Raw genomic sequence first — 55500 nt, forward strand, 5'->3', positions numbered from 1 at the left:
CGGTCGGTGCGTCGCTGGGGTCGGTGGACTGCATGGCGGCGGTGTGCGGCAACGGCATCGCTCGAACGGTGCAGGCCATGCATGCCGCGCCGGGCCTGTCGGCCTGGCCCGCGGCGGCCATCGACAAGGCCTTTCTCACGCGCTGGGGCCTCGACGACCAGGCCCGGGGCCTGCCCGAGGTGGCCGAGCTGCAGACGGGCCGGCCCTACCTGTTCCATCCCGGCAGCCCCGCGATGGGCTGGCTCAGCCACGGTTGGACGGGCTTCGACGGCGAGGGCGCGCGCAGCGAGGGCGAGCTGGCCTGCCTCGTCATTCCGTTGCCTTCGTTGCCTTCGCAGACCTCACTGTCGCAGCCGGCCGCGCGCGGGCACCAGCAGCCCTACCGGCTGGAGGTGCGCATCGACTGCCGCAGCAACGCCAAGACCACCAGCGTGCTCGCGCTGTTCGACGGCATGGTGCTGCCGGACCAGCGCGGCACGGGCGCGCGAAGGCGCAGCGTGGTGTTCGAGATCGAGCCGTCGGCGGGGCGCAAATGCCTGGTGCTGCAGTTCGCCGTGGCGGACACCGCGCGCGGCGGCCTGCGGCGCATGGCCGTGCGGCCGGGCTTCACGCTGAGGAAACTGCAGGTGTCCGTGCGCATGGGGCGCGGCGTGATCTCGGCGCCGCCGAAGGCAACGTCCAGGCCCTGGGCCGAGATGCATCCGGTGCGCGCGATGACGCGGGCCTTCCGGGCCTTGATCGATTCGGCGCGGGGGATTTCCGGCTAGGTGGCGCGGCGGCGTGAAGCGCCCCGAATTCACCCCTTCATGCGTCGCGCGCGGCAAGGCTGGACAACAGCTGGACCCAAGGCTGCAGCCGGTCGATCGCACCCTGGCGCCCGTCGGCGGAGTTCGCGGCGCTCTCCGGCAAGGCCAGCAACTCGCCAGCCGCCGCGGCCACGGCCCGCGCGAACTTCGGCGCATCGCCGCGCCACACCACCACGCGGTGCGCCAGGCCGAGCTGCGCCGCGCGCCCCGCGTTGATCGCCTGCTCGGGCTGGTCGGTCAGCAGCAGCAGGATCGGACGGCGGTAGACCGCCGCAATCGACAGTGCCGCCATGCCCGGCGCCGAGACGATGAACGCGCTGTGCGCCGCGGCCTCGATCCAGTGTTCGTCGCGCGCGTGCCAGTGCGTGCGATGGGCATAGCCTTCGCCGACGAGGTGCGCCGGCACGCCCGCATCGGCCAGGCCTTGCTCCAGCCCGTCGGCCAGCGCCGGGTCTTCGAAGTGCGGGTTCAGGTACACGGCGGCCACGGGCCGCGCCGCGTTGCCGCGGTCGACGGCATCCACCACCGCCACCGGCGTGGCCAGCCGGTGCCGGCCACGGCCGTCGTGCTGCGGCTCGCCGAACGCGAAGTCGTGCTCGATGCGCGCGCGGCTGCGGTCGATCTGCCACGCGACGATGCCGCCGAACAGCCTGGCGACGGCGCCCGGCATGCGCCCCTTGAAGTTGGTCTCCAGCGCGCGGCGCAGGCTCGCGCCGTACACGTGCACCACCTTGCGCCGCCAGAACGGCAGCCAGCCCATGAGCAGCAGCGCGGGGTGGAACGAGTCGTTCACCACCAGGTCGGCGTCGCGGAACTGCGCGCGCAGCCGCCACACGTCGCGCAGCATGCGTTCGGGGCGGAACATGTAGTGCGCCACGTTGCGGTCGGTCTCGCGGCGCAGCATGTTCTGTTGCGCGTCGAACTGCACCGCGTAGTGGCGCGACAGCACCGGCGCGTCGATGCCGAAGCCGGCCAGGAAGCGCGCGCCTTCGTCGGAGGTGGTGAGCACCTGCACCTGCGCGCCGGCCGCGCGCAGCGCGTGCGTGAGCAGCTGGGCGCGCATCAGGTGGCCGCGCGCGTCCGCGGTCGCGAGGTAGAGGATGCGCGGCGGCATCGCTCAGGCGTGTGCCGGCCGCGCCGCGCCGGGGCGCAGCCGCAGGGCCACGCCGGCCAGCCACATGCCCAGCGCGCCGGTCACGCCGAAGCCGCGCTCGGTGTCGCGCACCTCGCGCATCAGCTGCGCCAGCCGCGCCTGCTCGGGCGGCGCCACGCAGCGCTGCAGCGTGTGGGTGCACAGGCGGATGTGACGGTCTTCGTCGGCCAGCACGCGCGCCAGCAGCGGGTGCAATGCATGTTGCGCACCGATCAGCGCGCAGTGGCGCTGCAGGATGCGCGAGGCCATCTGCTCGGCCGACAGGCCGATGGCATAGGCCGGCACCAGCCCGCCGTGCGCGAAGTGCGGCGCGTGGCGGCGGATGATCGCCTGCCAGCGCGCGAGCTTGCGGCGGCTCAGCCAGTCGGGCCGCGGCGCCTCCTCGGGCGAAGCGGCGGCCTGCGCGCTGCCGCCGCGCTCGACGATGGCCTGCGCGAACAGCCGCGCATGCAGCTGCTCGTCGGCCAGGTGCTGGTCGAGCTGGCGCGCCAGCCAGTCGGGCGGGTCGATGCGCAGCTCGCGCTGCAGCGCCTGCTCGGAAGATTCCTCGCCCACCAGGTAGAAGCGCAGCAGCAGCATCTCGCCCGCGTTGCTCGCATGCAGCTGGCGCAGCGCGGCACGCTTGACGTGGTGCACCAGGCGCGACTGCAGCGCGGGCCAGCCGCGCAGGGCGGGCGGCGCGAGGCAGTCGAAACCGCTTGCGGTGGCGGCCTCAGCGGCCATCGGCCTTGGCCTTCACGGGCTGCTGTTGCTGCCAGCCCAGCACCAGCCCGATGAAGCTGTCCTGCAAGAACGCGCGCGCCGCGGCGTCGGCGCCCGCGAACTCGCGCTGCTGGCCGTCGTAGCGCACATAGCCCTTGGCGTTGGCGGCGCCCAGCACCAGCTTCTCGTTCTTGTGAAAGCCGCGCTGCAGCAGCGGTTGCAGCAGCGACTGCGATTCGAGCCCATACAGGAACAGGTCGCGCTGCACCACCTGGCGCGGGATCTGGCCGCTCAGGGCCTGCAGCTCCAGCGTCCAGTTGCCCTGCTGCATGGCCGCGGCCAGCTCGTGGCCCTTGGCGCCCGGCGCACGGAAGCGCGCGCGCGCCACCGACTTCGAGGCCTTGCGCAGGCCCAGGCCGATGGTGATGTCGGCGTCCTTGGCGCCGTCGGTGCGGTTGTCGTCCACCTGCACCAGCACGTTGGCCAGCCGCGCGGTCAGCGAGGGCTTGGCGAGCGCCTCCACCACCTGGTCGGCCGAGAGCACCACGCGATCGGCATTGTTCGCCTCGTTCACCACCACCTGGTACGGGTCGATGCGGATGTCGCTGAACTCGCCGCCCACGGGCGAGTGCGCATGGCTGCTCACCGACCAGTCGCTGCCCGAACGGCTCAGCAGCGCATGGAAGGTCAGCGGCACGCGCTGGCCGCCGCGCGACTGGCCCGAGCCCTGCAGCAGCACGTCGCCGACGATGGTTTTCTCCGCGTAGTTGCGCGTGTTGGTGAAGCGGATGGTGTGCGCGGCGCCGTCGAGCGCGGCGCGGGTCTCGGGGTCGTCCAGCGCGAGGCGGTTGCAGTCGTTGGCGGTGCCCGCCAGCGCGGCGAAGGGACAGCCGGCCTCGGACTTGAAGTTGAAGACGCCGCGGCCGGTGAAGTCGGCGGCGTTGGCTGAGTGGGCCAGCGTGGCGGCGCCCGCGAGCGCGAGACCCATCGCAAGATGGCGGGCGATGAAGGACGAGCGGATGTGCATGGTCTTGTCTTGTTGTTCTTCTGACGGAAGGAAAAGGAGCGGGAGCAGGCGCAGTGCGGCGCTCAGGGCTTGTGGTACGAGAGCGCCTGGGCGTCCGCGTTGGTGCGGCCCGTGGTGTGCCAGCCGATGCCGCGCGCGAACGCGCCCAGCATGTCGACGGCCGAGAAGCCGAGGATCAGCGCCACGCCGGCCAGCCAGCGCAGGCCGCGCAGCGGCGGCAGGTCCTGGTGGTTGAGCGCCTTCACGCTGAAGCCCAGGCGCGTGAACAGCACGGCCAGCGGACCGATCGGCCCGCTCCTGGCGAGCCATTGCCAGCGCGGCGACACGTAGCTGCGCAGCAGGTGCGGCGTGAGCGAATAGGTGTCCTGCCCGCGCATCCAGCGCAGCTTGAGCGCCTCGGCGCGCGTGTCGGGCAGGCGGTGCTCGGTGTGGGCCTGCGCGGCGTAGTGGATCGGCACGCCGGCCGCCTTCAGCCGCATGCCCAGCACCTGGCAGTGCGCGCGGTACACGCCGTCCAGCGCCTGGTAGCTGTGCTGCGCGAACACCTCGCGGCGGAAGGCCACGTTGTTCGCGTAGAAGTTGCTCGTGGCGCCGGCGTGGTCCGCGTTGGGGAAGTACATGAAGTCGATGGTGGTCAGCGCGGTGCCCACCACGTTGGCCGCGTAGCTGGTGCGCCCGGCGACCACGGCGGGGGCATCGGCCCGGGTGAAGGGCAGCAGCATCTGCAGCAGCCAGTCGTCGTCGGGCAGGCAGTCGGCGTCGGCGAACACCACGTGCGTGCAGCGCTGCGCGTCGGTGGCCTCGAAGCCGACGTTCTTGGCGTCGTAGTAGCCGGTGCTGTGGTCGATGCGCACGAAGTCCACCGGGCGGCCCGCGAGCCGGCTCACGGCCTCGCAGGTGGCGGGGCTCAGGCCGTCGTGCGTGACGACCACTTGCGCCAGCGTGGTGAGCGGCAGCTTCTGCCGCGCCAGCAGGGCGACCAGGCGCTGCAGGCTGGTGCTCGTCTTCGCCTCGGCGTCCGCTCCGCCGCGCAGGTTGTTGGTCTCCAGGACCAGCGCGCAACGCGCGGCAACTTGATCGGGCATCATCGAATTTTCCTGTCCGGACACGGTTTTGAAAGAATCCATCCTGCTTTTATCGCACAACCGCGCTGTCCACCAGTGCCCCCACCGTGACCAGGCACGAGGCCGCCGATGAAGGTCAGCCTCTTCGGCGCCGGCTATGTCGGCCTGAGCTTCGCCGCCAGCCTGGCCGAGGCCGGCCACGAGGTGCTGTGCGCCGACGCCGACCTGGCGCGCATCGAGGGCCTGCAGCGCGGCCTGATGCCCTTGCATGAACCGGACCTGGAAGCGCTGGTGGCCGCCGGCCTTGCCGTGGGAACGCTGCGCTTCACCGCCGACGAGCGCGCGGCCTGCCTGCACGGCGAGGTGATTTTCATCGTGGTCAACACGCCGGCCGATGCCGAAGGCCGGGTCGACCTGCGCCACGTGATGGCCGTGGCCGCCGGCATCGGGCGGCACCGCGACCGCGACGCGGTGGTGGTGTGCAAGTCGACCGCGCCGGTGGGCACGGCCGACCAGGTCGAGATGGTGCTGAACGGCGAGCTGTCGCAGCGCGGCGCGCGGCTGCGCATCGCGGTGGCGGCCAACCCCGAATTCCTGCGCGAAGGCTCGGCGGTGCGCGACTGCCGGCGGCCCGGCCGCGTGGTGATCGGCTCGGAAAACCCGTGGGCCGTCGAGGTGTTGACCCGCCTCTACGCACCCTTCGTCGAGAACCCGGCGCAGCTGCTGGTGATGGACCGCCGCTCGGCCGAGCTCGCCAAGTACGCCGCCAACGCCATGCTGGCCACCCGCATCAGCTTCATGAACGAGATGGCGCGCGTGGCCGAGCATGCGGGCGCCGACATCGAGATGGTGCGGCGCGCCATCGGCGCGGACCGGCGCATCGGGCCCGACTTCCTGCAGGCGGGCGCGGGCTATGGCGGCTCGTGCCTCGCGAAGGACGTGCGGGCGCTGAAGCGCATGGCCGAGCGCGACGGGTATCCGCTGCGCATCCTGACGGCGGTCGAAGCCACCAACCACGAGCAGAAGGGCCGGCTGTTCGAGCTGATGACGCACCACTTCGAAGGCCGCATCGCAGGCAAGACCATCGCCGTGTGGGGCCTGGCCTTCAAGCCCGACACCGACGACATGCGCGATGCGCCGAGCCTCGTGCTGCTGGAGCGCCTGCGCGCCGCCGGCGCGCGCGTGCAGGTGTACGACCCGGTGGCGATGTCGACGGCGCGCGACCTCGTCGGCGAGCACGAGGGCCTGCGCTGGTGCGGCACGGCCGACGAGGCGCTGCAGGGCGCCGACGCGCTGGCGCTGGTGACCGAATGGCCGGAGTTCGGCCAGCCCGATTTCGCCCGCATCGCGCAGGCGCTGCGCAGCCCCGCGATCTTCGACGGCCGCAACCTCTACGAGGCTGCCACGGTCGAAGCCGCGGGCATCGCGTACTACGGCATCGGCCGCGGGCGCTCACTGTTGCGCTGATTTTTACGCTGGTTCGTCCCCGGGCAGGAAGGCGTTGCCCGGCGTGAGCGGCGCATGCCGGTAGCTGGCCGGCGTGCGGCTGAGCTTCACCGGCGCGCCGATGCCGCGGTAGCCGCCCGGCATCTCGACCACCATCTCGCGGTGCAGCGTGTGCGGGTGCTGCAGCGCGGCATCGACCGGCAGCACCGGCGCGGCGGGCACGCCGGCGGCCATGAGCTGCTCGACCAGTTCGCGGCCGTCGAACGCGGCCATGGCGGCTTCCAGTTGCTGCTTGAGCCCGTCGCGGTGCACCGAGCGCGCACCGGCGGTGCGGTACAGCGGATCGTCCGACAGCGCGGGCAGGCCGATGCAGCGGCACAGGCTGGCGAACTGGCGGTCGTTGCCCACCGCCACGAACACCGGGTCGGTGCCGGTGGCCAGCGCGTCGTAGGGGTAGATGTTGGGGTGCGCGTTGCCGGTGCGGCGCGGCGCGGTGCCGTCCATGAACCAGTTGGCCGCGTGCGGGTGCAGCAGCGACAGGCCGCTGTCGTACAGCGCCGCCTCCACGAACTGGCCGCGTCCGCTGCGGTGGCGTTCCTGCAGCGCGAGCAGCACGCCGATCACCGCGTTCAGCCCCGTCACCATGTCGACCACCGGCAGGCCCACGCGCAGCGGGCCGCCGTCGGCCTCGCCGTTGATGCTCATGATGCCGGTCATGGCCTGCACCGCGGCGTCGTAGCCGGGCAGGGCGCCCAAGGGGCCGTCGGCGCCGAAGCCCGACACGCGGCACCACACGAGGCGGGGGAAGCGTTGCGACAGCGTCTCGTAACCGATGCCCCAGCGTTCCATGGTGCCGGTCTTGAAGTTCTCGATGAGCACGTCGGCTTCCGCGACCAAGGCAAGCAGTGCTTCGCGGCCTTCGTCGGTGGAGAAGTCGAGGTGCTGCACGCGCTTGTTGCGGTTGAGGCCGTGGTAGTACGAGGCCACGCCTTCCTTGAACGGCGGGCCCCAGGCGCGCGTGTCGTCGCCCTGCGGGGGCTCGACCTTGAGCACGTCGGCGCCGTGGTCACCGAGGATCTGGCCGCAGTAGGGGCCGCCGAGGATTCTTGAGATGTCGAGGACTCGGATGCCTGCGAGGGCGCCTTTGGCTTGTGTCATTGCTGTTCCTTTTGTTTGTGCGCTCGGTTTTTTCGGGGCGCGTGCACAGGCCACCGGGTACTCCCCTCCGCGAATGTCCTCCGGCCTTCGGCCTCCCCCTTTATTTCGCTGCGGGGAGCACCCGATGCCCTGTGCACGTGGACACGTTGCTGGTGATCCTGCGATCAACCCCGGCTCTGAAAACGATCAGGCCGATGGGGTGCCTTGCGCAGCGAAATAAAGGAGGAGGGGCGCAGCCCGGGGGACATTCGCGGAGCAAGGTACCCCGTCGGCCTGATCGCCGCCCTGAACAACAGCCTCAATCGAGCTGCGCGCCCGACTTCTGCACGACGTCCTTCCACTTGACCGACTCGGTCGCAATGAACTGCCCGAGCTTCTGCGGCGACGTATCGGTCGGTGCCTCCAGACCTTGCGAGGCGAACATCTGCTTCACCTTCGGTGAATTGAGCACCTCCGCAAAGGCACGGTTCAGCTTGGCCACGCGGTCGGGCGGCGTGCCGGCCGGCGCGACGATGCCGAAGAACACGCTCACGTCGTAGCCCTTGTAGCCCTGCTCCGAGATGGTCGGCACGTTGGGCAGCGCCTGCGAGCGGGCGAGCTTGGCCACGCCCAGCGCGCGCAGCTTGCCGGCCTTGACGTAGGGCAGCGCGGTGAGGATGTCGGTGAAGGTCATGCTGACCTGGTTGCCCAGCAGGTCGTTGAGCGCCGGGCCCGTGCCCTTGTAGGGAATGTGCTGCAGGTCGGTGCCGGCCACCGAGTTGAAGAGCACGCCCGCGAGGTGCGACGACGCGCCGTTGCCCGACGAGGCGTAGCTGAGCTTGCCGGGGTTGGCCTTGGCGTAGGCCACGAGTTCGGGCACGTTCTTCACCGGCAGCGCGGGGTTCACCACCAGGATGTTGGGCAGGTAGCCGACCTGGATGACGGGCGCGAAGCTCTTCACCGGGTCGTAGTTGATCTTGCGGTACAGGCTGGCGTTGATGGCCAGCGGGCCCGAGGTGCCGAACATCAGCGTGTGGCCGTCGGCCTCGGCGCGCGCCACGTACTCGGCGCCGATGTTGCCGCCCGCGCCCGCGCGGTTCTCCACGATCATGGGTTGGCCGAGGCGGTCTTTCATCTCGGCGGCGAGCGTGCGCGCCATCGCGTCGGTGGGACCGCCGGGAGGGAAGGGCACCACCAGCATCAGCGGCTTGGTGGGGAAGGCGTCGGCCGCGTGAACGATGGTGACGGCGGGCACCGTGGTGAAGAGCGTGGCGCAGGCGGCCAGCAGGAAGGTCGAGCGTTTCAAGGGTTGTCTCCGGTTCTTGTGTTCAGGGGAAGGCTCAGGCAAGTGCCGCGGCGCTGCGTTCGGTGGCCGTGTTCCAGTCGGCGGGCATGGCGTCGGGCGAGAGCGGGTCGCGCGGCAGCACGCGGTGCAGCAGCACCAGCTGCGCCCAGCGCAGGCGCGGCGCGGAGCCGCTGTGCGAGGCCTCCCAGGCCATCGCGATGGCGCTGGTGCAGTGGTAGAGCGCCGAGGCGGCCTGCCGTGCGAGCACGTCGCCGCCTTCGTGCGCGGCGGTCTCGGCCAGGGCGGCGGCGCGCGCGAGCGCGTCGCGCAGGGCCTTGGCAAAAGCCGGTGCGAGCGTGGCGTCGGCCAGCAGTTTTTCGCAGTGCGCGCGCAGCACGGGCAGCGAGCCTTCGCGCTTCACCGCACGAATCACGTCCAGCGCCACGATGTTGCTGGTGCCTTCCCAGATCGAGCCCAGGTGCGCGTCGCGCACCAGCCGCGCGTCGCTCCACTCCTCGATGTAGCCGCAGCCGCCGCGCACTTCCATGGCGTCGCCCGTCACCTTGCGCGCGTCGCGGCATGCGCGGAACTTGATGAGCGGCGTGAGGATGCGCAGCAGCGCGTACGCCTCGGGCTCGCTCGCATCGGAACGCGCGAGCGCCAGGGCGGTCTGGCACACCATGGTGCGCGCCTGCTCGGCCGGCAGGCGCAGCTTGTCGAGCTGGCGCTGCATCAGCGGCATCTGCTCCAGCGTGCGGCCGAAGGCGCGGCGCTCGGAGGCGATGAACTCGGCCTCGGCCACCGCGCGGCGCATCAGCCCCGCGGCGCGCACGCCGTTCGACAGGCGCGAGTTGTTGACCATGTCGGCCATCTGCACGAAGCCGCGGCCGGCCTCGCCCACCAGGTACGCCACGGCGCCTTCGAGGCGGATCTCGCCGCTGGCCATCGAGCGCGTGCCCAGCTTGTCCTTCAGCCGGATGATGCGGTAGCGGTTCAGGCTGCCGTCGTCCAGCCGGCGCGGCAGCAGGAACAGCGAGACGCCCTTCATGCCCGCGAGGCCGTCGTCGGCCCGCGCCAGCACCATCGCAAAGTCGGCGTCGGGGTTCGAGCAGAACCACTTGTCGCCCGTGAGGCGCCAGCTGCCGTCGGCCTCCTGGTGCGCCAGGGTGGCGGTGGCGGCAATGTCGGAACCGGCGGCCTGCTCGGTCATGAACATGGCGCCTTGGGCCAGTTCGTCGAAGTCGAGCGAGGTCAGCCGTGGCAGGTACTTGGCGACCAGCTCGGGCTTGCCGAACTTCTTCAGCGTGCGCGTGAGCGAATCGGTCATCGACACCGGGCAGCACAGGCCGAACTCCGCCTGCACGAACAGGTAGGTCAGCACGTACTTGACCAGCGGCGGCATCTTGCCCTGCCAGCCCAGCGTGTCGTCGCGGTGCGAGATGGCGGCCAGGCCGAACTCGGCGAGCGCCAGGCGCTCCATCTCGACGTAGGCGGGGTGCTTCACGACCTTCTGGTCGTCCAGGCCGGTGCGCGTGCGCTGCTTCAGCGTGGGCGGGTTGCGGTCGGCGGTGCCGGCCAGCTCGTCGAGCAGGCCGCCCGCGAGGCCGCCCAGGCGCTCGAAGTGCGGCTGCATGTGCCGGCGCAGGTCGTCCGGCAGGTAGAGCGCGAGCAGGCCATGCAGCTCGGCGTCGGTGGTGAACAGGTTCTGGCCGTGGCGATCGGGGATCGGATGGGCGTGCTCGGACATGCGCTTTGTCTCCTTGGTTTCCTGGTTTGGCGCATTGTTGAAGCCACGACGATCCGTGTCTAATATCGATTTGGTCTTGTTCGATTCGATTTGACTATCCATGGAACTGCGTCACCTGCGCTACTTCTCCGTGCTCGCCGAAGAGCTGCACTTCGGGCGGGCGGCGCGGCGCCTGTCGATCTCGCAGCCGCCGCTGTCGGTGGCGATCCGGCAGCTCGAAGAGACCGTGGGCGCGCGGCTGTTCGAGCGCAACAGCAAGGAGGTGCGGCTCACGCCCGCCGGTGAAGCGCTGCGCGTGTCGGCGCGGCGCGTGCTGCTGCAGGCGGAAGAAGCCGCCATCGAGGCGCGCGACGTGGCGCTGGGCTCCGCCGGGCGGCTGCGCATCGGTTTCGTGGGCGCCATGCTGTACCGCGGCCTGCCGCAGGCGCTGCGCGCGTTCCAGGAGAAGCACCCGGCGGTGCGCATCACGCTGAGCGAACTGAATTCGGGCGTGCAGATCACCGAGCTGCTGAACGACCGGCTCGACCTGGGCTTTGCCCACACGCGCCGCGTGCCGCTGGAGCTGCAGCACCGGCTGCTGCTGTCGGAGCCTTTCGTGGCCTGCCTGCCGGTGGGGCATGCGCTGGCGCGCAAGCGGGTGCTGGCGCCGGCCGACCTGCGCGACCAGCCCTTCGTGCTGTTCTCGCGCGAGGCCTCACCCGATTACCACGAGCGCATCCTGTCGATCTGCGCCGACGCGGGCTTCCTGCCCGAGGTACGGCACGAGGTGCGCCACTGGCTCGCGGTGGTGTCGCTGGTGTCCCAGGGCCTGGGCGTGGCGCTGGTGCCGCAGGCGATGCGGCATTCGGCCCTGCGCGGCGCGGCGTTCAGGCCGCTGGACCGGCCGGTGGCGCAGTCGGAGGCCTACGGCATCTGGCGCTCGGGGCCGAGCAACGTGCTGGTCGAGCGGCTGCTGCAGGGCGTGGCGGACAGCCTTCCGGCCGCCGCCGGGCAAGCTCAGGCGTAGAGCGGCTCTTCGGCCATCTGTTCGCACTGGTCTTCCAGCACGAGGATCTGCCCCTTCCAGTAGTCGCTGGAGCCGAACCACGGGAAGTTGATGGGGAAGATCGGGTCTTCCCAGCGCCGCGCCAGCCATGCGCTGTAGTGAATGAGCCGCAGCGTGCGCAGCGGCTCGATCAGCGCCAGCTCGCGCCGGTCGAATTCGCGGAACTGCTCGTAGCCGTCGAGCAGGCCCGACAGCTGCGCGGTGCGCTGCGCGCGGTCGCCCGACAGCAGCATCCACAGGTCCTGCACCGCGAAGCCGGTGCGCGCGTCGTCCAGGTCGACGAAGTGCGGGCCGCCGCCCGGGCGGTCGGTGGGCGTCCACAAAATGTTGCCGGGGTGCACGTCGCCATGCAGGCGCAGCTTGCGGGGCTTGAAGTCGGAGGCCGGCGGCTGCAGCGCCAGCGCGGTCTGGCGCACCATGTCCAGCGCCGCGTTGCAGGCCGTTTCCCAGTCGCGCTGCACGTCGAGCGGGATCTTGTCGTTCTCCAGCAGCCAGTCGCGCGAGTCGAGGCCGAAGGTGTGCAGGTCGAGCGCGGGGCGGGCCTCGAAAGGCCTGGCGCTGCCCACGGTGTGGATGCGCGCCAGGAAGCGGCCGACCCATTCGAGCACTTCGAAATCGTCGAGCTCGGGCGCGCGGCCGCCGCGGTAGGGGCTCACGCTGAACGCGAAGCCGGCGTGGTGGTGCAGGGTCTTGCCGTCGAAGGCCAGCGGCGGCACGGCCGGCACTTCGCCGGCGGCCAGTTCGAGCGAGAAGCCGTGCTCCTCGAGGATCTCGGCCTCGCTCCAGCGGCCGGGGCGGTAGAACTTGACCACCACGGCGGAGCGGTCTTCCAGGAACACCTGGTAGACCCGGTTTTCATAGGAGTTCAGGCCGGTGAGCCGGCCGTCGCCGTGCAGGCCGAGCGTCGCGAGCGCGTCGAGCACCACGTCGGGCGTGAGGCTCTCGTAAGGATGGGTGTTCGCGGGCGCCGCGGAAGAAGGGGTCATGCGGCGATTGTCGCCACACGGCGCCCGCGCGCCCTCAACCGTCCGCGGGTTGCCTGCAAAGAGAAAGGATATGGCCGGTGCGCGGGTCGCCCTTGCCCGCGAGCACATGGGCGTAGGCCGCCTGCACCGCCTCGCCGCCGTCGTGGCGCTCGGCGTGCAGCCAGGGGTTCTTCGCGCCGGTGACCGAGGCCAGGAAGTGGTGCCAGGCCGCGACCATGCGCCGGCCGAACTCGTCGGCGCCCCATTCGCCGGTGCGCTTCTTGATCTGCGCGGGCGCGAAGAACAGCGTGGCGCGCGGGCCGGCCAGGCTCTTGGCCGCGCCCTTGGCCGCGAGCTGCTCCACATGCGTGCCGCCGATGGAGCTGCTGTACTTCAGGTTCGCGAAGCGTTCATGGATGGCGTTGCGCAGCGCGCCGTTGCCGGCGAAGTCGACGTACACGCAGGGCGTGTCGGCCGCGATGGTGTCCAGCGCGTCGTAGGTCACGACGCGGTCGTAGCAGCCCAGGCTTTCGCAGAAGGCCACGTTGGCGGGGGAGGTGAGGCCGATCACCTCGATGCCCTCGCTGTCATGCCGCTGGTGCAGCTGGAAGGCGGTGCCGTAGGCCGTCTTGCTGGATGCGCTCGAAAGCAGCATCGTCTTCGCGCCGAAGAAATCGTTGTCGCCCATGAAGTCGTCGATGAGCCACGAGGTGATGAACAGCGGGCGCAGCAGCGCCTGCAGATCTTCGGTGCCGGCGGTGTAGAGCGGGTCGCTGGCGCAGCGGAAGTACTGGTTGTAGACCGCGGGCAATGCCGCGCGGTGCTCGGCCACGTCGGCGAAGCGCTCGGGCGACAGCCGCCCGGGGCTCAGCACCGCGCCCGAGGCCATCGGCCAGTAGCCGTACAGGCGCTCGCCCACCGCCACGCCCGGGTGCAGCGACTGCACCACGCTGGCGAAGCCCCACACGGGGATGCTGCCCCAGCCTTCCTCGCCCGTCGGGTAGAACTGCCAGTAGCTCATCGCGTCGCCGAAGGCGGCATACGTGATGTTGTTCGAGGTGAGCGCAAAGCCGTCGATGCGCACGCGCACCTGGCCGTCGGCCAGCGGTTCGTCGGTGGCGGTGTGCAGGCGCGTGGTGGCGAGCTGGTCCTTGCGGATCAGGAGGCTGGTGGTGCTCATGGGTGAAAGCTCCGGCAGTGGGTGGCGGGTGGTGTGTGTGGCCGCGACGTTAGCCAAGCTCGGTGAAAGGCGCTACCGCGCGGCGCGTTTCGGCGTCACGCGCGGGACATGCGCAAAGTCAGCCCGAACGCCCGTGGCGCAGCACGCGCCCCGCATGCGCGTCGGTCGTGCGGCCGCCGCGGCAGGCGAGGCGGCCGTTGACGAACACGGCGTCGATGCCGGCACTGGCTTCGGTCGGGTGGTCGAAGGTCGCGCGGTCGGCCACGCGCTGCGCGTCGAACACCACGATGTCAGCATGGTGGCCGGGCGTCAGCAACCCGCGTTCACGCAGGCCGAAGCGGCGAGCGCTCAGGCCCGTCATCTTGTGCACCGCCGTCTCCAGCGAGAACAGCTTGCGCTCGCGCACGTAGTGGCCCAGCACGCGCGCAAAGGTGCCCCACAGGCGCGGGTGCGGGCTCACGTCGTGCGCCAGGCCATCGGAGCCGACCATGGCCATCGGGTGGCCGAGGATGCGGCTCACGTCGTCTTCGCTCATCGCGAAGTAGATCGCGCCGGCGGGCTGCAAGTCGGCTGCGAGTTGTTCGGGCGAGCGGCCACGCTCGCGCGCCAGGTCGAACAGCGAGCGGCCGGCCGCACTGGCGTCGGCCTTCGACCACGTCACGCGCACGTCGTCGGACTGCGCCACGCGGCCCGGCAGCAGCATGGTCGACGAGGCGTTGTAGGGGTAGCAGTCGAAGCAGACTTGCTGCGTCTCGGCGGCCTTCTCGATGGCCGCGAGCGTCTGCACCGAGCGGCCGTGGTTGGCCTTGCCGACCAGCTTGTGATGCGACAGCACCGTGTCCACGCCCAGCGCGCGTCCGATCTGCAGCGCCTCGCGCAGTGCGTCGTCGATGGCGTCGCCTTCGTCGCGGATGTGCATGGTGACGATGCCGCGTGCGCCGGCCAGCGCGGCGCCCACGGCGATGACCTCCTGCGCGCTCGCGGCACGCGCCGGCGGATAGTAGAGGCCGGTCGACAGGCCGATGGCGCCGCTGGCCAACGCATCGGCGAGGTCTTCGGCCATGCGCCGTGCTTCGTCGCTGTCGGCCACGCGGTCGAGCCGCGCCATGTGCCGCACGCGCAAGGTCGAATGGCCGACGAGGCAGGCCGCATTGAGCGCGGGCCGTGCCTGTTCGAGCGCGTCGAGGTAGTCGCCGAAGCGTTCGAAGCGCCACGCGTCGCTGCCCAGCAAGTCGAGCGGCGCGGGCGGTGCGACGGGCGAGCACAGCGGCGCCAGGCTCACGCCGCAATTGCCCGTGATGACGGTGGTCACGCCCTGCGACAGCTTGGGGTGCGCGCCCTGCGGCGCGTCGAGCAGCAAGCGGTCATCGTGCGTGTGCACGTCGATGAAGCCGGGCGCCACGATGCGCCCGCGCGCGTCGAAGCGCTCGCGTGCCGCCACGTCCGCGAGGTCGCCCATGCGCACGATGCGCCCTCCATGCACGCCCACGTCGGCGCGCACGCGCGGCGCGGCGCTGCCGTCGATCACGCTGCCGCCTTCGATGATCAGGTCGAGCATCGGCATGCCTTCAATCGACCTGCGCGCCGGAGCGCTTCACCACGTCGGCCCAGATCGGTGTCTCGCGCGCCACACGCTCCCACAGGCGCTCCGGCGGACCGGTGAGCGGTTCGAAGCCGATGGCCGCGTACTTCTCGCGCATGGCGGGGGTGGAGAGGATGGCGTTGATGGCCGTGTTCAATTGCACGACCACGGCGCCCGGCGTTTTCGCGGGCGCGACGATGCCGCCCCAGGCCACCACGTCGTAGCCCGGCACGCCCGACTCGGCCAAGGTGGGAATGTGGGGGAACAGCGCGCTGCGCTGCGCGCCCGTCACGGCCAGCACCGTGAGCCGCCCGGCCTGGATGTGCGGCGCGATCGAGCTCAGGTTGTCGAACATCAGGTCGACCTGGCCGCCCATCAGGTCCTGTATGGCTTGCGGGCTGCCGCGGTAGGGCACGTGCGTGATGGCGGTGCCCGTCATGGTCTTGAACAGTTCGCCGCCGAGGTGGCCGGTCGTGCCGTTGCCGGCCGAGCCCATGGTGAGCTTGCCGGGCCTGGACTTGGCGAGCGCGATGAGTTCGGCCACGCCGCGCACGCCCAGGTCCTTGCGAACGACCAGCGCGTTCTGCACGTAGCCCAGCAATGCGACGGGCACCAGCTGGCGATCGGGGTCGTAGGGCAGCTTGGAGAACAGCGCCTTGTTGATGGCCAGCGTGCCCACGTTGCCGTAGCCCAGCGTGTAGCCGTCGGGTGTGGCGCGCGTCACGTCGATCATGCCGATGTTGCCGCTCGCGCCGGGCTTGTTGTCGATGATGAGCGCCTGGCCCAGGGACCTCGACAGCTCGTTGGCAAGCAGGCGGCAGACCGCGTCGGGCGAGCCGCCCGCGGCCGAGGGCACGACAAGGCGCACGGCGTGGTCGGGCCAGGCGGCCGCGATCGACATCAGCGGCAAGCCCGCCAGCGCGGTGGCCGAACCCAGCCGCAACACATCGCGGCGCGTGGGAAATTGCTCTGGCATGGGAAGCCCTTTCATCGTCGAAGTCATGCAGGAATGGCCGCGATGTTGATCGGTGCGGGCACCGTGGACAAACCATGTTTGCTGCGTCTAGCATGAGGTTTTCGCATGCATGTTCAAGGTGCTTCCTGTGCGATGGGCTTGATGGTATGCACCAAAGTTGCGCTTTCCTCATGAACACAAATATCCGCGCCCCTTCGACGATGTCGCTGCTGTGCCTCGAAGCCAGCGCGCGCTTGCGCTCGTTCACCGCCGCCGCGCACGAGCTGCGGCTCACGCAGGGAGCGGTGAGCCGCCAGGTGCAGACGCTCGAAGACCGGCTCGGCGTGCGGCTGTTCACACGGCGCCGCGAAGCGCTGGCGCTCACGCAGGCGGGCGTGTACTACCTCGGCGAAGTGGCGCCCTTGTTGCGCCGGCTGGAGCGCGCCACGGCGACTGTCATGGCCTTGAAGGGGCGCGGCGGCGAACTGTCGTTGTCGGTGGGCGCGTCGGTCGGCAGCTACTGGCTCATTCCGCGCCTGCCGGCCTTCACGCGCGCGCATGGCGAGATCACGCTGAACCTGGGCACGCGCGTGGGCCAGGTCGACTTTCGCGCCACGCCGGTCGATGCATCGCTCGAGTTCAGCGATGGGCAGCGCGCGGGGCTGCACAGCGAGTTCGTCTTGCCCTTGGAGTTGTCGCCCTATGCCGCGCCGTCGTGGGTCAGGGTGCATGGCAAGAAGGTCGATGCGAACACGCCGCGCTCGGCGCTCATCCACCATCACACGCTGCCCGACGGATGGGACGAATGGTTCCGGCACGAGGGCATCGCGGACGCGGCACCGCGCGAAGGGCCGCGCTACGAAATCATGTCGATGGCGCTCAACGCGGCGGTGGCCGGCATGGGCGTGGCATTGCTGCCGCCTTACATGGGCGAGGACATGGTGGCCTCGGGCCGGCTCAAGCGCCTGTCGCGTCACCGGCATCGCTACGCCAAGGGCTACTACCTCGTCTACCCGGAAGAGTCGGCGCAGATGCAGTCGCTGCAGATCTTCAAGGCATGGCTGCTCGCGCAGGCGGGCGGCGCGGGCTGACCGGGCGCATGAAAAAAGGGCGGCACCGTTGCCGGTGCCGCCCTTGTGTCTTTCGCGCGCTGGACTTGCGCGCTGGACTTAGGCAATCGTCAGTTCGACGTCGATGTTGCCGCGCGTCGCGTTCGAGTACGGGCACACCTGGTGGGCGGTGTCGACCAGCTTCTGCTTGGCTTCGGCGTCCAGGCCCGGCAGCGTGATCGCCAGCTTCACGGCGATGCCGTAGGCGGCGCCGCCGTTCGTCGGGCCGAGGGAAACGCTGGAGTCGATGGCGACGTCTTCGGGCACCTTCACGCCGATCTTCGGGCCGACGGCCTTCATCGCACCGATGAAGCAGGCGGCGTAGCCGACCGCGAACAGCTGTTCGGGGTTGGTGCCGGGCTTGCCCGAGCCAGGCGAGCTCAGCTTGACGTCGATCGCGCCGTCGCTGGACTTGCCTGCGCCGTCACGGCCGCCGACGGTGTGGGCTTCTGCGGTGTAGAGCACTTTGTCGAGCTTGGTGGTCATGGTGATTTCCTTTGGTGAGTGATGAAGGGACGGGGGAGATGCGCATTCGCCGCGCGTTCACGCGGCTTTCTTGATGCGGTCGCGCAGCGTCTGGATCTGCTGCGTGAGCGCAATGAGTTCCGGCACCGAGCATTCGGTGGCGGCCATGAGGCAGGCGGGCACGTTGGCGGCCCTGGTCTTCAGCTTGCGGCCCGCGGCGGTGAGCGTGATGTGGACGCGCCGCTCGTCGGCCACGTCGCGCACGCGGGCCACGTAGCCGTTGGCCTCCAGGCGCTTGAGCAGCGGCGTGAGCGTGCCCGAGTCGAGCGAGAGCAGCTCGCCCAGCGCGGAGACCGTGGGGCCGTCCTGCTCCCAGAGGGCGAGCATGACGAGGTACTGCGGGTAGGTGAGCTGGAGCTTTTCGAGCTCGGGCTTGTACAGGCGCGTCATGGCCAGCGAGGCGGAATAGACCGCAAAGCACAGCTGGTTGTCCAGCTTGAGCATTTCGTCGGTGGGGGCCTGGGTGGAGCGCATGGATTGAATTGTAGCGAGCAATTGAATTGCGTGCAATGTAATTGGAAAGTGTCGATTCCGGCGGATGTTCCCGCCGGATTCAGGCGGCCTTGCTGCGGCCTGTCTTCCTGGCGGTCTTGTTGTTCTCGGCGCGCGGCGCGCTGGCCGCCGCGGCGGCCATGCTGGCGTTCGCCTGGTCGATCCACAGCAGGGCATCGACGTACGACATGAACCGGTTGAGGTATTCCGGCGAGAGGCCGCGCATCAGGATCAGCGCGCGGTGCACCAGGTGGTGCGAGTTGAGCGGACCGGCGTTGTCCGGCATCTTGGCCAGCGACTGGTTCAGCCGCCGTTCGGCGCTGAGCTTGGACCAGGTGCTGCGGAAATAGGTGACGGCCTTGAGATCGGGCGCGGGCGCGTGGGCCGCGAGGCCTTCGCCCGGCGGCGGTGCATGCCGCGCGATGTGCGCGACCAGCTCGGCAAGCGCGGCGTTCGAAGGCGATGCGTCTTCTGCCGGCGCGTCGGCGGCGCGTGCCTTCTCCATCGCTTCGCCGTACGCCGCCAGCAGCAGCACCAGCCTGTCGTCGAGCAGGCGCCGCGCCTCGCCGTCGTGCGCGGCCGCCCGCCGGGCCATCGCCTCGATGAAGCGAAAGCGCACGGGGTCGAAGCGGTCGTCGCCGCGTTCGCGCCACGCGGCGAGATCGAGGGCCGAGTCTTCAGCCACGGGGCTTGGCGGCCTCGCCTGTGCCCGCGGGGCGCGAAGGCCGTGGCGTTGGCGCCATCTCCACGCGCCGGTTCTTCGAGCGCCCGTCGGCATCGGCATTCGACGCCACGGCCTGCTCGGCACCGAAGGCCGCGGCAAAGATCGCGGAAGACGGCACACCCGATTCGATCAGCGCGCGCGTCACCGTCAGCGCGCGCTGCGCCGACAGCTCCCAGTTGTCCGCGAACTGGCGCGCGTTGTCGCGCATCTGCCGGTCGTCGGTGAAGCCGCTCACCATCAGGATCTCGTCGCGCGACCGCAGGTAGGCCGAGAGCGGCGCGGCCAGGCTCTTGAGCAACTGGCGGCCTTCGGGCTGCAGGTCGGCCGAGTTGAAGGCGAACAGCACGTTGCCGCTGATGCCGATGCGGCCGTTGGTCAGCGTCACGCGGCCCGCCGCGAGCGGCCCCGCCAGGGCTTCTTCGAGCGTCTGCCGGCGCTTGGCTTCCGCCTCGCGCTGCTGCACCTCCGACTCCAGCTTGGTCGCCAGCTCGAGCTGCATGCCCAGCGCGCACACCAGGATCAGCACGAAGGCGCCCAGCAGGCCCGACATCAGGTCGCCGAACACCGCCCACACCGGCACGCCGGGTTCGGCGCCGCCGTCGAGGTCGTCCTGCATCACGCTTCGCTGCCCACGGCGGCCTGGCGGTCGGCCACGCGCTGCAGGTCTTCGACGATCTGCTTCTGCGACATGATGCTCAGGTCGATCACTTCGCGCGCCTGCGCCACGTAGTACGCCAGCTGTTCGTCGCTGCGCGAGATCGACTTGCCCAGCGCGCCTTCGATGCGCTGCAGCTGCGCGCCCATCTTCTCGTTCGACTCGCTGAACAGCTGCACCGCGAAGCCGAAGGCCTCGCCCATGCTCGCCACCTCGACGGCGCTGCCGGTGATCTGCGCGGCCACCGTCGACATCTTCTCCGTCTCTTCGCCGATCTTCTCGGTGAAGCGGCTGCCGACACGCTCGAGCACGTCGGCCGATGCGGCCACCAGCGAATCGACCGCCGCGCGCTGCTCGGTGGACGCATGGTTCACCGCGTCCAGCAGCGTGGAGAGCGTCTCGAGGATGCGGCTGCGTTCCTCCAGCATCACGTTGTCGCGCGCCATGCTGTCCGACAGCTTCTGGCGCAGCTCGGCCACCACCTCGGCCGCGACGCGCGGCGCCTCGGAGGCCGCCTGCAGCAGCTGTGCGATCTCGGCGATGGTGTGCTTCGCGTGCGCATCGTTCTGGGCCGACATCTCGCGCGCGGTCTGCGCCATGGTCTCCAGCAGTTGCTGCTGCTGGCCCAGCGTGCTTGCGCCCGCCTGCTGCCATTCGTCGTGCAGCGAGCCGGCGATCGACGCGAGCGATTGCGTCCATGCCGACAGGCGCTGTTCGTCGCGCGAGGTCAGCTCCGTCTGCAGTTCGGCGTGCGCCTGGCCCACGCTGCCCAGCAGCGAAGCCGAGTGCTGTTCGAAGGTGGCGGCGGCCGCGGTGAGCGCCTGCTGCGTGTCGGCGGACAGCTTCTCGCTGGCCTGCCGGTGCTGCGCGAGGGCGCTGCCCCAGGTGTGCGACACCTGGCCCACAGCGCCTTCGAGCCGCGCTGCAACGCCGTCGACCAGCGCGGCCGAGCGGTTGCCGAAGGTCTCGGCCAGGCGGTCGTGTGCGCCGCGCACGTCGGCGGACAGCGTCTCGGTCGTGCGCTGGTGTTCGGCCAGCGTGGCCTGCCAGCTGTCCATGCTGTCGGCGAGCTTCTCGCGCAGCGCGGCCATCACTTCACCGGCGACACGTGGTGCTTCCGCGGCGGCCTGCAGCAGCTGCGCGATCTCGGCGGTGGTGCTCTTCGCATGCGCTTCGGTCTGGGCCGACATCTCGCGCGCGGTCCGCGCCATGGTCTCCAGCAGGTGCTGCTGCTGGTCGAGCGTGTGCGCGCCGGCCTGTTGCCACTCCTGCCGCAGCGCCTCGGCCATCGATGCCAGCGACTGCGTCCATGCGGAGAGCCGTTGCTCGTCGCGCGATGCCAGTTGCGTCTGCAGCGCGGTGTGCGCCTGGCCCACGGTGCCCAGCAGCGACGCCGAGTGCCGCTCGAAGGTGGCCGCCGCGGCGACGAGCGCCTGCTGCGTATCGGCGGACAGTTTCTCGCTGGCCTGCTGGTGCTGCGCGAGCGCGCCGCCCCAGGTGTCCGACACGCTGCCCACGGTGCTTTCGAGCCGCGCCGCCACGCTGTCGACCAGCGCGGCCGAGCGTTCGCCGAAGGCCAGCGCCAGCCGGTCGTGCGCGCCGCGCACGTCGGTGGACAGGGTCTCGGTGGTGCGCTGGTGCTCGGCGAGCGCCAGCTTCCAGGTGTCCGCCACGCGGCCGGTGGTGGCCTCGAAGCGGCTGGAGAGGCCGTCGAGCTGCTGCTGCACCGTTTGCGCGAGCGTGTCGTGCAGCGACGCCGTCTCGCGCGCAATGCCGGCCATGGTGGCTTCGACCACCGGCTGGATCGCCGCGCTCGCGATGCGCGCGCTCTCGGTCAGGCTGTGCTGCAGCGACTTGTCGACCGACGAGGCCAGGCCGGCGTACGCGGCTTCGGTGCGGCCATAGAAGCCGTCCTGGCCGGCGGCCAGGCGATCGTTCAAGGCCAGGCTCTGGCGTTCCATCGCGGCCATCATGTCCTGCAGCTGGCCGACCAGCGCGGGCATGGCCTCGGCCTGGCGCTGCAGCAGCTTGAAGGACTCCTCGCGCTGGTGCACCTGCGAGTACGGGCGCAGCGTGGTCGCGATCTTGCTGTCGAGCAACTGCCCGGCCTGCAGGCGCTCGCGGCGGCTCAGCGCCGAGGCAAAGCCCAGCATCGCCGATGCGGCCACGCCCGCCACCGAGGTGCCGAAGGCCAGGCCCAGGCCCTTCACGGGCGCGGAGAGCGAGGCACGGATCGATTGCAGGTCGGTCGAGCTTTCCAGCGCGATGCCCGTGCCCTTGAGCGTGACCACCATGCCCAGGAACGTGCCCAGCATGCCCAGCAGCACCAGGAAGCCCGCGAGGTACGGCGTCATGGCCGGGCCGGGCAGGCCCACGCGTTCGCCCTCGATGCGCAGGCGCACCGCGTTCTGCAGCGACGGGTGCAGCTGGCCGAGCCAGGCGCCCAGGCTGGCGGGCGGCGCGGACAGCTCGGTCACGGCCTTCGTGAGCGTCGACGTGGCCTGGTGGAAGCGGTGCAGCTCCAGCGCGCCCATGACGTAGAACGCGCCGACCAGCAGCGTGACGGCCAGCGCCAGCGGGTTGGAGCCGATGTAGCCCGCGCCGGCCCAGGCGACCACGGCCAGGCCCGCGGCCATGACCGCGTGATGAAGGAATCTGTTCATTGAGAAGTGTCTTTGTGCCCTGCGCGAAGGGCTTCGAGCAGCCCGTCTACAGGTTGGAATCGGAGGTCCAGTTCGGCCAGCAGCACGTCGCGCGCGTCCTGGCGGAACCGGTCCAGCCATGCGTCGGGTGCTGCCTGCCGCAGGCGCTTGAAGTGTTTTTCGAGCAGCGCGGGCACGCTGGCCAGCAGGGTGCGCTCCTGCGCGCCGAGCACCTGCTCCATGACCACGTCCACCGAGGCAAGCCGCGCCATCGCGGGCGAGCGGCCCGCCAGCCGCGCGCGCAGCTTGCCGCGCAGCGGGCCGACGCCGGCTTCCATCGCCTGCTGGCGGGCGAGGTAGCGCTGGCGAAAAGGCGAGAACGCGACGGGAACGGCGGGGTCCATGGCGGCGTCGCGAACCGGCGACGGCAGGAAGGTGCTGTCTTCCGCGATGGCGGTGGCCAGTGCGGCCCGCACGCGCTTACATTCGCTTTCCTCGGCGCTGGCGGACGTGCGTGCACCGGAGGGCCCGGGCGACGAGGCCGCCGGGGTGCCATTCAATGCAGCAGACAACGAGATGGCATCGGTCCACCCGAACCACTGGCTCAGGCGGTCCGCGGTGACTTGCCGGGGTTCGCGAACATCGACTTCGCAGAGTCGGGAGAGCAAGCGGGTGAGCGCCGAGCCGTTGAATCCTGTGCGCCCTGAAACTTGCGCCATACAGCCAGATACCGCCCGTTCGAAAAACTCGGCAGTCTACACCGAAGGCCCTCGCTGGCCGGCCCCGTTACAGCCCCTGACGCGTCCATGGGACGGGGCCTCGAAGGCACTTGACGGGGCCCGTGGCGGCCCCGTGCTTCAGCCCTTGAAACGCTTGCGCGTGAGCGCCAGCGCGATCCAGAACGCCGCCACCGCATACACCGCCAGCACCGCCGCGTGCAGCCACCATTGCGCCGGCCACTGGTCCATGAAGAGCGGGCGCACCAGCATCACGGCATTGGTCAGCGGCAGCCAGGCCGCCACCGCCTTCACGGCGGCCGGCAGCTGCTCGAGCGGGAAGAACACGCCGCTCAGGAACATCATCGGCGTCATGAACAGCGTGAAGTAGTAGGTGAAGAAGTCGTAGCCCTTGGCCAGCGCGTTGAAGATCAGCGCGATCGACGAGAAGGTGATGCCCGCGCCGATCAGCACCAGCCACGCCACGATCAGCTTGGGGCTGTGGCTGATGCCCAGCCCGAGCATCACGAACAGGATGGCCGTGACCGTGAAGATCGACTTGAACGCCGCCCACAGCATCTCGGCCAGCACGATGTCGTCCAGCCCGACCGGCGCGTTCATGATGCCGTCCCAGGTCTTCTGCACATGCATGCGCGAGAAGGCCGAGTACAGCGCCTCGAAGCTGGCCGCGTTCATGGCGCTCATGCAGATCGAGCCGCTCGCCAGGAACAGGATGTAGGGCACCTTCACGCCGTCCACCGCCACCTGGCCCACCAGCGCGCCCATGCCGTAGCCGAAGGCCACCAGCCAGATCAGCGGCTCGGCGATGTTGCCGATCAGGCTCGGAATGGCCAGCTTGCGCCACACCAGCAGGTTGCGCAGGAACACGGGCCACCAGCGCAGCGAGATCTCGGGGGCGCGCCACACGGAGGGCGAGGGCGGCGCGGCGGTCGTGGTTGTGGTTGTCGTCGTGTTCATGGTCTAGCCGTCCTCGCGGATCTGGCGGCCGGTGAGCTTGAGGAACAGGTCCTCCAGGTTGGCCGGCCGGTGAAAGGTGCGCAGGCCGCCGTGCTGCGTGAGCGCGTCCAGCAGGCGGCGCGCGTCCTGCGTGTAGAAGAACACGGTCTCGCCGCTGACTTCCACGCGCGCGGCCATGGCCTTGAGCTCGGCCGACTCGGCCAGCGACAGCGCGCCGTTGCCGTACACCTCGACCACGTCGGGCTCCAGGTGCTCGGCGATCAGGTCGCGCGGCTTGCCCTCGGCGATCTTGCGGCCGTGGTCGAGCACCAGCAGCCGCGAGCACAGGCGCTCGGCCTCGTCCATGAAGTGCGTGGTCAGCAGGATCGACTTGCCCTGCTGCAGCAGCACCTGCAGCCGCTCCCACATCAGGTGGCGCGCCTGCGGGTCGAGGCCGGTGGTGGGCTCGTCGAGCAGCAGCAGCTTGGGGTCGTTCACCAGCGCGCGCGCCAGCGACAGCCGCCGGCGCATGCCGCCCGACAGCTCGCCCGGCTTGGCGTCGGCCTTGTGCGAGAGCGCCGCGAACTCCAGCAGCAGCGGCACGCGCTCGCGCACCTGCGCCTTGCCGAAGCCGAAGTAGCGCCCGTACACCACCAGGTTCTCGGCGCAGCTGAAGTCGGGGTCGAGCGTGTCGAACTGCGTGACCACGCCCAGCTGCGCCTTGATGGCCAGCGCGTCGCGCGGCATCTGCAGGCCCAGCGCGGAGATCTCGCCGCCGTCGGGCGCGGTGAGGCCCAGGCACATGCGGATGGTGGTGGTCTTGCCCGCGCCGTTCGGGCCGATCACGCCCAGGCATTCGCCGGGCGCGATCTCGAACGACAGGTCGTCGACGACCGTGGTGTCGCCATAGCGCTTGCGCAGATGGCTGACCTGGAAAAGAGGAGGGGGAGTGGGGGAGGGGGAGGCTGAAGGCGGCACGCGGCCATTCTGACGCAGGCCCGCGGCGCGCGTTTTGCTCGCTTCAATCGATGGACAATCCGCCGATGTTCAGAGCAACTTCACGCGGCGCCGCGCTGGCGGCGTTCGCTGCATTCACGGCGCTGGCCACGTTGGCCGCCACGCCGCCGGCTTCGGCGGCCCCGCCCGGCGCGTCGAAACGCTGCGAGGCGCTGCACGCCGTCGCCAACGAAAGCCCGGGTTTCATGCCCCGTCGCGGTGCGGTCGTGACCGGCACCGGCCGGGCGCACCTGCACAGCGCGCCCGACGCCGGCTGCGACAGCGGCAAGTTCCTGGTGCCGAACGACCGCGTCACCGTCTACACGCCGTACAAGGAGTGGGTGCAGGTGATGTTCATCCACCCGAAGACGGGCGAGGACACCATGGGCTGGATGCTCGACAGTCGCTTGAAAACCACGGGCACGATGGGCCCTCCTTAAGGTCTACCGATTTCACGCGGCAACGGCACAATCGACACCCAATTGCATTTCGCGGTGGGAGGGCCAAGGATGCTGCGTTTCGTGTTGGCGCTGTCGCTCCTGGCGGCGCTGGGCGCCTGTGCGCCGTTCCACCGGCCGCTGGCGGCCGCGGACCGGGGCAAGGTCCAGGAGGTCGACGTGCGCGTGGTCGTCGCGCAGGAGAGCTTCATGTTCTCCGCGCAGCCGCCCGGCGTGAGCGCGGCGCTCGGCGGCGGGCTTGTCGGCGCGCTGATCGACTCGTCGGTGCAGCAGTCGCGCCAGAAGGACATGAGCGCCGAGGTGCAGGCCATCGTCGGTCCACTGCTCGACTACGACTACCGCGCGGAAGCCGCCAGGTCGCTCGAGGCGGCGCTGTCCGAGCCGACCGCCTTCCCGCTGAAGATCCGCTCCTCGCAGGTGCTCGCGGCCATGCCGCCGAAGGCCGAGCAGGAGGCCCGCATCGCCGCCACCAGGGGCGGCCCCGCCTACATGGTGCTGTTGCTGCAGTACGCGCTCGAGCCCGGCCTGGGCGCCTTCACCACGCGCACCTCGGCGCTGCTCTGGCAGGACGGCCGCGCCGAGCCTAGCTACCGCGCCGCGGCCATCTTCCAGACGCCCATCGGCGGCACGGCGCGCAACGCCGTCATCCGCCGGCTCACGGCCAACGACGGGCAGGTGCTGCGCGCCGTGATGCGCGAGTCGCTCACGCAGACGCTGCACGCGGTGGCCATGGACATCGCCGGCGCGCGCGGCACGGGCGTGAAGACCGCGCGCTTCAACGTCAACGGCTCGTGGGTCACGCTGGCCGGCCAGAGCTTCGACGAGCAGCCCGGCCGCGTGCTGTTCCGCGACCAGGACGGCGCGATGTACTCGGTGCGGAGCGCGGCGCCGTGAAGCCGTTGCCGAACTCGCTGCCGAGGCCTTGGCCGAAGCCGTTGCGCTGGAGCGGCGCCGCGCTTGCATTGGCCTGCGCCCTGCCGGGCCTGTCGCATGCGGTGACCGAGAGCGAGCCGCTGCCGATGGTCTTCGAGCAGGCGCCCGACCCCGCCGAGCGGCCCGACGGCGTGCCTGCCGCGTCGCCGCGGCTCGTGCGCGGCTGCACGCTGTACCTGCCGGGCGTGGAGGACGCGCGCAGCAACAAGGCCAACGCCGGCAACCTCACCGTGATGCTGCCGACCGTGCACGCCACGCCCCGCTCGGTGCAGTCGCTGCGCAGCGGCGACGCCACGGCCTGGACGCGCGGCGCGCTGCAGTCCACCGGCCGCTACGGGTTCCAGACTGTGTTCGGCGCGCCGCCCATGAACGCTGGCTCGAGCACCGGTGCGCGGCAGGTCACGGCCGACGTGGCGCTGCGCCTCGCGCATGCGTGGTCGGCGGACCTCAACCTGGTCTCGCACGTCGTGCTCAAGGTCGGCTACCGCCTGCCCGGCGGCCAGGCCGCCGTGCGCCAGTACCACGGCATGGGCACGCGCACCAACTTCGCCAGCGGCAACGGCGAGTTCATGTCGGTGCTCAACCTCGGCCTGGAGGAAGCGGTGCACGCCATGGCCGCCGACGCCGCCGCGCTGTGCGACGGCAAGCCCTTGCCGGCACCGGTGGCCGTGCCATGAAGGACATGCTCGAACTGCACCTGACCTGCGGCACGCTGCAGGACGGACAGATCTCGCTGTTCGTCTCGCTGTGCGAGCAGGTCGGCCTGCGTCCGCTGCTGATCGACTCCCACCACGGCGAACCGATGTGGCAGCCCTCGGCCACGGCCTGGCTGCGCGCCGACCTCGAGGAGGCCAAGGCCGAGGCCATGGCGCTCGCCCAGTGGCTGGCGCGCGCGGGCATGGCCGTGCTGGGCGTGAAGGTCGATGCGCGCGTGAGCGAGGCGCAGCGCCTGGGCCGCCCCGGCCAGTACTTCGAATGGCGCGGCAAGCTGCGGCCGGTGTCGGGCCTGCATGAGCTGTCGGCGCTGCGCACCCTGTGCGAGGCGCACGGCGCGCAGCTCTCGCGCGACGGCCTGCGCGAGGAAGCCGACACCTGCTTCGTGACGCTGCGCGGACGCGCCTCGCTCGCGGAGTTCAGCGCCGGCGTGGACGCGCTCACCGGCCACCTGGCGCAAGACGGCTGGCCGCTGCTCCAGCAGGACAGCGAGCTCTGCCTGCACGACAGCCGCGAGCCGCTGGAGCCCGACCTGTTCGCAGCCTACGTGCTGCCGCCAGCGCAACCCACCTAGAGCCTGAGCCCGCTGAACTCGGCCTTCATCCATTCGATGAACGCCCGCGTGCGCGCCGGCAGCAAGCGCGCGTTCGGGTAGATCACGCTCACCGGCCGCGGCGGCGGCTCGAAGTCTTCGAGCACCAGCGCGAGCCGCCCCTGCGCCACGTGCGGCAGCACTTGGTACGAGAAGAACGAGCCGAAGCCCATGCCCGCCGCGCAGGCCTCCACGGCCGGCGCCAGGTGGTTGAACTCCAGCCGGTTGTCCGGCGTCACGCCGAGGGTCTTGCCGCCTTCGCGGAACAGCCACTGCGCGGGTGCGCCGATGAGCCCGCGCACCGAAGGCGCGCCTTCCAGGTCGCGCGGATGGCGCGGCGTGCCGTGCGCGGCCAGGTAGGCGGGGCTCGCGGCCACCACGCGGCGGATGCTGCCCAGCGTCTGCGCGACCAGCGAGGAGTCTTCCAGCGGGCTGATGCGGATGCCCACGTCGATGCCTTCCTCGAGCAGGTTCACGGCGCGGTCGTACAACCGCACGCTGCAGCGCACCTTGTCGTGGCGCTGCATGAAGCGCACGATGGCCGGCGCCACGTACATGTGGCCGAACAGCACCGGCGCGGTGATGGTGAGCTGCCCCGCCGGCTCGCGCGCCTCGGCCTTCAGCGCGAGGTCGGCGGCGTCGGCCGCCAGCAGCACCTCGCGCGCGCTCGGCAGGTAGTGGCGGCCTTCCTCGGTGAGCGACAGCCGGCGCGTGGTGCGGTGGAACAGGCGCACGCCCAGGTGCGCCTCCAGCGCGGCGAGCGCGCGCACCACCGCGGGCAGCGAACTGCCGAGCGCCTCGGCGGCGCGGGTCAGGCTGCCCTGGTCGGCAATCTGCACGAAGGTCTGCATGGCCTTGAAGCGATCCATGGCGCGATTAAACCGGAAAACGCAGCAGTCAAATACATAAACGGCTATTCATTCATTCGGCGCAAGAGAGAACAATCGGGGCAACGCCCCCGCCATCGCCTTGCATCCCGAAAAAGGAAGTCGCCCATGACCGCCGCCGCCCCCGTTCAGCCCATCAAGCTCTACAGCACCGCCCTCTCGGGCCACGTGCACCGCGTGCGCCTGTTCCTCACGATGCTGGGCCTGCCGTTCGAGAACATCGAGCTCGACCTGGGCAAACGCGAAAACCGCACGCCCGAGTTCCTGTCGCGCAACCTGTTCGGCCAGGTGCCGGTGATCGACGACGGCGAGCTCACGCTGGCCGACTCCAACGCCATCCTGGTCTACCTCAACGAACGCTATGCGCCCGACCCCGCGCGCTGGATGCCGCGCGACGCGGTCGGCGCGGCGCGCGTGCAGCGCTGGTTTTCGGTGGCGGCCGGCCCGCTGGCGTCGGGCCCCGCAACCGCGCGGATCATGGCGCTGTTCGGGCGTGCCACGGACCCCACCCACACCGCCGGCATCGCAGATACCGTGCAGCGCGCGCACGCGCTGCTGTCGGTGATGGAAACGCACCTGCAGCAGCAGCCGTTCCTCGCAGGCGCCACGGCCACGCTGGCCGACATTGCCAACTACGCCTACGTGGCGCATGCGCCCGAAGGCGGCGTGTCGCTCGACGCCTATCCCAGCCTGCGCGCCTGGCTCGCGCGCGTCGAAGCCTTGCCCGGGTTCGTGCCGATGGTGCGCACGCCCATCGGCCTCGCGGCGGTCGCATGATCGCCGCGCCCTTCCATGCGGGCGAGCGGGCGCTGCAGGCGCTGGCCGGCTCGCGCGAGCAGATGGAGGCTGTGGGCTCGCGCGTGATCCGCGACTTCCTGCCCGAGCAGCACCGCGCGTTCTTCCAGCAACTGCCCTTCGTCGTGGCCGGCAGCATCGACACCGAACTGCAGCCGTGGGCCAGCGTGCTCGCGGCGCCCGCCGGTTTCATGCACTCGCCCGATGCCATGCACCTGCGCATCGACGCGTTGCCGGCAGCCGGCGACCCGCTCGCCGGGCAACTGAAGCCGGGCGCCACGCTGGGGCTGCTCGGCATCCAGCCGCACACGCGGCGGCGCAACCGCATGAACGGCACCGTCGAGGCGCTCGACGCCGCGGGTTTCACCGTCGCGGTGCAGCAGAGCTTCGGCAATTGCCCGCGCTACATCCAGGCGCGCGAACCCGAGCTTGCACCGGCGCATGCCAAGGCCGCGCCGGTGCAGTGGCTCGACAGGCTCGACCTGGCGGCGCACCGCCTGATCGGCAGCGCCGACACGCTGTTCATCGCCACCGCCTATCCGAACGAAGTGGCGCAAGGCGACGAGGCCGATGCGAGCTCGCACGGCGTGGACGTGTCGCATCGCGGCGGGCGGCCAGGCTTCGTGCGCATCGACAGCGACGGTGACGCCGACGTGCTCACCGTGCCCGACTTCAACGGCAACCAGTTCTTCAACACGCTCGGCAACCTGGCCGCGCACCCGCGCGCGGGGCTGCTGTTCGTCGACTTCGACAGCGGCGAGCTGCTGCACCTGGCGGTCACGTCCGAGATCGTCTGGAACGGCCCCGAGGTGGAGGCCTTCGAGGGCGCGGAACGGCTGATGCGCTTTCGGGTGACGCATGCGCTGCGCCGGCCCGCGGCGCTGCCGCTGCGCTGGGGCGACGCGCAGTTCTCGCCGCACCTGTCCGGCACCGGTCAGTGGAACAGCGGAATGCGCGTGTTGACCGACGGCCGGTAGAGCCAGCCGCGCCGGCGCAGCGCATCGAGGTCGGGCGCGCGGCGCAGCAAGGCCTCGAGCCCGGCGGCGGCCAGCGTGCAGGCCAGCGCCTGGCCGGGGCACGCGTGCATGCCGTGGCCGAAGCCGAGCATGCGGCGCCTGGCGCGCACGCGCATGAAGCGGTCGGGGTCGGGGTTGAACGACGCATCGCGGTTGGCGCTGGCCAGCAGCACCAGTACGGCGTCGCCCGCTGCGAGCGGCGTGCCCGCGAGGGTGACCGGTTGGGCCACGAAGCGGCGCGTGTTGTGCACCGGCGGATCGTGCCGCGCGGTTTCCTCGACGACGGCCTGCAGCCCGTCGCGCGTGCGGGCCGCCGCACGCAGCGCGGGCTCGCGCACCAGCGCGACGAGGCTGTTGCCGAGCAGGCCGGCGCTCGCATCGCAGGTCTGCGACAGCAGGCCCACCAGGTTCGCGAGCAACGAGCGCGAGGGCGCGGCGCCTTCTGCCGACCCGTCTGCCAGCGCGCCTGCCATCGTGCCGTCCATCACGCCGGCCAGCAGCGTGCCGTGCCGCGGCGTTGCGCCCGCGACCAGCACCTCGAAGCGCGTCATCAGCGCGCCGGCCGCCGCACTGGCCTGCTGCAACTGCTCCGCCGTGGACAGCGGCGACAGGCAGGCCACGAAGTCACGCATCCATCGCTCGACCTGCGGCAGCGCGTCGTCGGCGAAGCCGAGCAGGTGCGCCACGGTCTGCACGGGCACGGAGAACAGCGTGTCCGACAGCGCTTGCTGTGCAGGCACGCGCTGGGCCACGAGCAGCGCCGCTTCCCGCACCGCGTTCAGGTCGAGCCCGGCCAGCGCGCGTTGCAGCGCGGGCCGGTGTGCCGGGTGCGCCGCGCCGTCGTTCATGCGCACCAGGTGGCCGAACACCTCGCCGGCCGCGCTGCCCACGATGGCGCGCGGCACCGGCTCGGCGGCGGGCCGCACGCGCAGCGCGGCGTGCGCCTGCAGCACCTGCTCGACCACGTCCGCACGGCTGGCGACCCACAGGCGCAGCGTGTCGTTCCAGGCGAGCGGTGGGCCTTCGCGCAGCGCGGCGTAGTACGGGTACGGGTCGGCATGCGTGACGGCGGCGACCGGGTCGGCGGGAAAGTCGTGGGTGGCTGGGTTCATGGACCGCAGTGTGCGATCGGCCGTGCCGCCACACTTCGCCCGCGAACGAAGTGTGGCGTGCGCCACCGTCTTAGGATGCGCCCATGGACACCCTTGCCACCTCCGCCGACTTCCACCTGGCCCGCCTGGCCGGTGCCATCGCCGAGCCGGCGCGCGCGCGCATGCTGAGCTGCCTGATGGACGGCCACGCGCGCACCGCCACCGAGCTCGCCACCGTGGCCGAGGTGGCCGCGTCGACCGCGAGCGCGCACCTCGCGCGGCTGAAGGACGAGCGCCTGGTCGAGCTGCTGGTGCAGGGCAAGCACCGCTACTTTCGCCTCGCCAACGACGACGTGGCCGCCGCGCTCGAAAGCCTCATGGTGGTGGCCGGCGCGCCGCGCACGCCGGAGTTCAAGCCGAACACGCCGAGCCGGCTGCGCAGCGCGCGCACCTGCTACGACCACATGGCGGGCACCGCCGGCGTGGCGCTGCACGACCGGCTGCATGCGCAGGGCTGGCTCAGCGGCCTGCAGAGCGGCTCTTACGAGCTCACGACCGAAGGCGCCGTCGCGCTGGAGAGCCTGGGCGTGGAAGTCGACACGGTGCGCCGCTCGCGCCGCCGCTTCGCCTGCGCCTGCCTCGACTGGAGCGAGCGCCGTCCGCACCTGGGTGGCGCGCTGGGCGCGGCGTGGCTGCAGCTGTCGCTGCGCCGGGGCTGGGTGCGCCAGGAGCTCGACGGGCGGGCGCTCACGCTCACGCCGAAGGCGCAGCGCGAGATGCCGGAGCTCTTCGCCTGAACCGGAAGCGCAGGGGGCGAGGTGTCGTGCTCAGGCCTTGAGCTTGAGCAGATAGATCAGCGGGCCGGCCATGGCCGTGTCCAGGTCCAGGAAGCTCTCGAAGTCCTTGCCCGCCATCCAGTACGCCTCCCAGTTGTTGCGCTTGATGGTCTTCTGCCAGAGGTCGGCCGCGGTGGCGCGGCGCACGGCCTCGAGCAGCACGGCGCGGCGCTCTGCGGGCACCTTCTTGCCGGTGAGCACGCCGCGCCAGTTGGCGAGGTCGGCGTCCACGCCCTGTTCGCGCACCGACGGAATGCCCAGGAACGGCCGCTTGGACGACACGCCGATGGCGCGCAGCTTGCCATTGGCCAGGTGGTCGCTGAATTCGCTGTAGCCCGAGATGCCCGCGGCCGCCTTGCCGGTTTCCAGCGCCTCGACCACCTGCGCGCCGCCGGGGTGCGCCTGGTAGACCAGCGCGGCGGCGTTGCCGGCCACGCGCGCCAGCATGCCGGCGTACATGTGGTCCACGCCGCCGGCCGAGCCACCGGCAATGACGGTCTTCGCGGCGTCCGCGCGCAGCTGGGCGATCAGGTCCTTCGGCGTCTTGATGGGCGAGTCGGCCTTCACGGCCACCACCTCGTAGTCGCTCGTGAGCCGTGCCACGGGCGCGACCTGCGCGATGGTCACGGCGGGTTTCTGCAGCGCCACCGCGCCGACCATGACCATGCCGCTCATCAGGATGGTGTCGGGGTCGGCGTCGTATTTCTCGACGTACTTGGCCAGGCCGATGGTGCCGCCCTTGCCGCCGATGTTCTCGTAGCTGATCTCGCCGACGGCACCCGAGGCCACCATCGCGGCGCCGAGCGCGCGGCCGGTCTGGTCCCAGCCGCCGCCTTCGTTGGCGGGAATCACGATGCGCAGCTTGGGCACCAGCTGCGGCTCGGCCGCGCCGGCCACCGCGGGCCAGAGCGCGGCGGGCATCACGCCGGCGGCGGCGGCCGACGCCATCCATGCAGCGAGGTGGCGGCGGGAAAGGCCGGCAGGCACGTGATGCGGCATTTTGTTTCCAGTTGTCTGTAAAAGTAACCGGATGATGTCCGAAAAACGTGTCAACTCCGCGGGTTTTCGGATAAGGGAAAACCCGCAGGAACGGGCCGCGAACCCTTGCGGCTCAGGCCTTCAGCTTCAGCAGATAGATCAGCGGCCCAGCCATCGCGGTGTCGAGTTCGAGGAAATTCTCGAAATCCTTGCCCTCCATCCAGAACGGGTCCCAGTTGTTCTGCTTGATGGTTTTCTGCCACAGGTCGGTGGCGGTGGCGCGCCGCACCACCGTCAGCAGCGCCGCCTTGCGGTACGGCGGCACCTTGCGCCCGGTGAGCACGCCGCGCCAGTTGGCGAGGTCGGCGTCCACGCCCTGTTCGCGCACCGACGCGATGCCCTGGAACGGCCGCTTGGACGACACGCCGATGGCGCGCAGCTTGCCACTGGCCAGGCCTTCGCTGAATTCGCTGTAGCCCGAGATGCCCGCCGCGGCCTTGCCGCTGTCGAGCGCCTCGACCACTTCGGCGCCGCCCGGGTGCGCCTGGTACACCAGCGTCTGCGAGGCCTCGGCCACGCGCGCCAGCATGCCGGCGTACATGTGGTCCACGCCGCCGGCCGAGCCGCCCGCGATGACGGTGTTGCCCGCATCGCTGCGCAGCTGCGCGATCAGGTCCTGCGGTGTCTTGAGAGGGGAGTCGGCCTTCACGGCCACCACCTCGTAGTCGCTGGTGAGGCGGGCGATGGGCGCCATGCTGGCCATCGTGACGGTGGGCTTCTGCAGCGCCACCGCGCCGACCATCACCATGCCGCTCATCAACATCGTGTCGGGGTCGGCATCGTATTTTTCGGCGTACTTCGCCAGCCCGATGGTGCCGCCCTTGCCGCCGATGTTCTCGTACACCACGTTGCCCACCGCGCCGGAGGCCAGCATCGCGGCGCCGAGCGCGCGGCCCGTCTGGTCCCAGCCGCCGCCTTCGTTGGCGGGAATCACGATGCGCAGCTTGCTGCTGAGCGGTGCGTCGGCGGCGTGCGCGGCACGCGGCCAGAGGGCGGCCTGCCCGCTGCCGACGGCTGCGGCCGAGGCCGCGATCCATGCCGAGAAGCTGCGGCGGGAGAGGGGAACGGAACGCGACTGGGTCATCTTTTTTCCGGTTTCTGTGGGGTAAACCGGATGATGTCCGCGAAACGACGCAATCAGCGTGCCTAAGCGGCAGGACAAACCCTGATGGTGCCTGTCCCCTGCGGCACACCCGCCGACGGGCCCGAAGGCACGGCTGGAGCCCTTCTTCTTACTGTCTTACTGGAATGCCACCTCGGCAAAGCTGCGCAGCTTGCGGCTGTGCAGCCGCGAAGAGCCCTCTTCGCGCAGGATCTCGATGGCCCGCATGCCGATGCGCAGGTGCTGCTCCACGCGCTCGCGGTAGAAGTGGTTGGCCATGCCGGGCAGCTTGATCTCGCCGTGCAGCGGCTTGTCGCTCACGCACAGCAGCGTGCCGTAGGGCACCCGGAAGCGGAAGCCGTTGGCCGCGATGGTCGCGCTTTCCATGTCGAGCGCCACAGCGCGGCTCTGGCTGAAGCGGCGCTGCGGCTGGTTGCCCGGCAGCAGCTCCCAGTTGCGGTTGTCGGTGCTGGCCACGGTGCCGGTGCGCATGATCTTCTTCAGGTCGGGGCCTTCGTAGCGCGTGACGTCGGCCACGGCCTTTTCCAGCGCGAGCTGGATCTCCGACAGCGCCGGAATCGGCACCCACAGCGGCAGCTCTTCGTCGAGCACGTGGTCCTCGCGCACGTAGGCATGGGCCAGCACGTAGTCGCCGAGCTGCTGCGTGTTGCGCAGGCCGGCGCAGTGGCCCAGCATCATCCAGGCGTGCGGGCGCAGCACGGCGATGTGGTCGGTGATGGTCTTGGCGTTGGCCGGGCCCACGCCGATGTTGGTCATGGTGATGCCGCTGTAGTCCTCGCGCACCAGGTGGTAGGCCGGCATCTGCGGCAGGCGCGGCGGGGCGGTGCCCTGGCTGCCGTCCAGCAGGTGCGCGAAGGTTTCGCTCGCGCCGGCCGCCAGCCCGCGCCGGCGCGTGATGACGTTGCCGGGTTCGACGAACGCCACGTACTCGCTGTTCTCGTCGGCCATGGCCTCGTGGCCCAGGCGCACGAACTCGTCGATGTAGAACTGGTAGTTGGTGAACAGCACGAAGTTCTGGAACCACTCGGGCGCGGTGCCCGTGTAGTGGCGCAGGCGATGCAGCGAGTAGTCCACCCGCGCGGCCGTGAACAGCGACAGCGGCTGCGCCTCGCCGTCGCGCGCCTCGTAGGTGCCGTTGGCAATGCCGTCGTCCATCACGCCCAGGTCGGGCAGGTCGAACACGTCGCGCATGAGCGCGCGGCGCTCGTTGCTCATCGTGCCTTCGATGTGGTCGTTCTCGGCAAACGAGAAGTGGATGGGAATGGGCTGCGTGCTGGTGCCCACCTCGATCTCGACCTGGTGGTTTTCCAGCAGCAGGCGGAACTGGTCGAGGTAGTAGCGCGAGAACAGGTCGGGCCGCGTCAGCGTGGTCTCGTAGCGGCCGGGGCCGGCCACGAAGCCGTAGCTCAGGCCGGCATTGGCCGGCGGCGTGTGGCGCGAGACGGTATGGGTGTGCACCCGCACGAAGGGGTAGCAGGCCCGCACCCGGCCCGGCAGTGCTTCGCCGGCAACGAAGCGCAGCATCGATTCGCGCAGGTGGGCGAGGCCGCCGTCGTAGATGGCCTTGACCTGTTCGAGCGCGGCGGCGGCATCGGTGAAGCGGGCGGGAGCGACAAAGGTGGGCATGTAGGGCATGGCGGCATTGTGCAATGCCCGCTGTGTTTGCCTTGGGCCGTGTTGGGGCCGTAGTTCAGGGCGGCGCTCACGCCGACGGGGTGCCTTGCTCCGCGAATGTCCTCCGGCCTTCGGGCTACCGCACCTCCCCCTTTGTTTCGCAGCGCAAGGCACCCCATCGGCGTGAGCGTGTTCAGAGCCGTGTTTGATCGAGCGGAACCACCGCCGCGTCCATCGTGCTCAGGGCACCGGGTGCTCCCCGCAGCGAAATAAAGGAGGAGGGGCGCAGCCCCGGGGGACATTCGCGGAGGGGAGTACCCGGTGGCCTGTGCACGCACCCCGAACGGCTCCCCGAACGGCTCCCCGTCCAACTCAAACCCATCAGCCCAGCAAGCACCCCAGCACCTTGCCCAGCATGTCGTCGACATCCGTGGCCTGCACCGCCCCGGGCAATTCGACATCCCCGTGCATCACGAACACCGGCTTGCCCCACTTCAACCCCATCGCCATTTCCGACAACGTGCCCATGTTGCCGCCGATGGCGATCAGGCACACGCCGCTGCGCGCGATGATGCCGTTGCGCATCTCGCCCATGCCCGTGGGAATGGCCACGCTGAGCCACTCGTTGGCGTTGCGGTCGTCCTCCTCGGGCAGGATGCCCACGGCAATGCCGCCGGCTTCCACCGCGCCGCGCGAGGCCGCGGCCATCACGCCGCCGCGTCCGCCGCACACCACCGCCATGCCCGCGCCGGCCAGCGCGTGCGCCACCGCATAGGCGGCCTCGCACTCGGCCGGCCCGCCGTCGCCCGGGCCCAGCATGGCCACCGGCTGGCGGTGGCGCTCGGGCCCCCACTGCTTCTGCGCCAGGCGCGTCAGCGCCTCAGTGACCGGCGCCGACAGCACCGCGCTCGCGCCTTCGCGTAAAGACATCGCCCACTCCCATCACGATCACACACACCACCATCAGCACCAGCGACAAGGCCGCCGCCACCGCGAAATCGGAACCCCCGTCGCCCACCTGCGCCAGCAGCATCAGCGGCAATATGTTGAGCTGCGTGCCCACCAGCGCCAGCGCCGTGCCATACGTGCCCATGGCAATCGCGGCCACCATGCAGGCGTTCGACAGCACCGAGGGCATCACCTCGGGCACCACCGTGTCCCAGAAGGCCCGCGCCCTCGACGCACCCAGCGTGCGCGCCGCCTGCGCCGGGCGCAGGTCGAGGTTGGCGAACACCGGGTACAGCGACAGCGCCACGCGCGGAATCAGGTAGTAGGCATAGGCGAAGCCCAGGCCCGACACGCTGTAGATCCAGCTACCGATGGCCGCCGGGTCCGCACCCAGCCCCGCGAGCAGTTGCGTCACGAACCCCGCGCGGCCGAAGGCCAGGATGAAGCCGTACGCAATCACCAGCCCCGAGAACGCCAGCGGCAGGCCCAGCAAGGTCATCATCCATTGGCGCCGCGACGCGGGTTGCCGCGCCAGTTCGATCGCGATGCAGGTGCCCACCAGCGCCGACACCGCGCCCGCCGCCAGCCCGAGCGCCAGCGTGTTGCGCAACGCCCCGAAGAACAGCGGGTTGCCGAACAGCCGCCCGAAGGCGCTGCCGCCCTCGCCGAAGGCTTCGGGCAGCAGCGCCGCCAGCGGCACCGCGAAGAACAGCGCCATGAAGGCCCATGCGGGCCAGGCGCCAAAGCGTCGCATCACGTTCCTTCGAGCCTTCTTACTTGCCCAGCGCGGCCAGCGCCCAGAGCTTGTCGACCTCGGCCTTGCGCTCCGACGCCTTCACCACGTCGAGCGGGTGGATCTGCGGCGCGGGCGGCATCTTGGCGGCCACGTCGGCGGACAGCGGCGTGCCCGGCACGGCCGGGCGCACGAAGCCCTGCGCGAACAGCGACTGGCCGGCCTCGCTCATGATGAAGTTGAGCCACAGCTTGCCGGCGTTGGGGTTCGGGCCGTTCTTCACCAAGCTGATGGCATAGGGCGCGGCCACGCTGGCTTCCTTCGGGATCACCACCTCCACCGCGTCGCCCATGCCGTCGACGTGCTTGGCCTTCAGGCCGTCGTTCTCGTAGCTGATCCACACCGGGATCTCGCCCTTCAGGAACTTGGCGTACGGCGTGGTGCCTTCCACGCGCAGCACGTTGCCGGCCGAGTGCAGCTTGCCCAGGTAGTCGGTGCCGGGCTGCACGTTGTCCACGCTGCCGCCGTTGGCGTAGGCCGCGGCGAAGGTCAGCACCTGGCCGATGCCGGTGGAGCGCGGGTCGAGGTAGACCACCGTGCTCTTGAACTCGGGCTTGAGCAGGTCGGCCCAGCCGGTGGGCACGTTCTTCACCAGCTTCTTGTTCACCAGGAACGCGATGTTGAGCGTGTGGATGGTGAACCAACGGCCCTCGGCCTCGCGGAACACCGGCGGCAGCTTGTCGAAGTTGGCGGGCTTGAAGGGCGCGACCACGTCCTTCCTGGCCGCGTCGACGCCCGAGGCCGCGAAGTAGTAGGCCGTGTCGGCCTGCGGGCGGCGCTTGGTCTTCTCGAGCGCGACCACAGTGGCGGCGGAGCCGATGTCGTTGTAGGTCAGCTCGATCTCGGGGTAGCGCTTCTTGAAGGCGGCGAACAGCGACTTCCAGTTGGCCCACTCGGGGCCGGTGTCGAAGGAGACGCACAGGCCTTCCTTCTGCGCCTCGGCGTACAGCGCCTTCTCGCCCGCGTAGAGCTCGGGGCCGTCGAAGGCGAAGGCGGTGCGCGCCGCGAGGGTGGCCAGCGACAGCACGGGCAATGCGCCGGCGGCCTGGATCAGATGTCTGCGTTGCATGGTGGCTCCTTGAAGCGGGAAAGTTGAAAGGGTCAGTGGTCGAGCAGGCGGAGGTGTTCGGGCGCGATCGCAATCGCCTCGGCGGCCGGCAACGCCGACTCGGCCAGGAAGGGCTTGCCCGCTCCCGGCACCTCGAAGTCGTAGCGCGTGAGCGCGCCCAGGTAGCGCTGCGCGCCGGTGCGGCCCGCGAGGCGGTTCACCGCGTCGGGTGCCGGGTCGGGGCGGATGTGTTCGGGGCGCACCAGCACGTGCACCTGGGCGCCATGGGCGCGCCGGCCCGTGGGCGCGGCGAGTTCGGCAAAGCCCAGGTCCAGCCTGTCGGCGCTGCTGACCCTGGCCGGCAGGATCGTCGAGAGCCCGACGAACTCGGCCACCGCGCGGCTCGCGGGGTTCTCGTAGATCTCGCGCGGCGTGGCGATCTGCAGCAGCCGGCCGTCTTTCAGCATGGCCACGCGGTCGGCCATCACCAGCGCTTCTTCCTGGTCGTGCGTGACCAGCAGCGTGGTGGCGTTGAAGCGCTGTTGAATGGAGCGGATCTGGTCGCGCAGGTGGCCGCGCACGCTGGCGTCGAGCGCCGACAGCGGCTCGTCGAGCAGCAGCGCACGCGGGTCGATGGCCAGTGCGCGCGCCAGCGCCACGCGCTGCTGCTGCCCGCCCGACAGCTGCGCGACGGCGCGCTGCGCGTAGTCGCCCAGGCCCACGATGTCCAGCAGCTCCTGCGCGCGCTGGCGCCGCTCGGCGGTGGCCACCTTGCGCAGCTTGAGCCCGTAGGCCACGTTGTCGAGCACGCTCAGGTGCGGAAAGAGCGCGTAGCTCTGGAACACCATGCCGATGTGGCGCTGGTGCACCGGCGTGCGCGACATGTCGTCGCCGCCCAGCGCAATGCGCCCCGTGTGGCCCGTTTCCAGGCCCGCCACCAGCTTCAGCAAGGTCGACTTGCCCGAGCCGCTGGGCCCGATCACCGCGACCAGTTCGCCCGCGCGCACGTCGAGCGACACCTCGTGCAGGCCGTGCGTGCTGCCCGGGTAGTTGTAGCTGACGTTGTCGAGGAGGAGGCTCATGGTCGGCTCACGGTCGATTCATGGTGGTCAAGCGCGCTGCTTCACCAGGGAGGAAGAGAGAAGCGCCGACGCGCCCGCCAGCACCAGGAGGATCACCGTGGCCGCGCAGGCGAAGCCCGTGGCGCCGTAGAAGGCCTGCAGCAGCACCACCGGGTAGGTGCGGTTCTGGAAGCTCGTGAGCAGGTTCGACACGCCGAACTCGCCCACCGAAATGGCCGCCACCATCACCAGCCCGCTGATCAGGCTCTGGCGCAGGCTGGGCAGCACCACGCCGGTGAACTGCTGCCAGCCCGAGGCGCCCAGCGTGGCCGCGGCCTGCTCGAGCCGGCCCAGGTCGAGGTGGCGCAGGTCGGTCAGCAGCGTGTTGGTGAGGTAGGGCAGCGTGAGGATCGCGTGCGCCGCGATCAGCAGCGGCATCGAGCCCAGCCAGGGCGCGAGGTCGGTGTTGAACACGATCATGTAGCCGAAGGCCAGCGTGATGGCGGGCACCGCCACCGGCGTGGCGCTCACGATGCGCGCCGCCAGGCTGCCGCCGCGCCGCGCGCCGTGGTACAGCGCGTAGGCCAGCGGCAATGCCAGCACGGTGTTGATGGCGCAGGCCGCCATGGCCACCACCAGGCTGCTCACGAAGGCCTTGCGGAACGAGGTGTCGAGCCACAGGTCGACGTACCACTGCCCCGTGATGCCCGTGGGCAGCAGCGTGTTGGTCCAGTTGCCGCCCAGGCTGCCGATCATCAGCAGCACGATGGGCAGCAGCAGGTACAGGCCGTAGATGAGCGAGATGCCGCGAACCAAGGTTGTCTCCAGTGTCATGCGCGCCCGGCATACTTTCCGGATGCGCTACTGTCTGCGCAGAGCGTGCCGCAGCGATGTCCCGAATTCTAGGAAGCGCATGCGTACCTATGGGTGAAAGTTGGATGACGACACTTGAGCAATTGGAAAACGTTTTTCACGCAGCTTTCACACGGCGCAGCCATGTGCAGCGGGGCCGCGCATGAAGCGCGACTGCCCCACCATCCAGGAGCTGCTGGCCTTCGATGCCGTGGCGCGGCACCAGAGCATCACGCTCGCGGCCGGCGCGCTGTGCATCACCGTGAGCGCGGTCAGCAAGCAGATCGCGGGGCTCGAGGCCTTCCTGGGCCGCGAGCTGCTGCAGAAGAACGGGCGCGGCGTGCAGCTCACGCCGCAGGGGCGCGTGTACTGGCAGAAGATTTCGGGCGGGCTGCGCGCCATCGAGACCGCGACCTTCGAGGCGCGCTCGGGCGACGCCGGCGCGGGCCTGCTCACGCTGGCGAGCGTGCCCACCTTCCTCACCAAGTGGCTCATTCCGCGCCTGCCGGCCTTCAGCCAGAAGAGCCGCCACGTGATGCTGAGCTTCAGCCGCCACCTGGAGCCCAGCGACGGCATTCCGGCGGGCGTGGACGCGGCCATCCGCTACGGCCCCGACGGCTGGCCGGGCGTGGTGTCCGAGTACATCGCGGGGCGCGAGTTCGTGCTGATCGTGGCGCGCTCGCTGGTCGAGGGGCGCCACCGCATCGCGCAGCCCGCCGACATCCTCGGCCACACGCTGCTGCACCACGAGGGCGCGCCCACCGCCTGGCGCCAGTGGGCCGCGCAGCACGGCGTGCCCGAGGTGCAGACCGTGGCCGGCCCGCGCTTCGCGCAGTACTCGGCGCTGATCCAGGCGGCGCTCAACGGGCTGGGCATTGGCCTCGTGCCCAAGCTGCTGGTGCAGGAGGAACTGGCCGAAGGCGCGCTGCTGAGCCCCTGCGGCACGCCGGTGAGCGTGAACCAGGGGCACTACCTCTGCTACCGGCCCGACCGGCTCGACCTGCCGGCGTTCGCGGCGTTTCGCGAATGGCTGCTGGACGAGGGCGTGGCCTCGCGCGGTGTCGAGGTGGAAGCATGAGAAATGAGAAGGCCGTCTTGAGTAACCTCAGGGCCGAACAGACAACCCAGACCCCCGGAGGATGAATCGATGAAAGTTGCAGTCATGGGCGCCGGCGCAGTCGGCTGCTACTACGGCGCCATGCTGGCGCGCGCGGGCCACGAGGTGGTGCTGGTCGGGCGGCCCTCGCACGTGGAAGCGGTCAAGGCCCAGGGCCTGCGGCTGGAGACCCAGGCCTTCGACGCACACGTGCGCATGGCCGCGAGCACCGAGGCCGGCGCGGTGCAGGGCGCCGACCTGGTGCTGTTCTGCGTCAAGTCGACCGACACCGAATCCGCCGCCGCGCAGATCGCGCCGCACCTCGCGCCCGACGCGCTGGTGCTCACGCTGCAGAACGGCGTGGACAACGACGCGCGCGTGCGCTCGGTGCTGTCGAACGACGTGGCCGCTGCGGTGGTCTACGTGGCCACCGAGATGGCGGGGCCGGGCCATGTGAGGCACCACGGCCGCGGCGAACTGGTCATTGCGCCGTCGCGCCGCAGCGAAGAAGTCGCGCGGCACCTGGAAGCCGCCGGCGTGCCCACGCAGATCTCGGGCAACGTGCGCGGCTCGCTGTGGGCCAAGCTCATCCTCAACTGCGCCTACAACGCGCTCTCGGCCGTCACGCAACTGCCCTACGGCGTGCTCGTGAAGGGCACGGGCGTGACCGACGTGATCCGCGACGTGGTGGCCGAGTGCCTGGCGGTGGCGAAGGCCGAAGGCGTGGACGTGGTCGGCGACACCGGCGCCGCGATCCGCGGCATCGCGCAGACCATGCCGTCGCAGTATTCATCGACCGCGCAAGACCTGGCGCGCGGCAAGCTCAGCGAGATCGACCACCTCAACGGGCTGGTCGTGCGGCGCGGCGAGGCCCTGGGTGTGCCCACGCCGGCCAACCGGGTGCTGTTCGTGATGGTGAAGCTGCTGGAAGGCAAGCAGCAGGCGCGTTGACTGCTTCCATGCGCGGAACACCGCGGAGCCGGCTTCGCCGGGCCGCAGGTGTTGCCCCCGGCAGGGGGTTGGAGAAGCGGCACGCAGTGCGCGAAGCCTGGGGGCGAGCCCTTTCCCTTACCCCGGCATCGGCTCGCGCATCGTCACGAACTCTTCCGCAGCGGTCGGGTGGATGCCCACCGTGCTGTCGAAGATCGCCTTCGTCGCGCCCGCGCGCATGGCCACGGCGAAGCCCTGCACCACTTCGCCCGCGTCCGCGCCCACCATGTGCAGGCCGACCACGCGGTCGCTGGCCTTGTCCACCACCAGCTTCATGAAGGTGCGCTCGGTGCTGCCCGACAGCGTGTGGCGCAGCGACTTGAACTCGCTGGAGAACACCGTCACCTCGCCGAACTTCGCGCGCGCGTCGATCTCGCTGTAGCCGCAGGTGCCGATGTTCGGGTGCGTGAACACGGCCGTGGGAATGAACTCGTAGTCGAGCCGGCGCTTGCCCTTGCCGAAGAGTTCGTCGACCACCACCATCGCCTCGGCGAGTGCCACCGGCGTGAGCTGCACGCGGGTGGACACGTCGCCCACCGCGTGGATCGACGGCACCGACGTGCGGTAGTGCGCATCGACCGCGATGGCGCCGCGTTCGTCGAGCTTCACGCCCGCCGCCTCCAGGCCCAGGCCCTGCGTGTTGGGCACGCGGCCGGTGGCGAAGAGCACCGTGTCGGCCTCCAGCTGCTGGCCGCGCGCGAGCGTGACGGTGAGGCCGTGGCCATGCGCGTTGCGCGCGACCGAAGTGACATCGCAGTTCAGCCGCACGTCCACGCCGGCCTTGCCCATCTCGTTGGCGACGAACTGGCGCACGTCGTCGTCGAAGCCGGTGAGCAGGTGCGCGCGGCGGTGCAGCTGCGTCACCTTGGAACCCAGGCCGTTGAAGATCGATGCGAACTCGCACGCGATGTAGCCGCCGCCCACCACCAGCAGGCGCTTGGGGAAGGGGTCGAGGTCGAACATGGCGTCGGAGGTCACGATGTGTTCGCGGCCCGCGATGTCGGGCACGAAGGGCGTGCCGCCGGTGGCCACCAGCAGGTGGCGCGCGGTGTGGCGCTTGCCGCCGATTTCCACCGTGTGGGCGTCGGCCAGCTGTGCCCAGCCGGTGACGAGCGTGACGTCCGAGTTCTTCAGCAGCGAGGCATAGATGCCGTTGAGCCGCGTGATTTCCTTGGCCCGCTGCGACTTGAGGTGGGCCCAGTCGAACTGCGGCTCCTTCAGCGTCCAGCCGTAGCCCGCGGACTCCTCGAACGCTTCGGCGTAGCCGGCCGCGTAGCTGTAGAGCTTCTTGGGGATGCAGCCCACGTTGACGCAGGTGCCGCCGAGGTCGGCGGCCTCGGCCAGGCCGACGCGCGCACCGGTCTGCGCGGCCATGCGCGCGGCGCGAACGCCGCCGCTGCCGCCGCCGATGACGAAGAGATCGAAGTCGAATGTGGGCATGAAAGGCTCCTTGGCCGCCGACTGTAGCGGCGGGGCGAAGGCGGCGCTTTCGGCGGGGCTTAGGGGAATGGCGGCCGGTGCACCGCGCGGCGCACCGGGGCGTGCACGGCGTGCACAGCGTTCAGGGCGGTCACGACGTACACCGCGTTCAGGGCGGCGCCGTTCCGCGCGAGTCCGGCGAGGTCCAGAGCCGGTTCGGATCGTCGCGCGGGGCTTGCGGTTGCGCAATGCCGTGCTGCTGCTGAATGGCGCGCAGCTGCGCTTCCTGCGCCTGGCGCATCGCGTTCTGCTGCGCCGCCTGCTGGGCTTGCACCTGCTGCTGCATCTGCAGGGCACGCAGCTGCATTTCTTGCTGTTGGCGAATCTGCTGCTGCTGTTGCTGGGCCTGTGCCGCCTGCTGGGCCGCGCGCTGCTGCTGTTGGAGCAATTGCTGTTGCTGCTGGGCCTGTGCCTGCGCGGCGCGCAACTGCATCTCCTGCTGCTGGCGCAAGGCCTGCTGTTGCTGCTGCTGGAGTTGCTGCTGCATCTGCTGTTGTTGCTGCTGTTGCTGCCAGCGGTCCTGCTCGGCGCGCTGGCGGCCGTCGCGCTGTTGTTGCCAATCGCGCTGCTGGCGTTGTTCGCGCCATTCCTGCTGCTGACGCCAGTCCTGTTGCTGGCGCCAGTCCTGGTCGCGCTGCCACTCCTGCTGCTGCTGGGCCGCCTGCGCCGCGCGCTGCTGCTCCATCCATTGCGCTTGCTGTGCCTGCTCGTACCCGATCTGCTGTTGCCGCGCGATCGACGCCGCCGACGGCACCAGCGCGGCCGGCTGGCCGTAGCGTACGGACCCCGACGTGTCGTCGAACCGGTTGCGTTCGGCCACCCAGGCGTCGAAGCTGTTGTTCTGCGACCGCGTGTTTCTTGCCGTCGCGAGGTTGCGCCCCGACACCGTGGTCTGCTGGCGGTCGGTCAGCCGTTGCGACATGCCGTTCTGGCCATGCAGCGTGAGTTGGCCCGAGGCCACCGCCACCCAGGTGGTCGCCGAATCCGCTGCGATGCGGTAGTCGCCCGGCGTGCGGATCTCCGCCGAGAGATTGGCGGTCTCGATCCGGATGCCCTGGCGCTGACCCGACGGCGCGTCGCCTGCGCGCAGCTGCAGGTCGCCGCGGCCGAGGGTGACCTCGTCGACCCCGGAAAACTCCACGTCCGTTGCGCCATCGAGCCGCAGCGCGGTCGAGCCGATGTACACCTCGGCGCGCGCGTTGCGATCGGTCCGCAGGCGGTCGCCCACGGCCAGCGCGCGGTCGGAGCGGGCCGCGTACCAGCGGTCCTGGCCGGCGGGCGAGACGCTCACCGTGCCCTGCTGCAGGTTCAGGCGCGCGATGGCGCCCGACGGGTCTTGCTGGGCGCTGGCCGCGAAGCCGGCGCACAGCAGGGCCAGGCCGAGCGCCCATTGGCGCAGCGGACGTTGAAAGGCCGAAAGGCTGGTTCGAGTCATGTGGTTTCTCTGATCCCCGGAAAAGGCAAGGCGATGGAAGCGATGAAAAGCGACGGAAGCGTTGGAAGCGTTGGAGTTGTAACGCGCGAGAATCCGCTGCCGCTGTCACCGCCTGTCACGTGGTTGGTGAAGCGCGCGTGCAATCGGCAACCGGGTGTAAGGAGGGAATTCACATGAAAAAGCAGCGAGGCGCACGTCCAGTGGATGCATTGTGCTATCAAAAGAATAGTGTTTTCGCGCTGTGCATGGGGCTCTCCGCCCTCCTGGCCGCGGCGCCCGCCGCCGCCCAGCTGGCGCGCAAGCCCTCCTACTACCAGCAACAGAACCAGCCGCAGCCCGACGGCCCGGCCGCGCAGCTGGTGCCGCGCCCGTCGGTGCCGTCGTCGTTGCCCGCGCTGCGCAGCCAGGGCGACTTCGACCAGCTCGCGCGGGTCTACGACGCCGGCACGCCGATGCAGCTCGCGCACGTGCTGTTCGCCATCGACCTGAAGGCCAGGCCGCCGCGCACCTACTACATCGACACGCCGCGCTACCAGCTGCACGTGCGCTTCCTGCGCGACACGCGGCTGGTGCCGAACACGCTCAAGCGCGAGATCGACCGCAACTACCTGGTGCCCGAGCGCCGCTTCCTGTTCGGCACGCTGAGCTGGCAGCAGAACATCGGCAGCTTCACCTACGAGTTCTGGGAGGGCGACCGGCTCACCGTGGCGCTGCTGCGGCAGGCCGACGCGCAGGTGAAGGCCAGCTTCTTCGCGCCCGTGAAGTTCAAGACCAACTCCACGCTGCACGAACGCGTGGCCAAGGAGGCCGGCATCGACGCCGTGAGCCAGGAGGCGCTGATCCGCGAGCAGCCGTTCCTGCCGATGAACCTGGGCACGGCCACCGGCCGCGTGCGCATCGTGGACGACGAATCGGGCATCAACGCCTTGCTGCCCGACGACATCGCCGTGCTGCGGCAGGTGCCCATCAGCCTGCCGCCCGTGGCCGGCGTGCTGACCGAGCGGCCGTCGACCGCGCTGTCGCACGTCAACCTGCTGGCCAAGGGCTGGGGCATTCCCAACGCCTACGTGCGCGATGCGGCCAGCGTGCTGAAGGAGCACGCGGGCCAGTGGGTGGCGTTGAAGGTGGCGGCCTCGGGCTACCAGATGCGCCGCCTCGCGCCCGAGGAAATCGCGGCGCTGCCGCTGCGTTCGGCGCGCGTTGCCGCCGCGGGCGCGGTGCCCGGCGGTGCGCGCGGCATCCAGCCCGACCTGCGCGAGACCCGCCTGCTGCCGCTGGCCTCGCTGCGCGCGCGCAACAGCGCGCAGTGCGGCGTGAAGGCCGCCAACCTCGGCGCCATGCAGGCCGCGCGCATTCCGGGCACGTCGGTGCCCGACGGCTTCTGCGTGCCGTTCGCGCACTACGACCGCTTCATGCGCGCCAACGGCCTGGCCGGGCGCATCGCGCGCATGCAGCAGCAGCCGAGCTTCGCGAGCGATCCCAAGCTGCGCCAGAAGGCATTGGCGCAGTTGCGCGACGAGATCGTGCAATGGCCCGTCGATGCCGCCACGGCCGCGGCGTGGCGCGCCGCGTGGCAGACGCAGCTGGGCGGCGGTGGCGTGTTCGTGCGCAGCTCGTCGAACTCGGAAGACCTGCCCGGCTTCAGCGGCGCGGGCCTGTACACCACCGTGCCCAACGTGAAGACCGGCGACGCGCTCGAGGCGGCGGTGAAGAAGGTCTGGGCCTCGGTGTTCAACCCCGAGGCCTGGGAGGCGCGCGGCGCCGCGGGCTTCAATGCGGAGTCGGTGCTGATGGGCGTGTTCGTGCAGACCGCCATCGACTCGGCCAACGCGGGCGTCATGATCACCCGCGACCCCTTCGACGCGGGCCACCCGCACGTGACCTACATCTCGGCCAAGCGCGGCATCGGCATCCGCGTGGTCGAGGGGCAGCGCGTGGCGGAGCAGGTGATGTACTCGAGCTGGTCGAAGGCCGTGCAGGTGCTCAGCCGTTCGGCCGAAGACACGGCGCTGCAGCTCGACAAGGACGGCGGCGTGAAAGAGGTGCCGGTGGAAGCCGGGCGCAACGTGCTGACCGACGAGCTGGTGGTGCGGCTGGCCAACGTGGGGGCGGCCGTGAAGCGCACCTTCAGCGGGGTGGACCAGGACATCGAGTGGGCCACGGTGGGCGACAGGATCGTGCTGCTGCAGGCGCGGCCCTATGTGGAGCGGCGGCGCTGGCGGTGAAGCAGGATGGTTTTTCTATCTTTCCACTGCCTCTTTCCACTGCATGACTGCGCGGAAAAGACAGATTTTCTATCGTGGCGCCGCGCGGGTGAAGCCCATAGGCTCGCCGCATGAGCGAGTCACACATCGATGCCGCCCTTGCACCGGCGGCATCGCGCGGCGCGACTGAAGGGAAGAGCAGAAAAACCAGGAAGCCGGGCCTCGGCGCACCCGTGCCCCGCGCGTTCCGCTACGTCGAGACGCACGGCCCGCTTCGCATGTTTGCGGAAGGCGTGGTGTTCGTCGGCGCCCGCGTGATCTCCGCGAACCCCGCCAGCGGCGCCGCGCAGCGCATCGAATGGCAGTCCGCCTTCTACCCCGGGCCGCGCCACCGCAACAGCGCCGATGCCGCAGGCGGCGCGCAGATGCTGCCGCTGGGGTTTCACGAAGGCTTCGACCTCTACCTGCAGCGGCGGCCCGGCGCAGGCGGCGACGCGGTCGTCGCGAGGTCGGGCGCCGGCGATGCGAACACGCTCGACACCGCCGTCCCGTGCGCGCCCGGCGCGGCCCAGGCCTTGCGCGAGGGCACGCGCCGCGCCGGCTTGCTGGCCGCCGGGCCTTATTTGTAGAGCAGCTGCGGCAGCCACAGGCCGATCTGCGGCCACACGTACAGCAGCACGATCGCCAGCACCTGGATGCCCATGAACGGCAGCATGCCCAGGAAGATCTGGTTCAGCGTGACGTGCGGCGGGCTCACGCCCTTCAGGTAGAAGGCGGCCATGGCCACCGGCGGCGACAGGAACGCCGTCTGCAGGTTCAGCGCCACCAGCAGCCCGAAGAACAGCGGGTCGACGCCGAAGTTGTCGAGCAGCGGAATGAAGATGGGCATGAAGATCACGATGATCTCGGTCCACTCCAGCGGCCAGCCCAGCAGGAAGATGATGACCTGGCTCAGGATCAGGAACTCCACCTTCGTGAGGTTCATGCCCAGCACCCACTCCTCCACCAGCGCCTGCCCGCCCAGCAGCGCGAACGCGGCCGAGAAGATGGCCGAGCCCACGAACAGCCAGCACACCATGGCCGAGGTCTTGGCCGTGAGGAACATCGACTCCTTCAGCACCGTGAGGTTCAGCCGCCGGTAGGCCGCCGCCAGCAGCATGCCGCCGAGCGCGCCCATGGCCGCGGCTTCGGTCGGCGTGGCCAGGCCCAGCACGATGGAGCCCAGCACCGACATGATCAGCAGCACCAGCGGGAAGAACGAGGCCAGCAGCATCTTGAAGATCTCGAGCCGCGCGAAGCTCAGGAACAGGTAGAACAGCGCGACCATGGCGCCGAACACCGCGAAGGTGACCCACCACCAGGTGGGGGCGGGGCGCACCGTGGCGGCCTCGGCCCCACCCTCGACCGCGCCCGGCGTTGCCGCCGACGGCTCGGCCAGCGCTGGCGCAGGCGCGGGCGTGGGCGTGGAAGGGGCGGGCTCCGCGGCCTGTCCTTCCGAGGGCGGTTCCTGCAGCCCACCTTCTTGCGGTGGTTCCGCCAACCCGCCTTCAGCCGGCGGTTCCTGCAGGCCGCCTTCGCTGGGCGCGCTGCGCACCGCGCCGATCTCCTCGATGTCGTAGCGCGCCTGCGCCTCCACCGTGGTCACGGCCTTGTAGCTGAAGGCCGCCAGCAGCAGGAAGATCACGCCGGGCATCGCGACGATGCCGAGCTGCCGCAGCACATGCGAGAACGGCACGCCGGCATTGCGCCGCCCCTTCAGCAGCCCCACCACCGCATGCGCGGCGGGGCTGTCGGCCAGCCGCTGCGACAGCGGCGGCAGCGGCACCACGCGCTCGGCCATCGACAGCGGCGGCGCCCACTGCGGCTTGAGCCACGCGATGAGGATCACGTACAGCACATAGAGCGACGCCAGCATCAGCCCCGGAAAGAACGCACCCGCGTACAGCTGCACCACCGACACGCCCGCCGTGGCGCCGTACACGATGAGCAATACAGACGGCGGAATCAGGATGCCCAGGCAGCCGCCCGCGGTGATGGCGCCCGCGGCCAGCGGCACGCTGTAGCCGCCGCGCAGCATGGCCGGCAGCGCCAGCAGCCCCATCAGCGTGACCACCGCGCCCACGATGCCGGTGGCCGTGGCGAAGATGGTGCAGGTCACCAGCGTGGCCACCGCCAGCGCGCCGGGCAGCCGCGCCAGCGCCAGGTGCAGGCTCTTGAAGAGCGACTCGATCAGGTTCGCGCGCTCCACCAGGTAGCCCATGAACACGAACAGCGGCACCGCGATGAGCACGTCGTTGGCCATGGTCTTGAAGGCCGACTGCACCATCAGGTCGAGCGTGCGGTGCCAGTCGCGGTCGTAGGCCAGCCAGGTGAACAGCATGCCCATGCCCATCAGCGTGAACGCCGTGGGAAAGCCCAGCATGATGGCCACGACCACCAACGACAGCATGAGCAGGCCGAGGTGGCCGTTGGTGATGGTGTCGGCGCTCAGCAGCACCGAGCCCGCGCCCACGACGATCAGCGCCATGAACGACAGGCCGAACCAGAGTTCGCGGCGGATCATCGCGTGCCCCCTTGCTGCGCGGCCGCGCCGTGCGCCACCACCACGCGGTCGAGCGCGGCGATGTCCTCGTCCTTCACGTGCACCATCTCCTTGAGCTTCTGCACGTCGACTTCTTCCACGTCCTGCTCGCGCGACGGCCACGCGCCGCCGCGGATGCACAGCACGCAGCGGATGATTTCGACGAAGCCCTGCAGCAGCAGCGTGAAGCCCGCCAGCGGAATGACGTACTTGAACGGGTACAGCGGCAGCGGCTCGGCCGAGAAGGTCTGCTCGCGGATGGCGAGCGACTCGCCCGCGTAGATCCAGCCCGCCCACGTGAGCGCCACGATGCCCGGCAGGAAGAACACGATGTACAGCACCACGTCCACCAGCGCCTGCGTGCGCGGGCGAAAGAAGCCGTAGAGCACGTCGCCGCGCACATGGCCGTTCTTGGACAGCGTGTAGGCGCCGGCGGTCATGAACATCGCGCCGTACAGCATGATCTGCGCGTCCAGCACCCAGGCGTGCGGCTTGTTGAGCGCATAGCGCGAGAACACCTCCCAGCTGATCAGCAGCGTGAGCAGCAGGACGCACCAGGCGAAGGTCTTGCCGATCCATGTGGAGAACCGGTCGACCGCCAGGAGAAAGGATTGCATCGGAACGAACTCCTCGCCGCGACCCGTGCGCGGCTTGCGTGCAGGCATGAAAAGAGGGCACCCGCCGGGGTGCCCTCGCGTCACAGGAAGCGCTTCAGGTCTTCTTCGCCTGCCGTCCGAAGTAGTGGTTGTAGGCCATCTTGAAATCGACCGAGTAGTCGTTCTGCCACTGGCCCGCGCGCTCGGCGAAGGCGCGCTGCGAGTCGAGCACCTTCTTGAACATCGGGTTCTCGGTCGACTTCTTGGCGATGGTCTTGTCCCACGAGGCCAGCTGTGCGCGCAGTACGGCGTCGGGCGTCTTGTAGAACTTGATGCCGGCCTTCTTCAGCTCTTCATAGTCCTTCGAGTTGCGGTCGATGGCCTTCCAGCTCATGTCCGCGCTCGCGGCCTGCGTGGCGTACTCGATGATCGACTTGAGCTCGGGCGGCAGCGCCTTGAGCTTGCCGCCGTTGAACAGCACCTCGAACTGCTCGCCGCTCTGGTGGAAGCTTTGCAGCATGCAGTTCTTGGCCACGTCGGGAAAGCCCAGCACGCGGTCGCTCGACGCGTTGTTGAACTCGGCCGCGTCGATCAGCCCGCGGTCCAGCGCGGGCACGATCTCGCCGCCGGGCAGCGGGTTCACGGCCGCGCCCATGTCGGTGAACACGTCCACCGCCAGGCCCACGGTGCGGAACTTCAGGCCCTTCATGTCCTCGGCCTTGGCCACCGGCTTCTTGAACCAGCCCAGCGGCTGCGTGGGCATGGGGCCGTAGAGGTAGGAGGCCACGTCGAGGTTCAGGCTCTTGTAGATCTCGTCCATCAGCGCCTTGCCGCCGCCGTAGGTGTGCCAGGCCAGGATCATGTTGGCGTCCATGCCGTAGCCCGGGCCCGACCCCCACAGCGCGAGCGCGGAGTTCTTGCCGTACCAGTACGCGACCACGCCGTGGCCGCCGTCGAGCGTGCCCTTGGCCACCGCGTCGAGCAGCTGGAAGGCGGGCACCACCGAGCCCGCGGGCAGCACCTCGATCTTCAGGCGGTTGCCCGCCATGTCGTTGACCTTCCTGGCGTAGTCCTGCGCGTACTCGTGGAAGATGTCCTTGGCCGGCCAGGTGCTCTGGAAGCGCAGCGAGGTGGTCTGGGCCATGCTGACCATCGGCACGGACATGGCGCCGGCGGCCACGGCGGCGCCCTTGAGCAGCCCGCGGCGGCGGGGCATTTTGCTGTCTGACATGTGTCTCTCTCCAATTGGTTCTGACTGGGAAAACCCAGGCCGCCGTCTTGGAGTTATGGTTTGACAGGCCCAAGCCGCCATCTTTGGCGCGCAGGAACACGCGACAAACAGGGTTTTCACGAAGCGGTGAAAAATTCCGCTAGTTGAAAACCCGCAGTGCGAACCCGCAAAGGAACGAAGAGATGACTGAACCCGTGAACGACAAGGGCTACGCCGGCGACGTGACGCCCGAGCAGGCCGCGCAATGGCTGGCCAGCGGCGAGGCCGTGATGGTCGACGTGCGCACCGACGCCGAGCGCGAATGGGTCGGCTACGTGCCGGGCGCCGTGCCGCTGGCCTGGAAGCAATGGCCGGGCATGGCGATGAACCCCGCGTTCGACGACGGCGTGCGCGCGGCGGCCGGCGGCAAGAAGGTCGTGCTGCTGTGCCGCAGCGGCGTGCGCTCGGTGGCGGCCGCCAAGCGGGCGACAGAACTGGGGGTGGAGGCCTACAACATCCTCGAGGGGTTCGAGGGGAACGCGGACGAGAGCGGGCACCGGGGGCAACTCGGTGGGTGGCGCAAGCGCGGGTTGCCCTGGAAGCAGGGCTGAGCAGCCTGTCTTCGCTACGGGGCCGTAAGCCTTGTGGTGCCGCTATTCGATTGCGCTCGCAGAGCCTCGTACAGCTGTGCGGGGCCTAGCAGGATGTCTTTCAGCCCATCGCGCACGCGTTCCGAGCCCAAGGCCTGGGAGCTCATGGTCTGGTGCGCCTCGAAGGCATCGATGATGGCGTCCATGAGGGCTTTGCGCAGGTCGGGCGAGTTTGCGAACTGCTCCTTGCTGTTGCTGCCGGCCTGCTGAACCAGGGTCTCGTTCTCCAGCAGCTTGCCCTTCAAAACCCCGTTGACATAGACGAGCTGGTCGTCATCGGTCAGCTCACCCTCGAAAAGGCCGTTCACCTTCTCGATGATTTCCACCAGATAGACCGCCTGCTTTTCCTGCACGCTGCCTGTACCCATCGCGTCCATGGGGGGCAGTTTGTAGGTGCCATCCGCATTCAGCCCCATGGGGTGCTTGCCTCGGGTCTTCAGCGTGTGGTGGGTCAGCGTTACCTTGGACAGGTCCACCGTGTCGCGCTCGCGGCCGAAGTCCAGCAGCGGGATCAGGCGTTTGTAGAACAGAAAGCGCTTTTCGATGTCGGTGTTGCCGTAGTCGAAGATCTGGCTCAGGAAGGCATAGAGGCGCAGGTAGGTGCCCATGTCGTTCTTGAACAGCAGCAGCGCATCCAACTGGTCCTTGGCCGCGCGGGCCGACTTGTCGTCGTGCTTCTCTTCGGCCGCTGCCTTGTCCTGCTGTGCGGCCTTGTAGCGCTTGAGCAAGCGGTCGGCCACGGGCGCGATGGCAGCGTCAAGCTGTTTCTGCGTGCCGTTCGGGTCCAGGTCGACCTTGGCCACGCGGTCGACCTCGTACTCGTCGTAGCAGCCGGCGGCGTCCAGCTTGGCGCGCAGGTCGTAGACCAGGTGCGGGTCGGTCACGGCCTCCAGCTCGGCGGTCTCGTAGTAGGTCTTGAACGCTTTGAGTATTTCCGCCGGCTCGTTGACGAAGTCCAGCACATAGGTGGTGTCCTTGCCGGGGTGCGCGCGGTTCAGTCGCGAGAGCGTCTGCACGGCCTGGACGCCGCCCAGCATCTTGTCCACGTACATGCCGCACAGGAGCGGCTGGTCGAAGCCGGTCTGGAATTTGTTGGCCACCAGCAGCAGGTGGTAGTCCGGCCCCTTGAACACCTCGCGGATGTCGCGGCCACGCAGGCCCGGGTTCAGTACGTCGCTGGTTTCGGTCACGGCCTCGGGGAAGCTGTCCGTGTCGTGCACCTCGCCCGAGAAGGCGACCAGCACGCCCAGCGGATAGTTCTGCCTGGTGATGTAGGCGTGGATGGCCTTCTGCCAGCGCACAGCCTCCTTGCGGCTGCCCACCACGACCATTGCCTTGGCCTTTCCCTCCAGCAGCGGCTGCACGTTCTCGCGGTAGTGCTCCACGACGATCTGCACCTTGCTGGCGATGTTGTAGGGGTGCAGCCGCACCCACTGCATCAGGCCCTTCATGGCCGTGCTGCGCTCGACCTGCTTGTCGTCCCATTCCTGCCCGTCGTGGGCCAGCTTGAAGGCGAGCTTGTAGCTGGTGTAGTTCTTCAGCACGTCGAGGATGAAGCCCTCCTCGATGGCCTGGCGCATCGAGTAGACGTGAAAAGGCTGCGGCAGCCCATCGGGCCCCTTGCGTCCGAACAGCTCCAGCGTCTTGGACTTGGGCGTTGCGGTAAAGGCCACGTAGGTCAGCCCCTTGACTCCGGCGCGCGCCTCCATCTGTGCCGCAAGCAGCGCCTCGGTGTCCACCTCGCCGCCGTCCTGCAACTCGGCCCATTCCTGCGCCGACAACAGCTGCTTGAGCTTGGCCGCCGCCTCGCCGGTCTGCGAGCTGTGTGCCTCGTCGGCAATCACCGCGAAGCGCTTGCCCTCTGTGGCGGCCAGTTCCTGAACGGCCTGCAAGGCAAACGGAAAGGTCTGGATGGTGCAGACGATGATTTTCTTGCCGTCCTTCAGCGCCTGGCCGAGCTGCGCGCTCTTGCTGCCGTGCTCGTTGGTGATGCTGGCCACCACCCCCGTCGTGCGCTCGAAATCGAAGATGGCTTCCTGCAACTGTGCGTCCAGCACCGTGCGGTCGCTGACCACCAGCACGCTGTCGAAGAGCTTCTGGTGCTGCGCGTCGTGCAGGTCGGCCAGAAAGTGCGCCGTCCAGGCAATCGAGTTCGTCTTGCCCGAACCGGCCGAATGCTGAATCAGGTAGCGCTCGCCCGGCCCCTGGGCCAGAACATCGGCCACCAGGGCGCGCGTTGCGTCGAGCTGGTGGTAGCGCGGGAAGATGACGGCCTGCGGTTGCTTCTTGTCGTCGCGCTTGCAGATGAGGTAGCGATGCAGGATGTCCAGCCAGCTTTCGCGGGCCCAGACCTTCTCCCACAGGTAAGCCGTGGCAAAGCCTTCCGGGTTGGGGGCGTTGCCAGCGCCGCCGGCGTTGCCCTGGTTGAACGGCAGAAAAGTCGTCGCCGGCCCGGCCAGCCGCGTCGTCATCATCACCTCGGACTGGCTGACCGCGAAGTGCACCAGCGCGCCGCCCGGGAAACCCAGCAGTGGCTCCAGTACGCCGCCC

At 69.9% G+C, this 55500-nt stretch carries 51 protein-coding genes (2 of these 51 running past the window's edge); 16 read left to right on the forward strand and 35 right to left on the reverse strand.

Annotated elements, in window-relative coordinates; translation table 11 throughout:
• Positions 1-767 carry the end of a hypothetical protein gene (locus BM013_RS34420; protein WP_093133624.1) on the forward strand. The gene continues 952 nt to the left of window position 1, outside the view, so 767 of the gene's 1719 nt are visible here — the last part of the coding sequence; its start codon lies off the left edge, out of view; it ends in the stop codon at positions 765-767.
• A 37-nt stretch (positions 768-804) separates the two neighbouring features.
• On the opposite strand, the gene BM013_RS34425 is transcribed toward BM013_RS34420, so the two are convergent.
• From BM013_RS34425 to BM013_RS34440, 4 genes are all read right to left on the reverse strand, one after another.
• Positions 805-1920 (reverse strand): glycosyltransferase family protein, encoded by a 1116-nt coding sequence (locus BM013_RS34425; RefSeq protein ID WP_093133626.1) that lies wholly within the window; start codon positions 1918-1920, stop codon positions 805-807.
• Between the two features lie 3 nt (positions 1921-1923).
• The gene (locus BM013_RS34430) at positions 1924-2682 is read right to left on the reverse strand and encodes a hypothetical protein (RefSeq protein ID WP_093133628.1); all 759 of its coding nucleotides are present in this window, start codon (positions 2680-2682) and stop codon (positions 1924-1926) included.
• Complete coding sequence (locus BM013_RS34435) at positions 2672-3688, reverse strand: hypothetical protein (protein WP_256221826.1); 1017 nt, start codon at positions 3686-3688, stop codon at positions 2672-2674. Before BM013_RS34435 ends, BM013_RS34430 begins: the two co-directional genes overlap by 11 nt.
• Positions 3689-3750: 62 nt before the next feature.
• Positions 3751-4776 carry a glycosyltransferase family 2 protein gene (locus tag BM013_RS34440; protein ID WP_093133630.1) on the reverse strand — a complete coding sequence of 342 codons (1026 nt, stop codon included), beginning with the start codon at positions 4774-4776 and terminating at the stop codon, positions 3751-3753.
• Between the two features lie 105 nt (positions 4777-4881).
• Between BM013_RS34440 and BM013_RS34445 the strand changes: the two genes are divergently transcribed.
• Positions 4882-6219, forward strand: coding sequence for a UDP-glucose dehydrogenase family protein (locus BM013_RS34445; RefSeq protein WP_093133631.1), 1338 nt, complete (start codon positions 4882-4884; stop codon positions 6217-6219).
• Positions 6220-6222: 3 nt separating this feature from the next.
• Here the strand turns inward: BM013_RS34445 and BM013_RS34450 are convergent, their stop codons facing one another.
• The 3 genes from BM013_RS34450 to BM013_RS34460 all read right to left on the reverse strand — a co-directional run bounded on the left by BM013_RS34450 (position 6223) and on the right by BM013_RS34460 (position 10367).
• Complete coding sequence (locus tag BM013_RS34450) at positions 6223-7356, reverse strand: CaiB/BaiF CoA transferase family protein (RefSeq protein WP_093133634.1); 1134 nt, start codon at positions 7354-7356, stop codon at positions 6223-6225.
• 298 nt (positions 7357-7654) lie between these two features.
• Positions 7655-8641, reverse strand: a complete 987-nt coding sequence (locus BM013_RS34455) for a Bug family tripartite tricarboxylate transporter substrate binding protein (RefSeq protein WP_093133636.1) — start codon at positions 8639-8641, stop codon at positions 7655-7657.
• A 34-nt stretch (positions 8642-8675) separates the two neighbouring features.
• On the reverse strand, positions 8676-10367 hold the full coding sequence (locus BM013_RS34460; protein WP_093133639.1) for an acyl-CoA dehydrogenase family protein: 1692 nt from the start codon (positions 10365-10367) through the stop codon (positions 8676-8678).
• 100 nt (positions 10368-10467) lie between these two features.
• Here BM013_RS34460 and BM013_RS34465 point away from each other — a divergent pair, with 100 nt between their 5' ends.
• Positions 10468-11373 carry a LysR family transcriptional regulator gene (locus BM013_RS34465; RefSeq protein ID WP_093133642.1) on the forward strand — a complete coding sequence of 302 codons (906 nt, stop codon included), beginning with the start codon at positions 10468-10470 and terminating at the stop codon, positions 11371-11373.
• On the opposite strand, the gene BM013_RS34470 is transcribed toward BM013_RS34465, so the two are convergent.
• The 4 genes from BM013_RS34470 to BM013_RS34485 all read right to left on the reverse strand — a co-directional run bounded on the left by BM013_RS34470 (position 11364) and on the right by BM013_RS34485 (position 16115).
• The gene (locus BM013_RS34470; protein ID WP_093133644.1) at positions 11364-12398 is read right to left on the reverse strand and encodes a serine/threonine protein kinase; all 1035 of its coding nucleotides are present in this window, start codon (positions 12396-12398) and stop codon (positions 11364-11366) included. The genes BM013_RS34465 and BM013_RS34470 overlap by 10 nt on opposite strands.
• Before the next feature lie 34 nt (positions 12399-12432).
• Entirely contained in the window at positions 12433-13557 is a 1125-nt protein-coding gene (locus BM013_RS34475) for a DUF2855 family protein (protein ID WP_177225650.1), read from the reverse strand.
• Between the two features lie 118 nt (positions 13558-13675).
• The gene (locus BM013_RS34480) at positions 13676-15115 is read right to left on the reverse strand and encodes an N-acyl-D-amino-acid deacylase family protein (protein WP_093133649.1); all 1440 of its coding nucleotides are present in this window, start codon (positions 15113-15115) and stop codon (positions 13676-13678) included.
• A gap of 10 nt (positions 15116-15125) precedes the next feature.
• On the reverse strand, positions 15126-16115 hold the full coding sequence (locus tag BM013_RS34485; protein ID WP_093133652.1) for a Bug family tripartite tricarboxylate transporter substrate binding protein: 990 nt from the start codon (positions 16113-16115) through the stop codon (positions 15126-15128).
• A gap of 170 nt (positions 16116-16285) precedes the next feature.
• Between BM013_RS34485 and BM013_RS34490 the strand changes: the two genes are divergently transcribed.
• A complete protein-coding gene (locus tag BM013_RS34490) occupies positions 16286-17185 on the forward strand; it encodes a LysR substrate-binding domain-containing protein (RefSeq protein WP_256220135.1) in 900 nt (299 codons plus the stop codon).
• A gap of 78 nt (positions 17186-17263) precedes the next feature.
• Here the strand turns inward: BM013_RS34490 and BM013_RS34495 are convergent, their stop codons facing one another.
• The 8 genes from BM013_RS34495 to BM013_RS34530 form a co-directional block, all read right to left on the reverse strand.
• Positions 17264-17689, reverse strand: coding sequence for an organic hydroperoxide resistance protein (locus BM013_RS34495; protein ID WP_019657755.1), 426 nt, complete (start codon positions 17687-17689; stop codon positions 17264-17266).
• 57 nt (positions 17690-17746) lie between these two features.
• Positions 17747-18202: a MarR family winged helix-turn-helix transcriptional regulator gene (locus BM013_RS34500; RefSeq protein ID WP_093133657.1), complete on the reverse strand. Its 456-nt coding sequence runs from the start codon at positions 18200-18202 to the stop codon at positions 17747-17749.
• Between the two features lie 79 nt (positions 18203-18281).
• Complete coding sequence (locus BM013_RS34505) at positions 18282-18905, reverse strand: DUF2894 domain-containing protein (RefSeq protein WP_256221827.1); 624 nt, start codon at positions 18903-18905, stop codon at positions 18282-18284.
• Entirely contained in the window at positions 18898-19560 is a 663-nt protein-coding gene (locus BM013_RS34510; protein WP_093133662.1) for an OmpA family protein, read from the reverse strand. Before BM013_RS34510 ends, BM013_RS34505 begins: the two co-directional genes overlap by 8 nt.
• Positions 19560-22262 (reverse strand): DUF802 domain-containing protein, encoded by a 2703-nt coding sequence (locus BM013_RS34515; protein ID WP_093133664.1) that lies wholly within the window; start codon positions 22260-22262, stop codon positions 19560-19562. Before BM013_RS34515 ends, BM013_RS34510 begins: the two co-directional genes overlap by 1 nt.
• Positions 22259-22960 carry a DUF3348 domain-containing protein gene (locus tag BM013_RS34520; protein WP_093133666.1) on the reverse strand — a complete coding sequence of 234 codons (702 nt, stop codon included), beginning with the start codon at positions 22958-22960 and terminating at the stop codon, positions 22259-22261. Before BM013_RS34520 ends, BM013_RS34515 begins: the two co-directional genes overlap by 4 nt.
• 138 nt (positions 22961-23098) lie before the next feature.
• Positions 23099-23935, reverse strand: coding sequence for an ABC transporter permease (locus BM013_RS34525; protein ID WP_093133669.1), 837 nt, complete (start codon positions 23933-23935; stop codon positions 23099-23101).
• A 3-nt stretch (positions 23936-23938) separates the two neighbouring features.
• Positions 23939-24892: an ATP-binding cassette domain-containing protein gene (locus BM013_RS34530; protein ID WP_093133672.1), complete on the reverse strand. Its 954-nt coding sequence runs from the start codon at positions 24890-24892 to the stop codon at positions 23939-23941.
• A 65-nt stretch (positions 24893-24957) separates the two neighbouring features.
• Here BM013_RS34530 and BM013_RS34535 point away from each other — a divergent pair, with 65 nt between their 5' ends.
• From BM013_RS34535 to BM013_RS34550, 4 genes are all read left to right on the forward strand, one after another.
• Entirely contained in the window at positions 24958-25350 is a 393-nt protein-coding gene (locus tag BM013_RS34535; protein ID WP_093133675.1) for a hypothetical protein, read from the forward strand.
• Positions 25351-25419: 69 nt separating this feature from the next.
• On the forward strand, positions 25420-26262 hold the full coding sequence (locus tag BM013_RS34540; protein WP_093133678.1) for a hypothetical protein: 843 nt from the start codon (positions 25420-25422) through the stop codon (positions 26260-26262).
• Positions 26259-26978, forward strand: a complete 720-nt coding sequence (locus BM013_RS34545; protein WP_256221828.1) for a hypothetical protein — start codon at positions 26259-26261, stop codon at positions 26976-26978. The genes BM013_RS34540 and BM013_RS34545 overlap by 4 nt, the downstream gene beginning before the upstream one ends.
• Positions 26975-27589 carry a hypothetical protein gene (locus BM013_RS34550; protein WP_256220132.1) on the forward strand — a complete coding sequence of 205 codons (615 nt, stop codon included), beginning with the start codon at positions 26975-26977 and terminating at the stop codon, positions 27587-27589. The genes BM013_RS34545 and BM013_RS34550 overlap by 4 nt, the downstream gene beginning before the upstream one ends.
• Here BM013_RS34550 and BM013_RS34555 read toward each other — a convergent pair.
• The gene (locus BM013_RS34555) at positions 27586-28476 is read right to left on the reverse strand and encodes a LysR family transcriptional regulator (protein ID WP_093133680.1); all 891 of its coding nucleotides are present in this window, start codon (positions 28474-28476) and stop codon (positions 27586-27588) included. The two genes, BM013_RS34550 and BM013_RS34555, sit on opposite strands and share 4 nt — an antisense overlap.
• Before the next feature lie 126 nt (positions 28477-28602).
• Here BM013_RS34555 and BM013_RS34560 point away from each other — a divergent pair, with 126 nt between their 5' ends.
• Both BM013_RS34560 and BM013_RS34565 read left to right on the forward strand, forming a co-directional pair.
• Positions 28603-29271: a glutathione S-transferase family protein gene (locus BM013_RS34560; protein WP_093133683.1), complete on the forward strand. Its 669-nt coding sequence runs from the start codon at positions 28603-28605 to the stop codon at positions 29269-29271.
• Positions 29268-30266 (forward strand): pyridoxamine 5'-phosphate oxidase family protein, encoded by a 999-nt coding sequence (locus BM013_RS34565; RefSeq protein WP_093133686.1) that lies wholly within the window; start codon positions 29268-29270, stop codon positions 30264-30266. The genes BM013_RS34560 and BM013_RS34565 overlap by 4 nt, the downstream gene beginning before the upstream one ends.
• Here the strand turns inward: BM013_RS34565 and BM013_RS34570 are convergent.
• Positions 30224-31417 (reverse strand): cytochrome P450, encoded by a 1194-nt coding sequence (locus BM013_RS34570; protein WP_093133689.1) that lies wholly within the window; start codon positions 31415-31417, stop codon positions 30224-30226. The genes BM013_RS34565 and BM013_RS34570 overlap by 43 nt on opposite strands.
• A gap of 83 nt (positions 31418-31500) precedes the next feature.
• On the opposite strand from BM013_RS34570, the gene BM013_RS34575 reads away from it, so the two are divergent.
• The gene (locus BM013_RS34575) at positions 31501-32193 is read left to right on the forward strand and encodes an ArsR/SmtB family transcription factor (protein ID WP_093133692.1); all 693 of its coding nucleotides are present in this window, start codon (positions 31501-31503) and stop codon (positions 32191-32193) included.
• Between the two features lie 30 nt (positions 32194-32223).
• Here the strand turns inward: BM013_RS34575 and BM013_RS34580 are convergent, their stop codons facing one another.
• The 8 genes from BM013_RS34580 to BM013_RS34615 all read right to left on the reverse strand — a co-directional run bounded on the left by BM013_RS34580 (position 32224) and on the right by BM013_RS34615 (position 40691).
• The gene (locus BM013_RS34580) at positions 32224-33231 is read right to left on the reverse strand and encodes a Bug family tripartite tricarboxylate transporter substrate binding protein (RefSeq protein WP_093133695.1); all 1008 of its coding nucleotides are present in this window, start codon (positions 33229-33231) and stop codon (positions 32224-32226) included.
• 112 nt (positions 33232-33343) lie between these two features.
• On the reverse strand, positions 33344-34354 hold the full coding sequence (locus BM013_RS34585) for a Bug family tripartite tricarboxylate transporter substrate binding protein (RefSeq protein WP_177225651.1): 1011 nt from the start codon (positions 34352-34354) through the stop codon (positions 33344-33346).
• 156 nt (positions 34355-34510) lie between these two features.
• Complete coding sequence (locus BM013_RS34590; protein WP_093133839.1) at positions 34511-36028, reverse strand: AMP nucleosidase; 1518 nt, start codon at positions 36026-36028, stop codon at positions 34511-34513.
• Positions 36029-36388: 360 nt separating this feature from the next.
• The gene (locus BM013_RS34595; protein ID WP_093133698.1) at positions 36389-36937 is read right to left on the reverse strand and encodes a TIGR00725 family protein; all 549 of its coding nucleotides are present in this window, start codon (positions 36935-36937) and stop codon (positions 36389-36391) included.
• The gene (locus tag BM013_RS34600; RefSeq protein WP_093133700.1) at positions 36888-37709 is read right to left on the reverse strand and encodes an ABC transporter permease; all 822 of its coding nucleotides are present in this window, start codon (positions 37707-37709) and stop codon (positions 36888-36890) included. Before BM013_RS34600 ends, BM013_RS34595 begins: the two co-directional genes overlap by 50 nt.
• 19 nt (positions 37710-37728) lie before the next feature.
• Positions 37729-38817: an extracellular solute-binding protein gene (locus BM013_RS34605; RefSeq protein ID WP_093133703.1), complete on the reverse strand. Its 1089-nt coding sequence runs from the start codon at positions 38815-38817 to the stop codon at positions 37729-37731.
• Between the two features lie 32 nt (positions 38818-38849).
• On the reverse strand, positions 38850-39878 hold the full coding sequence (locus tag BM013_RS34610) for an ABC transporter ATP-binding protein (protein ID WP_093133705.1): 1029 nt from the start codon (positions 39876-39878) through the stop codon (positions 38850-38852).
• A gap of 27 nt (positions 39879-39905) precedes the next feature.
• A complete protein-coding gene (locus tag BM013_RS34615; protein WP_093133708.1) occupies positions 39906-40691 on the reverse strand; it encodes an ABC transporter permease in 786 nt (261 codons plus the stop codon).
• A 181-nt stretch (positions 40692-40872) separates the two neighbouring features.
• Between BM013_RS34615 and BM013_RS34620 the strand changes: the two genes are divergently transcribed.
• A complete protein-coding gene (locus BM013_RS34620) occupies positions 40873-41787 on the forward strand; it encodes a LysR substrate-binding domain-containing protein (RefSeq protein WP_093133710.1) in 915 nt (304 codons plus the stop codon).
• 69 nt (positions 41788-41856) lie between these two features.
• On the forward strand, positions 41857-42756 hold the full coding sequence (locus BM013_RS34625; protein ID WP_093133713.1) for a ketopantoate reductase family protein: 900 nt from the start codon (positions 41857-41859) through the stop codon (positions 42754-42756).
• 117 nt (positions 42757-42873) lie between these two features.
• On the opposite strand, the gene gorA is transcribed toward BM013_RS34625, so the two are convergent.
• Together gorA and BM013_RS34635 are read right to left on the reverse strand one after the other, a co-directional pair.
• Positions 42874-44235 carry a glutathione-disulfide reductase gene (gene gorA, locus BM013_RS34630; RefSeq protein WP_093133716.1) on the reverse strand — a complete coding sequence of 454 codons (1362 nt, stop codon included), beginning with the start codon at positions 44233-44235 and terminating at the stop codon, positions 42874-42876.
• A gap of 148 nt (positions 44236-44383) precedes the next feature.
• Complete coding sequence (locus BM013_RS34635) at positions 44384-45709, reverse strand: FecR family protein (RefSeq protein WP_093133719.1); 1326 nt, start codon at positions 45707-45709, stop codon at positions 44384-44386.
• Positions 45710-45954: 245 nt separating this feature from the next.
• Here BM013_RS34635 and BM013_RS34640 point away from each other — a divergent pair, with 245 nt between their 5' ends.
• Both BM013_RS34640 and BM013_RS34645 read left to right on the forward strand, forming a co-directional pair.
• Positions 45955-47934, forward strand: a complete 1980-nt coding sequence (locus tag BM013_RS34640) for a PEP/pyruvate-binding domain-containing protein (protein ID WP_256221829.1) — start codon at positions 45955-45957, stop codon at positions 47932-47934.
• 110 nt (positions 47935-48044) lie between these two features.
• Complete coding sequence (locus BM013_RS34645) at positions 48045-48542, forward strand: hypothetical protein (protein ID WP_143072583.1); 498 nt, start codon at positions 48045-48047, stop codon at positions 48540-48542.
• Here BM013_RS34645 and BM013_RS34650 read toward each other — a convergent pair.
• The 3 genes from BM013_RS34650 to BM013_RS34660 all read right to left on the reverse strand — a co-directional run bounded on the left by BM013_RS34650 (position 48533) and on the right by BM013_RS34660 (position 52321).
• Complete coding sequence (locus tag BM013_RS34650) at positions 48533-50476, reverse strand: TRAP transporter large permease (protein ID WP_093133726.1); 1944 nt, start codon at positions 50474-50476, stop codon at positions 48533-48535. The genes BM013_RS34645 and BM013_RS34650 overlap by 10 nt on opposite strands.
• A complete protein-coding gene (locus BM013_RS34655; RefSeq protein ID WP_093133842.1) occupies positions 50473-51111 on the reverse strand; it encodes a TRAP transporter small permease subunit in 639 nt (212 codons plus the stop codon). Before BM013_RS34655 ends, BM013_RS34650 begins: the two co-directional genes overlap by 4 nt.
• Positions 51112-51205: 94 nt before the next feature.
• Positions 51206-52321, reverse strand: a complete 1116-nt coding sequence (locus BM013_RS34660; RefSeq protein ID WP_093133729.1) for a TRAP transporter substrate-binding protein — start codon at positions 52319-52321, stop codon at positions 51206-51208.
• A 182-nt stretch (positions 52322-52503) separates the two neighbouring features.
• Here BM013_RS34660 and BM013_RS34665 point away from each other — a divergent pair, with 182 nt between their 5' ends.
• Positions 52504-52911: a rhodanese-like domain-containing protein gene (locus BM013_RS34665; RefSeq protein ID WP_093133732.1), complete on the forward strand. Its 408-nt coding sequence runs from the start codon at positions 52504-52506 to the stop codon at positions 52909-52911.
• A gap of 14 nt (positions 52912-52925) precedes the next feature.
• On the opposite strand, the gene BM013_RS34670 is transcribed toward BM013_RS34665, so the two are convergent.
• Positions 52926-55500, reverse strand: partial view of a type I restriction endonuclease subunit R gene (locus BM013_RS34670; protein WP_093133734.1) — the 3' portion only. It continues 542 nt past the right edge of the window; 2575 of the gene's 3117 nt are visible here — the last part of the coding sequence; its start codon lies off the right edge, out of view; the stop codon is at positions 52926-52928.

It is taken from the genome of Variovorax sp. OK605 (assembly GCF_900115445.1).
In the GTDB taxonomy this organism is placed as follows: Bacteria; Pseudomonadota; Gammaproteobacteria; order Burkholderiales; family Burkholderiaceae_C; genus Variovorax.

Bases quoted from the DNA above. Each gene is read 5' to 3' on its own strand.
- BM013_RS34515 (WP_093133664.1), bottom strand. From the start codon at position 22,262: ATGAACAGATTCCTTCATCACGCGGTCATGGCCGCGGGCCTGGCCGTG.
- BM013_RS34650 (WP_093133726.1), bottom strand. From the start codon at position 50,476: ATGATCCGCCGCGAACTCTGGTTCGGCCTGTCGTTCATGGCGCTGATC.
- BM013_RS34585 (WP_177225651.1), bottom strand. From the start codon at position 34,354: ATGACCCAGTCGCGTTCCGTTCCCCTCTCCCGCCGCAGCTTCTCGGCA.
- BM013_RS34485 (WP_093133652.1), bottom strand. From the start codon at position 16,115: ATGCCAGAGCAATTTCCCACGCGCCGCGATGTGTTGCGGCTGGGTTCG.
- BM013_RS34535 (WP_093133675.1), top strand. From the start codon at position 24,958: ATGTTCAGAGCAACTTCACGCGGCGCCGCGCTGGCGGCGTTCGCTGCA.
- BM013_RS34655 (WP_093133842.1), bottom strand. From the start codon at position 51,111: ATGCAATCCTTTCTCCTGGCGGTCGACCGGTTCTCCACATGGATCGGC.
- BM013_RS34490 (WP_256220135.1), top strand. From the start codon at position 16,286: ATGAACACAAATATCCGCGCCCCTTCGACGATGTCGCTGCTGTGCCTC.
- BM013_RS34660 (WP_093133729.1), bottom strand. From the start codon at position 52,321: ATGTCAGACAGCAAAATGCCCCGCCGCCGCGGGCTGCTCAAGGGCGCC.
- BM013_RS34595 (WP_093133698.1), bottom strand. From the start codon at position 36,937: ATGTCTTTACGCGAAGGCGCGAGCGCGGTGCTGTCGGCGCCGGTCACT.
- BM013_RS34450 (WP_093133634.1), bottom strand. From the start codon at position 7,356: ATGACACAAGCCAAAGGCGCCCTCGCAGGCATCCGAGTCCTCGACATC.
- BM013_RS34460 (WP_093133639.1), bottom strand. From the start codon at position 10,367: ATGTCCGAGCACGCCCATCCGATCCCCGATCGCCACGGCCAGAACCTG.
- BM013_RS34525 (WP_093133669.1), bottom strand. From the start codon at position 23,935: ATGAACACGACGACAACCACAACCACGACCGCCGCGCCGCCCTCGCCC.
- BM013_RS34440 (WP_093133630.1), bottom strand. From the start codon at position 4,776: ATGATGCCCGATCAAGTTGCCGCGCGTTGCGCGCTGGTCCTGGAGACC.
- BM013_RS34550 (WP_256220132.1), top strand. From the start codon at position 26,975: ATGAAGGACATGCTCGAACTGCACCTGACCTGCGGCACGCTGCAGGAC.
- BM013_RS34470 (WP_093133644.1), bottom strand. From the start codon at position 12,398: ATGACCCCTTCTTCCGCGGCGCCCGCGAACACCCATCCTTACGAGAGC.
- BM013_RS34565 (WP_093133686.1), top strand. From the start codon at position 29,268: ATGATCGCCGCGCCCTTCCATGCGGGCGAGCGGGCGCTGCAGGCGCTG.
- BM013_RS34620 (WP_093133710.1), top strand. From the start codon at position 40,873: ATGAAGCGCGACTGCCCCACCATCCAGGAGCTGCTGGCCTTCGATGCC.
- BM013_RS34590 (WP_093133839.1), bottom strand. From the start codon at position 36,028: ATGCCCTACATGCCCACCTTTGTCGCTCCCGCCCGCTTCACCGATGCC.
- BM013_RS34510 (WP_093133662.1), bottom strand. From the start codon at position 19,560: ATGCAGGACGACCTCGACGGCGGCGCCGAACCCGGCGTGCCGGTGTGG.
- BM013_RS34645 (WP_143072583.1), top strand. From the start codon at position 48,045: ATGAGCGAGTCACACATCGATGCCGCCCTTGCACCGGCGGCATCGCGC.
- BM013_RS34480 (WP_093133649.1), bottom strand. From the start codon at position 15,115: ATGCTCGACCTGATCATCGAAGGCGGCAGCGTGATCGACGGCAGCGCC.
- BM013_RS34475 (WP_177225650.1), bottom strand. From the start codon at position 13,557: ATGAGCACCACCAGCCTCCTGATCCGCAAGGACCAGCTCGCCACCACG.
- BM013_RS34600 (WP_093133700.1), bottom strand. From the start codon at position 37,709: ATGCGACGCTTTGGCGCCTGGCCCGCATGGGCCTTCATGGCGCTGTTC.
- BM013_RS34540 (WP_093133678.1), top strand. From the start codon at position 25,420: ATGCTGCGTTTCGTGTTGGCGCTGTCGCTCCTGGCGGCGCTGGGCGCC.
- BM013_RS34605 (WP_093133703.1), bottom strand. From the start codon at position 38,817: ATGCAACGCAGACATCTGATCCAGGCCGCCGGCGCATTGCCCGTGCTG.
- BM013_RS34580 (WP_093133695.1), bottom strand. From the start codon at position 33,231: ATGCCGCATCACGTGCCTGCCGGCCTTTCCCGCCGCCACCTCGCTGCA.
- BM013_RS34555 (WP_093133680.1), bottom strand. From the start codon at position 28,476: ATGGATCGCTTCAAGGCCATGCAGACCTTCGTGCAGATTGCCGACCAG.
- BM013_RS34640 (WP_256221829.1), top strand. From the start codon at position 45,955: ATGGGGCTCTCCGCCCTCCTGGCCGCGGCGCCCGCCGCCGCCCAGCTG.
- BM013_RS34430 (WP_093133628.1), bottom strand. From the start codon at position 2,682: ATGGCCGCTGAGGCCGCCACCGCAAGCGGTTTCGACTGCCTCGCGCCG.
- BM013_RS34635 (WP_093133719.1), bottom strand. From the start codon at position 45,709: ATGACTCGAACCAGCCTTTCGGCCTTTCAACGTCCGCTGCGCCAATGG.
- BM013_RS34520 (WP_093133666.1), bottom strand. From the start codon at position 22,960: ATGGCGCAAGTTTCAGGGCGCACAGGATTCAACGGCTCGGCGCTCACC.
- gorA (WP_093133716.1), bottom strand. From the start codon at position 44,235: ATGCCCACATTCGACTTCGATCTCTTCGTCATCGGCGGCGGCAGCGGC.
- BM013_RS34615 (WP_093133708.1), bottom strand. From the start codon at position 40,691: ATGACACTGGAGACAACCTTGGTTCGCGGCATCTCGCTCATCTACGGC.
- BM013_RS34500 (WP_093133657.1), bottom strand. From the start codon at position 18,202: ATGCGCTCCACCCAGGCCCCCACCGACGAAATGCTCAAGCTGGACAAC.
- BM013_RS34570 (WP_093133689.1), bottom strand. From the start codon at position 31,417: ATGAACCCAGCCACCCACGACTTTCCCGCCGACCCGGTCGCCGCCGTC.
- BM013_RS34425 (WP_093133626.1), bottom strand. From the start codon at position 1,920: ATGCCGCCGCGCATCCTCTACCTCGCGACCGCGGACGCGCGCGGCCAC.
- BM013_RS34575 (WP_093133692.1), top strand. From the start codon at position 31,501: ATGGACACCCTTGCCACCTCCGCCGACTTCCACCTGGCCCGCCTGGCC.
- BM013_RS34665 (WP_093133732.1), top strand. From the start codon at position 52,504: ATGACTGAACCCGTGAACGACAAGGGCTACGCCGGCGACGTGACGCCC.
- BM013_RS34495 (WP_019657755.1), bottom strand. From the start codon at position 17,689: ATGACCACCAAGCTCGACAAAGTGCTCTACACCGCAGAAGCCCACACC.
- BM013_RS34625 (WP_093133713.1), top strand. From the start codon at position 41,857: ATGAAAGTTGCAGTCATGGGCGCCGGCGCAGTCGGCTGCTACTACGGC.
- BM013_RS34435 (WP_256221826.1), bottom strand. From the start codon at position 3,688: ATGCACATCCGCTCGTCCTTCATCGCCCGCCATCTTGCGATGGGTCTC.
- BM013_RS34610 (WP_093133705.1), bottom strand. From the start codon at position 39,878: ATGAGCCTCCTCCTCGACAACGTCAGCTACAACTACCCGGGCAGCACG.
- BM013_RS34445 (WP_093133631.1), top strand. From the start codon at position 4,882: ATGAAGGTCAGCCTCTTCGGCGCCGGCTATGTCGGCCTGAGCTTCGCC.
- BM013_RS34465 (WP_093133642.1), top strand. From the start codon at position 10,468: ATGGAACTGCGTCACCTGCGCTACTTCTCCGTGCTCGCCGAAGAGCTG.
- BM013_RS34560 (WP_093133683.1), top strand. From the start codon at position 28,603: ATGACCGCCGCCGCCCCCGTTCAGCCCATCAAGCTCTACAGCACCGCC.